At 71.7% G+C, this 57,034-nt stretch carries 51 protein-coding genes and 2 tRNA genes (1 of these 53 running past the window's edge); 40 read left to right on the top strand and 13 right to left on the bottom strand.

The features are described 5' to 3' along the window. The first annotated feature begins 60 nt into the window (after window positions 1-60). From ACWF79_RS07950 to ACWF79_RS07920, 7 genes are all read left to right on the top strand, one after another. Window positions 61-222 (top strand): hypothetical protein, encoded by a 162-nt coding sequence (locus ACWF79_RS07950; RefSeq protein WP_260226309.1) that lies wholly within the window; start codon window positions 61-63, stop codon window positions 220-222. A gap of 52 nt (window positions 223-274) precedes the next feature. Further along, window positions 275-895, top strand: a complete 621-nt coding sequence (nadD, locus tag ACWF79_RS07945) for a nicotinate-nucleotide adenylyltransferase (RefSeq protein ID WP_453727176.1) — start codon at window positions 275-277, stop codon at window positions 893-895. Window positions 896-914: 19 nt separating this feature from the next. Then, window positions 915-2,609 carry an LCP family protein gene (locus tag ACWF79_RS07940; protein WP_453727175.1) on the top strand — a complete coding sequence of 565 codons (1,695 nt, stop codon included), beginning with the start codon at window positions 915-917 and terminating at the stop codon, window positions 2,607-2,609. An 80-nt stretch (window positions 2,610-2,689) separates the two neighbouring features. Then, window positions 2,690-3,130 carry a ribosome silencing factor gene (gene rsfS, locus ACWF79_RS07935; RefSeq protein ID WP_392092446.1) on the top strand — a complete coding sequence of 147 codons (441 nt, stop codon included), beginning with the start codon at window positions 2,690-2,692 and terminating at the stop codon, window positions 3,128-3,130. Then, complete coding sequence (locus tag ACWF79_RS07930) at window positions 3,127-3,780, top strand: histidine phosphatase family protein (protein ID WP_453727200.1); 654 nt, start codon at window positions 3,127-3,129, stop codon at window positions 3,778-3,780. Before rsfS ends, ACWF79_RS07930 begins: the two co-directional genes overlap by 4 nt. 85 nt (window positions 3,781-3,865) lie before the next feature. Then, window positions 3,866-3,938, top strand: a tRNA-Ala gene (locus ACWF79_RS07925). Window positions 3,939-4,235: 297 nt separating this feature from the next. Continuing rightward, entirely contained in the window at window positions 4,236-4,469 is a 234-nt protein-coding gene (locus ACWF79_RS07920) for a hypothetical protein (RefSeq protein ID WP_073751314.1), read from the top strand. Here ACWF79_RS07920 and ACWF79_RS07915 read toward each other — a convergent pair. Beyond that, window positions 4,448-5,674 carry a glycosyltransferase 87 family protein gene (locus ACWF79_RS07915; protein WP_453727174.1) on the bottom strand — a complete coding sequence of 409 codons (1,227 nt, stop codon included), beginning with the start codon at window positions 5,672-5,674 and terminating at the stop codon, window positions 4,448-4,450. The two genes, ACWF79_RS07920 and ACWF79_RS07915, sit on opposite strands and share 22 nt — an antisense overlap. Before the next feature lie 120 nt (window positions 5,675-5,794). Here ACWF79_RS07915 and ACWF79_RS07910 point away from each other — a divergent pair. Continuing rightward, window positions 5,795-5,867, top strand: a tRNA-Ala gene (locus tag ACWF79_RS07910). A gap of 94 nt (window positions 5,868-5,961) precedes the next feature. Here the strand turns inward: ACWF79_RS07910 and ACWF79_RS07905 are convergent. Beyond that, window positions 5,962-7,539: an NADH-ubiquinone oxidoreductase-F iron-sulfur binding region domain-containing protein gene (locus ACWF79_RS07905; protein WP_453727173.1), complete on the bottom strand. Its 1,578-nt coding sequence runs from the start codon at window positions 7,537-7,539 to the stop codon at window positions 5,962-5,964. Then, window positions 7,536-8,786 carry a hypothetical protein gene (locus ACWF79_RS07900; RefSeq protein WP_453727172.1) on the bottom strand — a complete coding sequence of 417 codons (1,251 nt, stop codon included), beginning with the start codon at window positions 8,784-8,786 and terminating at the stop codon, window positions 7,536-7,538. Before ACWF79_RS07900 ends, ACWF79_RS07905 begins: the two co-directional genes overlap by 4 nt. A gap of 408 nt (window positions 8,787-9,194) precedes the next feature. Between ACWF79_RS07900 and leuS the strand changes: the two genes are divergently transcribed. The 7 genes from leuS (at window position 9,195) to ACWF79_RS07865 (ending at window position 19,629) form a co-directional block, all read left to right on the top strand. Continuing rightward, on the top strand, window positions 9,195-12,092 hold the full coding sequence (gene leuS, locus ACWF79_RS07895; protein ID WP_453727171.1) for a leucine--tRNA ligase: 2,898 nt from the start codon (window positions 9,195-9,197) through the stop codon (window positions 12,090-12,092). A 143-nt stretch (window positions 12,093-12,235) separates the two neighbouring features. Beyond that, on the top strand, window positions 12,236-13,042 hold the full coding sequence (locus ACWF79_RS07890) for a hypothetical protein (protein WP_453727170.1): 807 nt from the start codon (window positions 12,236-12,238) through the stop codon (window positions 13,040-13,042). A 59-nt stretch (window positions 13,043-13,101) separates the two neighbouring features. After that, a complete protein-coding gene (locus ACWF79_RS07885; RefSeq protein WP_453727169.1) occupies window positions 13,102-13,947 on the top strand; it encodes a DegV family protein in 846 nt (281 codons plus the stop codon). A 440-nt stretch (window positions 13,948-14,387) separates the two neighbouring features. After that, the gene (locus tag ACWF79_RS07880) at window positions 14,388-15,134 is read left to right on the top strand and encodes a helix-hairpin-helix domain-containing protein (RefSeq protein ID WP_453727168.1); all 747 of its coding nucleotides are present in this window, start codon (window positions 14,388-14,390) and stop codon (window positions 15,132-15,134) included. Beyond that, window positions 15,131-17,689 carry a ComEC/Rec2 family competence protein gene (locus tag ACWF79_RS07875; RefSeq protein WP_453727167.1) on the top strand — a complete coding sequence of 853 codons (2,559 nt, stop codon included), beginning with the start codon at window positions 15,131-15,133 and terminating at the stop codon, window positions 17,687-17,689. Before ACWF79_RS07880 ends, ACWF79_RS07875 begins: the two co-directional genes overlap by 4 nt. 128 nt (window positions 17,690-17,817) lie before the next feature. Beyond that, the gene (locus ACWF79_RS07870; protein WP_453727166.1) at window positions 17,818-18,630 is read left to right on the top strand and encodes an arylamine N-acetyltransferase family protein; all 813 of its coding nucleotides are present in this window, start codon (window positions 17,818-17,820) and stop codon (window positions 18,628-18,630) included. Window positions 18,631-18,744: 114 nt separating this feature from the next. Further along, a complete protein-coding gene (locus ACWF79_RS07865; protein ID WP_453727165.1) occupies window positions 18,745-19,629 on the top strand; it encodes a YceI family protein in 885 nt (294 codons plus the stop codon). A gap of 83 nt (window positions 19,630-19,712) precedes the next feature. Here the strand turns inward: ACWF79_RS07865 and ACWF79_RS07860 are convergent, their stop codons facing one another. Then, window positions 19,713-19,973, bottom strand: coding sequence for a hypothetical protein (locus ACWF79_RS07860; RefSeq protein ID WP_453727164.1), 261 nt, complete (start codon window positions 19,971-19,973; stop codon window positions 19,713-19,715). A gap of 38 nt (window positions 19,974-20,011) precedes the next feature. On the opposite strand from ACWF79_RS07860, the gene holA reads away from it, so the two are divergent. After that, window positions 20,012-20,998 (top strand): DNA polymerase III subunit delta, encoded by a 987-nt coding sequence (gene holA / locus ACWF79_RS07855; protein WP_453727163.1) that lies wholly within the window; start codon window positions 20,012-20,014, stop codon window positions 20,996-20,998. Window positions 20,999-21,314: 316 nt separating this feature from the next. Here holA and rpsT read toward each other — a convergent pair whose 3' ends face one another. Then, the gene (gene rpsT, locus ACWF79_RS07850; protein ID WP_137989361.1) at window positions 21,315-21,581 is read right to left on the bottom strand and encodes a 30S ribosomal protein S20; all 267 of its coding nucleotides are present in this window, start codon (window positions 21,579-21,581) and stop codon (window positions 21,315-21,317) included. Between the two features lie 185 nt (window positions 21,582-21,766). On the opposite strand from rpsT, the gene lepA reads away from it, so the two are divergent. The 3 genes from lepA to hemW all read left to right on the top strand — a co-directional run bounded on the left by lepA (window position 21,767) and on the right by hemW (window position 27,102). Continuing rightward, entirely contained in the window at window positions 21,767-23,635 is a 1,869-nt protein-coding gene (gene lepA / locus ACWF79_RS07845; RefSeq protein ID WP_453727162.1) for a translation elongation factor 4, read from the top strand. A gap of 290 nt (window positions 23,636-23,925) precedes the next feature. Continuing rightward, a complete protein-coding gene (locus ACWF79_RS07840) occupies window positions 23,926-25,800 on the top strand; it encodes an AMP-dependent synthetase/ligase (RefSeq protein WP_453727161.1) in 1,875 nt (624 codons plus the stop codon). Between the two features lie 69 nt (window positions 25,801-25,869). Beyond that, window positions 25,870-27,102, top strand: a complete 1,233-nt coding sequence (gene hemW, locus ACWF79_RS07835; RefSeq protein ID WP_453727160.1) for a radical SAM family heme chaperone HemW — start codon at window positions 25,870-25,872, stop codon at window positions 27,100-27,102. Between the two features lie 72 nt (window positions 27,103-27,174). On the opposite strand, the gene ACWF79_RS07830 is transcribed toward hemW, so the two are convergent. The 3 genes from ACWF79_RS07830 to ACWF79_RS07820 all read right to left on the bottom strand — a co-directional run bounded on the left by ACWF79_RS07830 (window position 27,175) and on the right by ACWF79_RS07820 (window position 30,814). Beyond that, a complete protein-coding gene (locus ACWF79_RS07830) occupies window positions 27,175-29,016 on the bottom strand; it encodes an eCIS core domain-containing protein (RefSeq protein WP_453727159.1) in 1,842 nt (613 codons plus the stop codon). Between the two features lie 155 nt (window positions 29,017-29,171). Beyond that, entirely contained in the window at window positions 29,172-29,972 is an 801-nt protein-coding gene (locus ACWF79_RS07825) for a DUF3097 domain-containing protein (RefSeq protein WP_453727158.1), read from the bottom strand. Window positions 29,973-30,091: 119 nt separating this feature from the next. Further along, window positions 30,092-30,814 (bottom strand): MBL fold metallo-hydrolase, encoded by a 723-nt coding sequence (locus tag ACWF79_RS07820; RefSeq protein ID WP_453727157.1) that lies wholly within the window; start codon window positions 30,812-30,814, stop codon window positions 30,092-30,094. A gap of 140 nt (window positions 30,815-30,954) precedes the next feature. Between ACWF79_RS07820 and hrcA the strand changes: the two genes are divergently transcribed. The 4 genes from hrcA (at window position 30,955) to ACWF79_RS07800 (ending at window position 35,069) form a co-directional block, all read left to right on the top strand. Then, complete coding sequence (gene hrcA, locus ACWF79_RS07815; RefSeq protein ID WP_453727156.1) at window positions 30,955-31,974, top strand: heat-inducible transcriptional repressor HrcA; 1,020 nt, start codon at window positions 30,955-30,957, stop codon at window positions 31,972-31,974. Further along, window positions 31,975-33,114, top strand: a complete 1,140-nt coding sequence (dnaJ, locus tag ACWF79_RS07810) for a molecular chaperone DnaJ (protein WP_453727155.1) — start codon at window positions 31,975-31,977, stop codon at window positions 33,112-33,114. A 135-nt stretch (window positions 33,115-33,249) separates the two neighbouring features. Next, window positions 33,250-34,329: a nitronate monooxygenase gene (locus tag ACWF79_RS07805; RefSeq protein WP_453727154.1), complete on the top strand. Its 1,080-nt coding sequence runs from the start codon at window positions 33,250-33,252 to the stop codon at window positions 34,327-34,329. Continuing rightward, window positions 34,326-35,069, top strand: a complete 744-nt coding sequence (locus ACWF79_RS07800; protein WP_453727153.1) for a 16S rRNA (uracil(1498)-N(3))-methyltransferase — start codon at window positions 34,326-34,328, stop codon at window positions 35,067-35,069. The genes ACWF79_RS07805 and ACWF79_RS07800 overlap by 4 nt, the downstream gene beginning before the upstream one ends. Here the strand turns inward: ACWF79_RS07800 and ACWF79_RS07795 are convergent. Continuing rightward, window positions 35,066-35,482, bottom strand: a complete 417-nt coding sequence (locus tag ACWF79_RS07795) for a hypothetical protein (RefSeq protein ID WP_453727152.1) — start codon at window positions 35,480-35,482, stop codon at window positions 35,066-35,068. The two genes, ACWF79_RS07800 and ACWF79_RS07795, sit on opposite strands and share 4 nt — an antisense overlap. Window positions 35,483-35,592: 110 nt before the next feature. Here ACWF79_RS07795 and ACWF79_RS07790 point away from each other — a divergent pair, with 110 nt between their 5' ends. The 5 genes from ACWF79_RS07790 (at window position 35,593) to ACWF79_RS07770 (ending at window position 40,557) form a co-directional block, all read left to right on the top strand. Continuing rightward, complete coding sequence (locus tag ACWF79_RS07790) at window positions 35,593-37,035, top strand: ATP-binding protein (protein ID WP_453727151.1); 1,443 nt, start codon at window positions 35,593-35,595, stop codon at window positions 37,033-37,035. After that, window positions 37,032-38,117, top strand: coding sequence for a tetratricopeptide repeat protein (locus ACWF79_RS07785; RefSeq protein ID WP_453727150.1), 1,086 nt, complete (start codon window positions 37,032-37,034; stop codon window positions 38,115-38,117). The genes ACWF79_RS07790 and ACWF79_RS07785 overlap by 4 nt, the downstream gene beginning before the upstream one ends. A 165-nt stretch (window positions 38,118-38,282) precedes the next feature. Further along, window positions 38,283-38,642: a histidine triad nucleotide-binding protein gene (locus ACWF79_RS07780; RefSeq protein WP_453727149.1), complete on the top strand. Its 360-nt coding sequence runs from the start codon at window positions 38,283-38,285 to the stop codon at window positions 38,640-38,642. Between the two features lie 3 nt (window positions 38,643-38,645). Continuing rightward, a complete protein-coding gene (locus ACWF79_RS07775; protein ID WP_453727148.1) occupies window positions 38,646-39,548 on the top strand; it encodes a ribonuclease Z in 903 nt (300 codons plus the stop codon). A gap of 10 nt (window positions 39,549-39,558) precedes the next feature. Further along, on the top strand, window positions 39,559-40,557 hold the full coding sequence (locus ACWF79_RS07770; RefSeq protein ID WP_453727147.1) for an adenosine deaminase: 999 nt from the start codon (window positions 39,559-39,561) through the stop codon (window positions 40,555-40,557). A gap of 51 nt (window positions 40,558-40,608) precedes the next feature. On the opposite strand, the gene ACWF79_RS07765 is transcribed toward ACWF79_RS07770, so the two are convergent. Continuing rightward, window positions 40,609-41,937, bottom strand: a complete 1,329-nt coding sequence (locus ACWF79_RS07765) for an MFS transporter (protein ID WP_453727146.1) — start codon at window positions 41,935-41,937, stop codon at window positions 40,609-40,611. A 262-nt stretch (window positions 41,938-42,199) separates the two neighbouring features. Between ACWF79_RS07765 and ACWF79_RS07760 the strand changes: the two genes are divergently transcribed. From ACWF79_RS07760 to ACWF79_RS07740, 5 genes are all read left to right on the top strand, one after another. After that, window positions 42,200-43,315 (top strand): carbohydrate kinase family protein, encoded by a 1,116-nt coding sequence (locus ACWF79_RS07760; RefSeq protein ID WP_453727145.1) that lies wholly within the window; start codon window positions 42,200-42,202, stop codon window positions 43,313-43,315. A 175-nt stretch (window positions 43,316-43,490) separates the two neighbouring features. Then, window positions 43,491-44,513 (top strand): PhoH family protein, encoded by a 1,023-nt coding sequence (locus tag ACWF79_RS07755; RefSeq protein ID WP_453727144.1) that lies wholly within the window; start codon window positions 43,491-43,493, stop codon window positions 44,511-44,513. A gap of 11 nt (window positions 44,514-44,524) precedes the next feature. Further along, window positions 44,525-45,028: an rRNA maturation RNase YbeY gene (gene ybeY, locus ACWF79_RS07750; protein ID WP_453727143.1), complete on the top strand. Its 504-nt coding sequence runs from the start codon at window positions 44,525-44,527 to the stop codon at window positions 45,026-45,028. Window positions 45,029-45,047: 19 nt separating this feature from the next. Then, entirely contained in the window at window positions 45,048-46,355 is a 1,308-nt protein-coding gene (locus ACWF79_RS07745; protein ID WP_453727142.1) for a hemolysin family protein, read from the top strand. Beyond that, on the top strand, window positions 46,345-46,698 hold the full coding sequence (locus ACWF79_RS07740) for an MmcQ/YjbR family DNA-binding protein (RefSeq protein WP_453727141.1): 354 nt from the start codon (window positions 46,345-46,347) through the stop codon (window positions 46,696-46,698). The genes ACWF79_RS07745 and ACWF79_RS07740 overlap by 11 nt, the downstream gene beginning before the upstream one ends. 43 nt (window positions 46,699-46,741) lie before the next feature. Here ACWF79_RS07740 and ACWF79_RS07735 read toward each other — a convergent pair whose 3' ends face one another. Beyond that, entirely contained in the window at window positions 46,742-48,136 is a 1,395-nt protein-coding gene (locus tag ACWF79_RS07735; RefSeq protein WP_453727140.1) for an MFS transporter, read from the bottom strand. Between the two features lie 159 nt (window positions 48,137-48,295). Here ACWF79_RS07735 and ACWF79_RS07730 point away from each other — a divergent pair, with 159 nt between their 5' ends. From ACWF79_RS07730 to era, 6 genes are all read left to right on the top strand, one after another. Next, window positions 48,296-49,117 (top strand): helix-turn-helix transcriptional regulator, encoded by an 822-nt coding sequence (locus ACWF79_RS07730; protein ID WP_453727199.1) that lies wholly within the window; start codon window positions 48,296-48,298, stop codon window positions 49,115-49,117. Between the two features lie 119 nt (window positions 49,118-49,236). Continuing rightward, on the top strand, window positions 49,237-49,980 hold the full coding sequence (locus tag ACWF79_RS07725; protein WP_453727139.1) for a hypothetical protein: 744 nt from the start codon (window positions 49,237-49,239) through the stop codon (window positions 49,978-49,980). A gap of 27 nt (window positions 49,981-50,007) precedes the next feature. Then, entirely contained in the window at window positions 50,008-50,370 is a 363-nt protein-coding gene (locus ACWF79_RS07720) for a cytidine deaminase (protein ID WP_361965658.1), read from the top strand. 179 nt (window positions 50,371-50,549) lie between these two features. Beyond that, window positions 50,550-51,893 carry a beta-xylosidase gene (locus ACWF79_RS07715; RefSeq protein ID WP_453727138.1) on the top strand — a complete coding sequence of 448 codons (1,344 nt, stop codon included), beginning with the start codon at window positions 50,550-50,552 and terminating at the stop codon, window positions 51,891-51,893. Between the two features lie 64 nt (window positions 51,894-51,957). Then, a complete protein-coding gene (locus ACWF79_RS07710) occupies window positions 51,958-52,905 on the top strand; it encodes a WxL protein peptidoglycan domain-containing protein (protein ID WP_453727137.1) in 948 nt (315 codons plus the stop codon). 38 nt (window positions 52,906-52,943) lie between these two features. Continuing rightward, the gene (era, locus tag ACWF79_RS07705; protein WP_453727136.1) at window positions 52,944-53,885 is read left to right on the top strand and encodes a GTPase Era; all 942 of its coding nucleotides are present in this window, start codon (window positions 52,944-52,946) and stop codon (window positions 53,883-53,885) included. 15 nt (window positions 53,886-53,900) lie between these two features. On the opposite strand, the gene ACWF79_RS07700 is transcribed toward era, so the two are convergent. Both ACWF79_RS07700 and ACWF79_RS07695 read right to left on the bottom strand, forming a co-directional pair. After that, window positions 53,901-54,164, bottom strand: a complete 264-nt coding sequence (locus ACWF79_RS07700) for a protealysin inhibitor emfourin (RefSeq protein WP_453727135.1) — start codon at window positions 54,162-54,164, stop codon at window positions 53,901-53,903. 12 nt (window positions 54,165-54,176) lie between these two features. After that, window positions 54,177-55,244, bottom strand: coding sequence for a M4 family metallopeptidase (locus ACWF79_RS07695; RefSeq protein WP_453727134.1), 1,068 nt, complete (start codon window positions 55,242-55,244; stop codon window positions 54,177-54,179). Between the two features lie 321 nt (window positions 55,245-55,565). On the opposite strand from ACWF79_RS07695, the gene leuA reads away from it, so the two are divergent. Then, window positions 55,566-57,034, top strand: partial view of a 2-isopropylmalate synthase gene (leuA, locus tag ACWF79_RS07690; protein WP_453727133.1) — the 5' portion only. It continues 289 nt past the right edge of the window; 1,469 of the gene's 1,758 nt are visible here — the first part of the coding sequence; the start codon lies at window positions 55,566-55,568; the stop codon falls past the right edge of the window.

Here is a 57,034-nt window from a genome sequence, read left to right as displayed (position 1 = left end):
CCCGCATACGATGTGCGCGAAGTCTCCGCTCCCACCCCCGATCGATAGGTCCTGCCGAAGATGAGCCTCCACAGCACCGCCGCGAACCTGGTCATGCTCGCCGAGGGCGCCGAGCACGGCGGCAACCACGACAGCCTCAACCCCTACCTCACCGGTTTCGGCGCGCTCGGCGCCCTGCTCCTGCTGCTGTGGATCACCACCCGCTTCAACCGCGACCGCTGAGCCGCAGACCGGACCGAAGGCGCCCGCTGCCGTGCCAGTAGGCTCTGCACGCATGGGAGAGCAGGAAGTGCCTACTGGCGGCCGCGGCAAGCGCCGCCTCGGCGTGATGGGCGGAACGTTCGACCCGATCCACCACGGACACCTGGTGGCCGCCAGTGAGGTGGCCGCCCTGTTCCACCTCGACGAGGTGGTGTTCGTGCCGACCGGGGAGCCGTGGCAGAAGAGCCACAAGGCCGTCTCGCCGGCCGAGGACCGCTATCTGATGACGGTCATCGCCACGGCGTCCAACCCCCAGTTCTCGGTCAGCCGTATCGAGATCGACCGGGGCGGGCCGACGTACACCATCGACACCCTGCGGGACCTGCGCTCCCTCAACAGCGACTCGGACCTCTTCTTCATCACGGGTGCCGACGCGCTGTCGCAGATCCTCACGTGGCGCGACGCCGAGGAGCTGTTCTCGCTCGCCCACTTCATCGGCGTCACCCGGCCGGGCCACGACCTCACGGACGACGGCCTGCCCAAGGGGGGCGTCTCGCTCGTCGAGGTTCCCGCGCTCGCCATCTCCTCCACCGACTGCCGGGCGAGGGTCGCACAGGGCGATCCCGTCTGGTATTTGGTGCCGGACGGTGTGGTGCGCTACATCGACAAGCGCCAGTTGTACCGCGGCGAGTGAGCCTCGGAGAGGGGCACCGGTGAACGATCAGAACCCGTACGACCCGTACTACCCGCAGCCGCAGATCATCGGCTACGACGAGTACGGGCAGCCGGTGTACCAGCAGGTCCCACCGCAGTCGCAGCAGCCGTACGACGCGTACGACCCGTACGCCCAGCAGGGCCCTGCTCCCCAGCAGGGGCAACAGCAGGGGTACGGCTACGACGCCTACGGGCAGCCCGTCCAGCCCCAGCGGCCCCAGGCGGCCCCGCAGCAGCAGCCGCAGTACGACCCGTACGGGCAGTCGCAGCAGCAGGGCTACGGCTACTCCTCGTACGACACCGGCCAGCAGTGGGCCGTCCAGGCCGACACGACTCCCGCCGCCGCGCCGACCCCCCCTCCGGCCGCACCGGTGGCCGCGCCGCCCGGTGTGCCGGGCCAGCGCCCCGCGCCGGAGGGCGGCGGCGACCGCGACTACCGCACCGAGCAGTTCTCGTTCATCGAGGAGCCCGACGAGGACTCCGAAGACGTCATCGACTGGCTGAAGTTCACCGAGAGCCGCTCCGAGCGGCGCGAGGAGGCCAGGCGGCGCGGCCGCAACCGGGTCGTCGCCCTGGTCGTCGCCCTGGCCCTCGCCGTCGTCGGCGGGGTCGGCTACCTGTGGTCCGAGGGCAAGCTCCCCGGCATGTCGGGCGAGGAGCAGAAGAAGAACACCGCGACCGGCCCGCAGAAGCGCGACACGATCGTCGTCCACCTCCACGACATCAAGAGCGGCAACACCTCCACCGCCCTCCTCGTCGACAACACCACGACCGGTCAGGGCACCACCGTCCTGCTCCCCAACAGCCTCTCCGTGTCCAACTCGGAGGGCTCCGCGACCACGCTCGCCAAGTCCGTCGAGGACGACGGTTCCAGCGGCACGCGCGAGGCGGTCGGCAACCTCCTCGGAACGAAGATCACCGGCACGTGGCGCCTGGACAGCCCGTTCCTGGAGAACCTCGTCGAGCTCGTCAGCAACATCGACCTCACCACCGACGTCACCGTGCCCAGCGACAAGAAGGGCGAGGACCCGCTCGTCACCAAGGGCGAGAACCAGACGCTCAACGGCCGCGCCGCCGTCGCCTACGCGACCTACCGCGCGCCCGGCGAGGCCGAGGCCAAGCAGCTCCAGCGCTTCGGCCAGGTTCTCTACGGAGTGCTGCGGAAGATGTCCGACGACCCCAAGGCCAACGCCGACACCATCGCGACGCTGGTCATGATCCTGGACCCGTCCCTGCCCGAGAAGGACCTCGGCGCCTCGCTCGCCGGCCTCGCCAAGCACGCCAAGGGCGGCGACTACAAGACGGCCGTGCTCCCGGTGGAGCAGGACGGCTCGCTCAGCGAGACCGCGGCCGACAGTGTGGTCAAGGACATCCTCGGCGGCAAGGTCAGCGCCCCCGAGCAGGGTGAGGCGGTCCGGGTCTCGGTCCGTGACGCCACCGGTAAGGACGCCACCGAGGCGGCCAGGGTCGTCCTGGTCAACGGAGGCTTCTCCTTCGTGGGCGGCGCCGAGGCGGACACCCAGGCGACCTCCCAGGTCCTGTACGGCGACGACGCCCAGAAGACGACCGCCGCCGAGGTCGCCACGACGCTCGGCCTCCCGGCCGGCGCGGTCAAGAAGGGCAAGCCCGCCGGAAACGCCGATGTCACGGTGGTTCTGGGCCAGGACTACAAGATCCCCGGGAGCAAGAAGTGACCCGTTCGTAATCGTTTGCGGGGAGGTCGGCGGCACGTGAGACCCTTGATGTGTCTCTGACCGCCGACGAAAGCCTGCTTGTGACCGCCACGGATCGCTCCATCGAGCTCGTCAACGCCGCCGCCCAGGCGGCGGCCGACCGGCTCGCGCACGACATCATCGCGTACGACGTCAGCGATGTGCTGTCGATCACCGACGCCTTCCTGCTCGCCTCCGCCCCCAACGACCGCCAGGTCAAGTCGATCGTCGACGAGATCGAGGAGCGGCTCAACAAGGACCTCGGCGCCAAGCCGGTCCGCCGTGAGGGCGACCGCGACGCCCGCTGGATCCTCCTGGACTACGTCGACATCGTCGTCCACGTCCAGCACAGCGAGGAGCGGGTCTTCTACGCCCTGGAGCGGCTCTGGAAGGACTGCCCCGAGCTGCCCCTCCCCGAGGACGCCCTGAAGACCCGCGGCAAGGCCGCCGAGCACGCCGCGCTGACCGGTGTCGGCGAGGAGACGGACGGTGAGCTGAGCTGAGCACCACCAAGGGCGGCAGCGGCCGCCGCATCGTCCTGTGGCGGCACGGCCAGACCTCCTGGAACCTGGAGCGCCGCTTCCAGGGCTCCACGGACATCGAACTGACCGAGACCGGTGTCGCCCAGGCGCGCCGGTCCGCGCGGCTGCTCGCCTCGCTGAGGCCGGACGCGATCATCGCCTCCGACCTGAAGCGGGCGGCGGCCACCGCGGCCGAGCTGTCCGCGATCACCGGTCACCTCGTCACGCACGACTCCGCCCTGCGCGAGACGTACGCGGGGGAGTGGCAGGGGCTGACCCACGACGAGATCGTGGCGCGCTACGGCGAGCAGTACGCCGCCTGGAAGCGCGGCGAGCCCGTGCGGCGGGGCGGCGGCGAGCTGGAGACCGAGGTCGCCGACCGGGCCGCTCCGCTGGTCCTGGAGTACGCCGACAAGCTGCCGGAGAACGGCACGCTCGTCGTCGTCAGCCACGGCGGCACCATCCGCACCACCATCGGCCGGCTCCTCGGCCTGGAGGCGCACCACTGGGAGAGCCTCGGCGGGCTCTCCAACTGCTGCTGGTCCGTCCTCGGTGAGGGCGCCCGGGGCTGGCGGCTCATGGAGCACAACGCCGGCACGCTGCCCGAACCGGTCCTCGGAGACGACGACTGAGCGGTCCGCCCACCCGGATTTCACTTTCCGGCAGGTCACAGGCTAAAGTTCTTCTTGTTCGCAGCGCGGAGCGCGAAGAACACGAGGGGCTATAGCTCAGTTGGTAGAGCGCCTGCATGGCATGCAGGAGGTCAGGAGTTCAATTCTCCTTAGCTCCACAGTCACCGAATCCCGTCCCCACCTGGGGGCGGGATTCGTCGTTTCTCCCGCCTCGCTCGCCTGCGGACCGGCCGCGTGCACGGGCCAGTTGTTCGCCTTCCGGCTCGTCCAGGGCGCGGGGTACGCCGAGCTCGCTGACCCCCTTGCGGGGCCATGGCAGAATCGGACGGCCGGAGGGGAACGAGGGTCCGGGCGGGAGGGAGTGCGCGTTGGCCGCGAGCTGTGCCGAGGATGCCGAGGCCCATGCCGTCATCGAGGCCGTCGGGTCCGCGGAACCGCACAGCTGGAGCTGAGTGATGGGTGCACACAGGCGGAAATGCGACTGGTGCGGCAGTGGTACGCCCATCGTGCGGGACATGGACCCGGTCAACAGCGAGTACCAGTACTGGTGCGAGGAGTGCGCGCGGGCGCTGATCATAAAAGGCGACCCGATCGAGACCTACCGAGAGCTCGAAGGTGAGCCGATCTACGGCCGGCTCCTCGACGAACACTGCACCCTGAAGCGGTTCTACTCCTTCGCCACGGCCTGACGCCGGCGCGTGAGGGCGTAGCCCACGAACAGCGCTGTCATGGTCAGCGGATAGACCGCCGAGAGCAGCATCTGACCGCCGTTCTGGTCGAGTTCGGGGCGACCCGGGTCGTGCGGGACCCACCAGAGCGCGAACGAGGCGAAGACCAGCGCCACCGCCCAGGGCGCCCAGGTCGGCCGTATCCGCTCGCGGCGGTCCACCAGCAGGACGAGCAGGGGCACGCACCACACCCAGTGGTGGGACCAGGAGATCGGGCTGATCATCAGCGCCGTGACCGCGCAGACGACCACTGCCAGCGCCTTGTCCCCCCGCAGCGCCGCTCGGACCGCGAGCGCCATCGCCGCGGCGCCGAGCACGGCCGCGACCACCGCCCACAGGAGACCGGGGTCGTCGGTGTGCATCAGCCGGGCCAGCACTCCGCGCAGCGACTGGTTGGCCGTCTCCTCGGCGAAGCCGACCCGGCCCGTCTCGAAGAGCGTGTGGGTCCAGAAGCGCCGGGAGTCGTACGGCAGGGCCAGCGCGCTGAGGAGGGTCACCCCCAGGAAGACCGCCGTCGCCGTGGCGGCCGTGCGCAGCCAGGCGTTCCAGTGCTTCTCGCGGCGCCACTGGAGCAGTCCGGCGGCCAGCAGGAGGACGACGAAGAGCCCGGGTGTGAGCTTCACCGCAGTCGCCAGACCGATACCCACGCCCGCCCAGCGGCTGCCCTCGCGGCGTGTGAAGTCCCACAGCACCGCCACCGCGATGAGCAGGTTGATCTGCCCGTATCGCAGCGTCGTCCACACCGGCTCGCACCAGACGACGACCGCCGCCACCCAGAGCGTGGCCTGCCACAGCCGCTCACCGGAGAGGGTCGGCCGGACCAGCCGCAGCGAGAGGTGGGCCAGCGCGACCACGAGGAGCAGGTTCCCTGCCGTGGCCAGCGTCCGCATCAGCGGAACGTCGACGAACGTCAGCGGGACGAACATCAGCCCGGCGAACGGCGGGTAGGTCATGGCGAGGTTCGCCGAAGTGGCGCGCATCGCGTACAGGTCGCCGCCGGCCCGGACCGTCTCTCCCTCCGCCCGGTAGACCATCACGTCGAGCATGTTCACGTGGGCGAGCCGCTGCGCCACCCAGAAGGCGACGAACGACACGAGACAGACCGCCACGGCGGTGGCGAGGGGCCACTGACGGGCGCGGGTTCGGGCGAGGACGGACACGGTCACAGAGGGGGACCCTACCCGCCGGGTTCGAACGCCCAGGGAAACGATTTGGTGATCCCCCGGGGCGCCGGTTAATGTTCTGTCTGTCGCCGCGGGGGAAACCCGGAACGGGGCGGACAGCAAGGGGCTATAGCTCAGTTGGTAGAGCGCCTGCATGGCATGCAGGAGGTCAGGAGTTCAATTCTCCTTAGCTCCACAGTGAAGAAGAAGCGGACCATCCGGATCGGATGGTCCGCTTCTTCGTGTTCGGCGGTTCCCGGGGCTGTTGGGCGGCCCCGGGGCGCCCGGCGTCAATCGCGGCCGCTGCCCAGGGCCTTACGGCCTCCGCCGGGCGGCAGCGCCGGCCACTCCTGGGGCGCCGGCTCGACCCGGAGCGCCAGCGCGGGACAGCGGCGTACGGCCCGCTGTGCGCGCCCGCGCAGATGCGTCGGGACGGAAGCGTCGGCGAGCGCCGGATATCCGTCCGGGCCGAGCCGGATCAGCTCCGGCACGATGTCCGCGCACAGTCCGTGCCCCTGGCAGAGCGTCCAGTCCACGGCCAGCTTCTCGCCGCTCGGAATCGACTCCTCCGCGTCCTGGTGGCCGGGCCCCGGGAGCGGAAGCACGCCGACGGTCGGGCGCCCGCAGCCAGAGCCGAGGACATGGGCGGCCAGATCGTCCGTGAAGGCCGAGAGCGTCGAGGCGAGGAAGCGGGCCGAACCGTCCGGATGCTTGCACGCGCCTCGGCCCTTGACCGCCTGGGTGACCGCCCGCAGGGCCTCCAGCGCGGCCGGGCCGCCCCCGTTCAGGAGGTCGGAGAGACCGCCGGCCGCCGCGGGCAGCCCGAGCCGGCAGGGCCCGCACTGGCCGGCCGTCTCCGCCGCCAGCCAGTTCGCGACCCGTAGCGACTCCCCGAGCGGGCAGGTCTCCGGCCCGATCGGCAGGATCGCCCCGGCCCCGAGCGCACCGCCGACGGCCGCCAGGGACGCACGTGAGACGACCGCGTCGTCGACCGCCACCGAGTCGATCCAGTTGCCGTGGTAGCCGCCCGTGAGGACGCCCTGGGGCAGCGGCGGGGCCCCCGCCAGCTGAAGCACGTACCGCAGGGGGACACCCGTGGGGACCTCGACGACCATGGGGCGCGCGACCGCCCCGGACAGCGTCAGCAGGACCGTGCCGGGTTCCGAGTCCAGACCGGTGTGGCGGTAGCGGCGCGGACCTATCCGGGCCGCCACGGCCAGCTGGGCGAACGTCTCGGCGTTGGACAGCAGCGTGGGCGCGCCCCCCACCCCCGACTCCGCCGCCCGCTCCCGCCGGCCGGGCGGCAGGGCGGGGCCGCCGCCCGCCGCGCGGATCACCGCCGAGGCCTCCCCGGAGACCATCCGTTCGGGAGTACGGACGACACGCGCGCGTAGAGCCTGTCCGCGCCGGTCGGAGAGGCCGCGCTCGGCGAGCGCGGCCCGGACGGAGATCTCCGTGGAGTTACGCGTCACGGCCACGATCAGCGTCCGTGCGCCGAGGGCCTCCGCCGCCAGCAGCGCGCCGTCCAGGATCAGGTGCGGGGCGCGGTTGAGCAGCACGGTGTCCTTGCGGCAGGCGGGCTCGCCCTCGCTGCCGTTGATCACGACCACCGGCCGCACCCCACGGCGGATCGCCGCCTGGCCGACCGCCCTGAGCTTGCGCCCGAAGGGAAATCCGGCGCCACCGCGCCCGTGGAGGGACATCTCCTCCGCGAGCCGGGCCAGCTGCTCGCCGCTGAGGGGGTCGAGCGGCCCGTGCACCTTCAGATGCATCTCGAGGCCGAGCCGCTCGACCAGGTCGAAACCCTGGGTGAGCTGGGGCAGGCCGACCACCCGGACCTCGGGGACGTCAGGGAGCGGTGCGTTCACGGGCGGTCTCCTGAGGGCGCGGTCCAGGGCTCACCCGCGGCAGGCGGGGCGGCGTACGTCGACGCCGGGGGAGGAGCGGCGTGCGTGGGCATCGGGGGAGGGGCCGCGTACGTCGGCATCGGGGGCGGGGTGGCGTACGTCGGCATCGGAGGCGAGGGAGCGGGCCAGAAGCCGGGGCGGAGGGGCGGGTCGGGGACGACGGGTATCTCCTCGGTCAGGGGAACGCGCTCGGCGAGCGGGGCGGTGCCGCCGTGGGCGGCGTACGGGGCGGGCTCGGACACGTACGGGGTGGTGGGTTCCGAGGCGTACGGGGAGGGCTCGGATACGTAGGGGGTGGTGGGTTTTGAGGCGTAAGGAGCGGGCTCGGGCGCTGCGCGGGACACCGCGCGGTAGGCGGCCGAGAAACCGGCGGGCACTCCGGGAGTGGGGCGGTCGAGCCACTCGGCGGACACGGTGGCGGGTTCGTCGGGGACGGGCGGGGAGGCCATGCTCGCGGCGCCTTCGGCGCTCTCGTTGCCGCCCGGCTCCGGGGCTCGGGTGCGGCCCTCCAAGGACGCCAGGAGGCCGACGAGCCGGTCCACGAGCGCCCGCTGGGTGGGGACGGGCAGCAGCCGGAGCGAGACGGCCGCCGCGACCGCGGTCAGCGCCAGGCAGTACAGGACGAGGACCCAGGTGGCGGCGGGCCGTCCCGCGTACAGACCGTGGACAAGGGCGAAGCACCAGGCCGGGTACGCCAGCATGTGCAGCGGACGCCAGCGGGCGGCGAACCGGCTCCGGCCTGCCAGGGTGCTGCGCAGGGCTCCGGTGGCGGCCGTGACGACCATGAGGAGCCCGGCGAGAGAGCCGAAGCCGATCAGCGCCGAGGTCCCGGTCACCCCGAGGCCGAAGGGGATCAGCGCGCCGATCGGCTCGACACGGCCGAGGGCGACCTTCACGGTGCCGTGCAGCAGCAGGAAGCCGAGCGCGGTTACCGCTGTGGCGCGATGGATCCCCTGGGCGAGCAGCCGGTGCCGGGTGGAGAGCAGCAGCCGGTCCGTCGCTATCAGACCCCACGCGACGGACGCGGTGAGGGACACCAGCGACAGCACACCGCTGGTGAAGTCGAGGGCGGCCCGGAATCCGTCACTGCCGCCGAGGACGAGCAGGGGAACGATCACCAGTGCCGCGATCGAAATCCCGCCCTGAACCGGCCGGCTCAAACCGGTTCGCAGGACGGGGGAGGAACGGATCTTGCGATGAGGGTTCATGGGTGCGACTCCGAATGGTGCGGATAAGCGGTCCCGTTGCGGCATGCTAAGTCGCTCCATACCGACCGGTAGGTGGTTTGCTCGTTTACGGAGGCACGGGATGAAGAACTGACTTTGGGGTTGCCCCGGATAGGGGCGATACGCGGAGTAACCCGGGCGCCTCGGGCGGCGTCGGCGACGGGTGACCGCCGGGTGGAACGTCGGTGCGGCCTGTGCGGGCCCTGCGGTACCCTGACGCCATGCGTGCCGTACGCCTCCTGCTTAGCGAGCCGCGCTGATCAGTCCCGACGGATGAAAGATCCGGTCGGAATCGGCGCGGCGTCCCCTCCTGTGCGAGGGGATTTTTCATTTCGTGGCAGTGCAGTTCGCGGGCAGTGGGCAGAGACGATCGATGGAGCTTCAAGGATCATGAGCGAGATGAATTCGGCTGCCGAGACGGCGGCCCCGCATCGTTATACGGCGGCCATGGCCGCCGACATCGAGGCACGCTGGCAGGACTTCTGGGACGCCGAGGGAACCTACGAGGCCCCGAACCCCACCGGTGACCTGGCGGGCGACGCGGCCGTCGCCGCCCGCCCCAAGAAGTTCATCATGGACATGTTCCCGTACCCCTCGGGTGCGGGCCTGCACGTCGGTCACCCGCTGGGCTACATCGCCACCGACGTCTTCGCCCGCCACCAGCGCATGACCGGCCACAACGTGCTGCACACCCTGGGCTTCGACGCCTTCGGCCTGCCGGCGGAGCAGTACGCCGTGCAGACGGGCACGCACCCGCGCGTGTCCACCGAGGCCAACATGGAGAACATGAAGGTCCAGCTGCGTCGGCTGGGCCTGGGCCACGACAAGCGCCGGTCGTTCGCCACGATCGACCCGGACTACTACAAGTGGACCCAGTGGATCTTCCTGCAGATCTTCAACTCCTGGTACGACGACGAGGCCAAGAAGGCCCGTCCGATCGCGGAGCTGGTCGAGCAGTTCGAGAACGGCACCCGCGAGGTCCCGGCCACCTCTGACGCCTCCGGCGCCACGCGCGCGTGGAGCGAGCTGAGCGCCGCCGAACGCGCCGACGTGCTGGGCGAGTACCGCCTGGCCTACGCCTCCGACGCGCCGGTCAACTGGTGCCCCGGCCTGGGCACCGTCCTGGCCAACGAGGAGGTCACCGCCGACGGCCGTTCCGAGCGCGGCAACTTCCCCGTCTTCAAGGCCAAGCTGCGCCAGTGGAACATGCGCATCACCGCCTACGCCGACCGGCTGCTGGACGACCTGGACGCGCTGGACTGGCCCGAGGCCATCAAGCTGCAGCAGCGCAACTGGATCGGCCGCTCCGAGGGCGCCCGTGTCGACTTCCAGGTCGGCGACGCCGGTGCGATCACCGTCTTCACCACCCGCCAGGACACCCTGTTCGGCGCCACGTACATGGTCCTGGCCCCGGAGCACGACCTGGTCGAGAAGATCGTCCCGGATGCGTGGCCGGCCGGTACCCACGAGGTGTGGACGGGCGGGCACGCCACGCCGGCCGACGCCGTCGCCGCCTACCGCAAGCAGGCCGCCTCCAAGTCCGACGTCGAGCGGCAGGCCGAGGCCAAGGACAAGACCGGTGTCTTCACCGGCGCGTACGCCACCAACCCGGTCAGCGGCGAGCAGGTCCCGGTCTTCATCGCCGACTACGTCCTGATGGGCTACGGCACCGGCGCGATCATGGCCGTTCCCGCCCACGACACCCGCGACTTCGCCTTCGCGCGCGCCTTCGAGCTGCCGATGCGCTGCGTCGTGCAGCCGAGCGACGAGCGCGGCACCGACCCGTCCACGTGGGACGACGCCTTCGCCTCCTACGAGGCGAAGCTGGTCAACTCGGCGAACGACGAGATCTCCCTGGACGGTCTGGGCGTCGTCGAGGCCAAGGCGAAGATCACCGCCTGGCTGGCCGACCGCGGCATCGGCGAGGGCACCGTCAACTTCCGCCTGCGTGACTGGCTGTTCAGCCGCCAGCGCTACTGGGGCGAGCCCTTCCCGATCGTCTACGACGAGGAGGGCATCGCGCACTCGCTGCCCGAGTCGATGCTGCCGCTGGAGCTGCCCGAGGTCGAGGACTACTCGCCGCGCACCTTCGAGCCGGACGACGCCGACACCCAGCCCGAGACGCCGCTGTCCCGCAACGAGGACTGGGTCAACGTGACCCTGGACCTGGGCGACGGGCCGAAGAAGTACCGCCGCGAGACCAACACCATGCCCAACTGGGCCGGTTCCTGCTGGTACGAGCTGCGCTACCTGGACCCGCACAACTCCGAGAAGCTGGTCGACCCGGCGATCGAGCAGTACTGGATGGGCCCGCGCGAGTCGATGCCCACCGGCGGCGTCGACCTGTACGTCGGCGGTGCCGAGCACGCCGTACTGCACCTGCTGTACGCGCGGTTCTGGTCCAAGGTGCTGTTCGACCTGGGCCACATCTCCTCCGCGGAGCCGTTCCACAAGCTGTACAACCAGGGCATGATCCAGGCCTTCGTCTACCGCGACGCGCGAGGCATCGCCGTGCCGGCCGCCGAGGTCGAGGAGCGCGACGGCGGCTACTGGTACCAGGGCGAGAAGGTCAGCCGCGTCCTGGGCAAGATGGGCAAGTCCCTGAAGAACGCCGTCACGCCGGACGAGATCTGCGCCGAGTTCGGCGCCGACACCCTGCGCCTGTACGAGATGGCCATGGGTCCGCTGGACGTCTCCCGCCCCTGGGACACGCGCGCGGTGGTCGGCCAGTACCGGCTGCTGCAGCGGCTGTGGCGCAACATCGTCGACGAGTCGACGGGCGAGGCGACGGTCGTCGACACCGAGGACGCCGACATCGACGCGGACACGCTGCGCGCCCTGCACAAGGCGATCGACGGTGTCTCGCAGGACATGGCGGCCATGCGCTTCAACACCGCCATCGCCAAGGTCACCGAGCTGAACAACCACCTGACCAAGGTGGGCGGTCCGGTCTCCCGCTCGGTCGCCGAGCGGCTGGTGCTGCTGGTCGCCCCGCTGGCCCCGCACATCGCCGAGGAGCTGTGGCGCAAGCTGGGCCACACCGATTCGGTCGTCCACCAGGACTTCCCCGTGGCCGACCCGGCGTACGTCGTCGACGAGACCGTGACCTGCGTCGTACAGATCAAGGGCAAGGTCAAGGCCCGCCTGGAGGTCTCCCCGACGATCACGGACGCGGAGCTGGAGGCGCTGGCCCTGGGCGATGCGAACGTGGTCGCGGCGCTGGGCGGCGCGCAGATCCGCAAGGTGATCGTGCGGGCGCCGAAGCTGGTCAACATCGTCGCCGGATAGTTTCGGCTGATCCCGGCACCGAGGCATGGGGGGTTTCCCCTACGGGCAGGTTGGGGGTTCCACTGGAACCTCCGGCCTGCCCGTTCCGTTTACCGTGGAGGAACAACAGCCGAGGGACGACGATCCACGCCGGAGGGGCGGACATGGAAGCCGCGATTGTGATCATGGCGCTGCTCTTCTTCGCCTTCGTGGCGCTGGGGGTCTACGCGACCGTGAAGGCGGTCAAGGCCGCGAAACGCGGCGTCGACCGCACGATCCACCAGGCTCGGCGCACCGTCGAGGACACCACGCTGCGCGCGAAGAGCTACGGGCAGATCGGGGTCGGCGGTGAACTGGCCCAGCTGCGGCTCTCCCTGCGCACCTCGATGCGCGCGACGCAGGACGCCCTGCAGGCGGGCGTGGCCGAGGACGCCTCGCTGAAGGAGACCCTCGAACTCTTCCAGCGGCTGAGCGCCCATGGCCGCGAGCTGGACGAGGACCTCAAGCGGCTGGAGCGCGAGCCGGACCGGGCGAGGGTGGCCGCCCAGCTCAAGGACCTGCGGGAGCGCGCGGAGCGGATCACGCACTCGGCGGACTCGCTGCGCTGGGCGGCCAGGGACCGCGCGCGCCGGTTCGCGGAGGACGACCTGACCTCCTTGAGCGCCCAGATCGACCTGGAGGCCGGCGCGCTGCGCCACTGGTCGGGGGCGACCGCCCAGGACCAGGCCTCGGACGACTTCTCCTGGCCCGACGCCGGCGCCCCGGCTCCGGACGTCGAGCGGGGACAGGTGTGGCCCGCCGAGGCGGACGCGCGGGGCACCGGAGGCGGCGTGGACGGCGACGTGAAGGCCGGGCCTGGGCCGGACGCCGAGGCCCCGGACCGGCAGGCGCCGCAGGCCATCACGGCGCGTGACCCGCGCCTGACCACGTACCCGTGGGAGAAGTCCCCGCGGCCCGAGACCTCGAACTGACGTCGTGGAACGCGGGGCCGGGCTGCCGTGGGGCGGCCCTGGCGGGTAACCTCCCGCTCATGTCCCGGCATGTCGCGATCGTCACCGATTCCACGGCCTACCTGCCACCCCAGACGATGGAGCGGCACGGCATCACCGCGGTCCCGCTCACCGTCGTCATCGGCGACAGAGCGCTCGAAGAGGGGACCGAGATCTCGGCCCGCTCGCTGACACAGGCGCTCCAGAAGCGCCGGCCGGTGACCACCTCGCGCCCCGGCCCCGACGTCTTCGCGGCGACCTACCGCGCTGCGGCGGAGGCCGGCGCGACGGGCATCGTCTCGCTGCACCTTTCCGGCGAGTTCTCCGGGACGTACGACGCCGCCGTCGTCGCGGCCAAGGACGCCCCCGTACCGGTCCGGGTGGTCGACACGCGCATGGTGGGGATGGCGCTCGGCTTCTGCGCGTTGGCGGCGGCCGAGGTCGTGGACGCCGGCGGCTCGATCGACGAGGCCGTCGCCGCCGCCGAGAAGCGCGCCGCCGGAACCTCCGCCTTCTTCTACGTCGACACGCTGGAGTATCTCCGCAGGGGAGGCCGGATCGGCGCCGCGCAGGCGCTGCTCGGTTCCGCGCTCGCCGTGAAACCGCTGCTCCAGCTCGACGGCGGACGGATCGAACTGCGCGAGAAGGTACGGACGGCGTCGAAGGCGATCGCCCGCCTGGAGGAGATCGCGGTGGAACGGGCGGGAGCCGGGCCGGTCGACGTCGCCGTGCACCACCTCTCCGCGCCCGAGCGGGCCGCCGTGCTCGCCGACCGCCTGCGGGAACGGCTGCCGGCCATCGAGGAGTTGCACGTCAGCGAGGTGGGCGCGGTGATCGGGGCGCACACGGGACCTGGCCTGCTCGCCGTCGTCGTGTCACCGCGCTGAGGCCTTCATCCCCCGTGTGAGTGACGGGTTTTTCCACAACTGGGCGTCTCTCCACGGAAATAGAGGCGTCTCAGCGGATTCGGACGGATGTGCCTACCGTCCTTTCCATGACTCTTCGCACGCATCTCGCAAGCCGTTCCTCCGGACGTCACTCCACGCGTCCCTCCGCTCGTCCTGCGACCGCGACCGTGGCCGCCCCCTCGGTGAGGAGGGCGGGTGCGTCGAGCGGTCCCGGGCGGGCGCCCGGATCGGACGGGCGCGCCCGCGTCCGAGGGCGGGGTTCGCCTCCCGGGCGGGCTCGGGGGCGGGCCCGCGGACGGCACGCGGTCGCGGTGAACGGCGCGGCGGTACGACGCCGGGGTGAGGCGCTCTTTCCGGCCGCCGCCCGGCCTGCCGCGCCTCCACCGCCGACGGGGGCGACGGACTGGGGAGCCTCGGAGGTGCTCGCGCCCCCTGGTCTTCAGGAGGAGAGGGCGGCTCCTGGGCGGTGGGAGCGGCTGCGGCTGGCGCTTGGTGATCGGCTGCCGGTGTGGGTGCAGTCCCGATGCGGCCTCGAACCGCGCACGCTGGTCGCGCTGGCCGTGGTCCTCGTCGTGGCCGCCGGGTTCGCCGGGCGGTACTTCTGGACGGGAAGGCCCGAGGTGGTCAAGGCGCCGGAGGTCGTGCACGCGGCTCCGCCGCCGGAGACCGACGTGCCTCCCGGTGCCTCGGCGGCCCCGGCACCCGGAGCGCCGCCGCCGGGCGTGGTCGTCGACGTCAGCGGCAAGGTACGACGGCCCGGAGTGCTGACGCTGCCGGCCGGGTCACGGGTCGCGGACGCACTGCGGGCTGCCGGAGGAGCCCGACCGGGGACGGACCTCACCGGACTCAACCGCGCCCGGATCCTGCTCGACGGCGAGCAGGTCGCGGTCGGGGTGACGCCACCGGCCGTCGTGGGCGGCGGCCCGGGAGCGGCTGGGGGAGCGGGCGCGGGAGCCGCCGCGGGTACGCGGGCCGCACCGTTGAGTCTGAACGTGGCGACGGTGGAGCAGCTCGACACCCTGCCTGGTGTGGGGCCGGTCTTGGCCCAGCACATCGTCGACCACCGCACGGAGCACGGCGGCTTTCGCTCGGTGGCCGAGCTGCGCGAGGTCAACGGCATCGGAGAGCGCCGGTTCGCGGACCTCGCGCCGCTGGTCCGGCCATGAACGCGGGCCAGGTGACGGAGGAGTCCGCACCATCGACGGGCGGGTGGTTGCCCGAGGAGGGGCCCGCCGATCTCCGCCTCGTGCCACCCGCGTTGGCGGCCTGGGGAGCGGCGGCGTCGGCCGTGGGAGCCACCGGGTGGTCGGTGTGCACGGGGGTGCTCGTCTGCCTGGTGGGGGCGGCGGCCTTGATGGCGGCGGTTCGCGTGCGGTCCTCGGGGCGGGCGTCGTCCGGTCCAGGGGCGTCCGGGGCTGGACGGCCAGGGGCTGGGTGGTCCGGGGCTGGGTGGTCTGGTTGGTCTGGGTGGGGGCTTCGGGCGACCGCTGGGGCGGCCGTGTTGCTGTGTGCCGCCGCAGGTGCCGCTTCGGGCGGGTTGCACGCCGCGGACCTGCGGAGGGGGCCGGTGCCCGGGCTCGCTGAGGAGTACGCCCGGGTGGGGGCCGAGGTCACGGTCACCTCCGATCCCCGGCTCACCCGGCCCGGGATCCGGGGCGACAGGACAGCCCCGGTGTCCGTCGTGCTCAACGGCGAGGCGGTTCGGGTCGAGGCGGCGGGCGGAGCCGTGCACCGCACCAGGACACCGGTCATGGTGATCGTTCCGGCCGGGGCGACCCAGGGGGAGTGGTTACGGCTGCTGCCCTCGACCCGGCTGCGGCTCGCCGGACGGCTCGCGCCCCCGATGCGCCCGGGAGACAGGTTCGCGGCGGTGCTGCGCGTCGACGGGGCCGGGCCGCCCCGGATCACCGGGCCGCCGAGCAGCGCGCAGCGCACGGCCGGGAAGCTGCGGGCCGGGCTGCGCCACGCGACGGAGAACCTCGACGGTGACGCGCGGGCGTTGCTGCCCGGGCTTGTCGTCGGCGACACCTCACGGATCGGTCCGGAGCTCAGCGACGCCTTCGAGGCGACGGACCTCACGCACCTCCTTGCCGTGTCGGGTTCCAACCTCACGGTCGTACTGCTCCTGCTGATCGGGCGGCCGGGAGCGGCGCTGAGCGCGGAACGGGGCGGGCTCGCGCCCCGGCTCGGGCTTTCGTTGCGGACCACCGCTCTGATCGGGGGATGCCTGACGCTCGCGTTCGTGATCGTGTGCCGCCCGGACCCGAGCGTGCTGCGGGCGGCGGCCTGCGGCTCGGTCGCCCTGCTCGCCATCGGTACGGGCCGGCGCAGGTCGCTGGTTCCCGCGCTGGCCGGGGCGGTGCTGCTGCTGGTGCTCTACGACCCGTGGCTGGCGCGGAGTTACGGATTCCTGCTCTCTGTCCTCGCCACCGGGGCGCTGCTCACGATCGCGCCGCGTTGGAGCGGCGCGCTGCGGCGGCGTGGGGTGCCGGGCAGGCTCGCCGAGGCGCTGGCGGCGGCCCTGGCGGCCCAGGCGGTGTGCGCGCCCGTGGTGGCGGTCTTCGCCGCGCGGGTGAGCCTGGTCGCGATCCCCAGCAACCTGCTCGCCGAGGCGGCCGTGGCCCCGGCCACGGTCCTGGGGTTCGCCGCGCTCGCGCTGGCCCCGGTCTCGATGCGGGCGGCGGAGCTGGTGGCCGGGGTCGCGGGCTGGCCCGCCGAGTGGATCGCGGGCGTGGCCCGGGCGGGTGCCGCGCTGCCCGGCGCGCAGGCCACCTGGCCCGGGGGCTGGCGGGGCGGGCTGCTCCTTGCCGTGCTCTTCGGGCTTGTGGTGCTCGGGGCGTGGAGACTGCCGTACCGGCGGAGGATCGCGGTGGGCTGTGTCGCCCTGCTGTTCGTCGCGGTGGTGCGACCGGCGCCGCTGACTCGCCTGGTCAGCGGCTGGCCACCACCGGGCTGGGCGTTCGCGATGTGTCAGGTGGGGCAGGGCGACGCGACCGTGCTGGCGGCCGGCGGGGGCACGGCCGTCGTCGTGGACGCGGGGCCCGACCCGGCCCTGGTGGACCGCTGCCTCCACGACCTCGGGGTCAGGCGGATCCCGCTGCTCGTGCTGACGCACTTCCACGCGGACCATGTCACCGGGCTGCCAGGCGTCCTGCGTGGCCGGTCGGTCGGGGCGATCCAGACGACGGGGCTCGAAGAACCCCCGGCGCAGGCGGCGTTCGTGCGGCGCACAGCTCGGGCGGCGGGGGTGCCCGTCGTCAGCGCGGGGCCGGGGGAGCGGAGACGGCTGGGTCAGCTGGAGTGGCAGGTGCTGTGGCCGGCGGGGCGGCCGGGGGTGGTGGGGCCGGAAGAGTCGGGGCCGAACGACGCCAGTGTCACGTTGCTCGTCCGCACGGGGGAGGGGCTGCGCCTGCTGCTCCTGGGAGACCTCGAACCTCCCGCGCAGCGAGGCCTGTTGCGGGCCCATCCCGGGCTCGGTCCGGTGGATGTGCTCAAGGTCGCCCACCACGGCTCCGCCTACCAGGATCCCGGGCTGATACGGGCGGTCCGGCCACGGCTGGCGCTGGTGTCGGCCGGGCGGGACAACCCGTACGGCCACCCCTCGCCGACGACGGTCGAGGCGCTGCGGGCCGGGGGAGCGGAGGTGCTGAGGACGGACCGGGACGGCGCGATCGCGGTGACCGGGGCGGGGCCGGGCCTGGCGGCGGTGCCGAGTGCGTGAAGGAAGCCTTGTAACGACCCGACCCGGAAGGTCGGCGGCGGCGTGCCGTGTTCGTGGCGCTGGTCCTGAACAGGCCTAAGTCCAAGGGCTGATGGATGAGCGCAAGGGAGGAGCGGCAGACTCGGTTCATGACCAACGACACCCAGCAGGCTCCGGATCATGTGACCGTCGAGGCGTACCTGCGACGCATCGGGGCGGTGCGACCGGGCCGCTCCGACGCGGCAGCGCTGCGCGAACTGCATCTGCGGCACCTGAAGGCGGTTCCCTTCGAGAACCTGTCGATCCACCTCGGCGAGGACATCGTCCTGGAGGAGAAGCCACTGCTCGACAAGGTCGTCGGGGAGCGCAGGGGCGGGTTCTGCTACGAGATCAACGGCACGTTCGCCGCCCTCCTCGGGGCGCTCGGCTTCGGAGTCACGCTCCTTCAGGCGCGGGTGTTCGGTGAGGGAGGCCGGCTGGGCATCCCGTACGACCACATGGCGGTGCTCGTGCAGACGGAGGCGGAGGGGCGGTGGCTCGCGGACGTCGGGTTCGGCGAGCACAGCCACTTCCCGCTGGCACTGGACGAGCGAGGGGAGCAGGCCGATCCCGCAGGCACGTTCCGCGTCGTGGAGACCGAGGACGGCGACCTGGACGTGCTGCGGAACGGCAAGCCGCAGTACCGGCTGGAGACGCGGCCGCGCGCGCTCGCCGACTTCGCGGTGGGCGCCTGGTACCACCGCACCTCCCCGGACTCGCACTTCCCGCGTTCTCTCGTCTGCACCCGGCTCACCGACGAGGGGCGGGTCACTCTCAGCGGCCACAAGCTCGTCACGCATGTGAACGGCGAGCGCACCGAGCGGCTGCTCGACGGGGACGAGGAGGTGAAGGCGGCGTACCGGGACCTGTTCGGCATCGAGCTCGCCGAGCTGCCGCCCGTACCGCCGTCTCGGAAGGCCTGACACGCGCATAATTCGGACCCCCGGTAACACCTTGGCCATTTGCCTCGAACGACTCATGGGTGATCGAATGCGTCTTCGTTGCCATAGGAAACCAGTTGCACGGGGGTGCACGGAATGTTCAGTCGTCTCTTCGGCCGGCGCGCGGGCGGAACCACCAGGGGTGGGCCCTTCGCCGGGCTCTCCGTCCCGCCGTCGGCCGGAGTGCTGAGCTGCCGCGTACTCGACCCCGTCAACGAGCCTCTCCGGCAGGCCGAGTTCGTGGTGAGCGACCGCGCGGGCCGGAAGGTCGTGGGCGGGGAGACCGATCCGTACGGCAGCGTGCTGGCGACCGTTCCGGCCGGTGAGTACCGGCTCGCCGTGACGGCCGAGGGCTACACGCCGTACCACGGCGGCGCCACCGTCGCCGAGAGCGCGCATGTGGGCCTCGGGGATGTGATGCTCCAGGTGGCGCCGCAGGCGGACCTCCCCGAGCCGGGCGACTGGGAGATCGACCCCGCGCACTCCCGTGTCGGCTTCACCGTGGGGCACATCGGACTGGCCCGGATCCACGGCCGGTTCAACGGCTTCGCGGGCGCGGTACGGATCGCCGAGCGCATGGAGCACTCGGCGATGCACGTGGTCATCGACGCCGCGTCCATCGACACCGGTGTGCAGATGCGCGACGACCATCTGCGCTCCAGCGACTTCCTGGACGTCGGCCGCCACCCGACGATCGAGTTCTACAGCGAGCGCTTCGTCCACAAGGGCGGCAGCAGGTGGTCGGTGACCGGCGCTCTCACCCTGCACGGCGTCAGCCGTACGGTGGCGCTGGACACGCAGTACCTCGGCCTCGGCAGCGGCCTGGAGGGCGAGACGCGCGGCGCGTGCCGGGCGAGCACGGAGCTGCACCGCGAGGACTTCACACTGACGTGGCAGACGCTGCTGGCGAAGGGGATCGCGGCCGTCGGGTCGAGCATCACGATCGAGCTGGATGTGCAGATCGTCCCGAAGGGGAGGTGACGGGGGCGGGGCTCCTCGGTGGGGGCTCGTGGGGGCACCTTTGGGAGGTTCCTCGCGGGGTCCCCTTCCCCCGTGGTGCTCCTCTACGGGGCTTCCAGCCAGCCCTCGTACTCGGCCGCCAGCTCGTCCAGCGCCGACGAGTCGAGCCGGCCCTCCGGATCCTCGACGACCACCAGCCACTGTGCGTCCTCGGCGTCGTCCTCACCGGCCAGCGCGTCCCGTACGAGCTGGGGCGCCTCGGCGACGCCGAAGCGGGCGGGAAGCTCCTCGGCGACCTCTTCGGCGGCGTCGCGGTCGGGCAGTACCAGTACGTGTCGTTCACTCACCCCGCCATTCTCGGGCATGGGGTGGGTGTCAGTGGGGCGTGGGATGCTGGTTCGCGATGGCCACCAGGAAGAATTCGACCGATGACCTTCTCGCCCCCGTCACGCTCGCCGTGGGCCAGGAGGACCTGCTCCTCGACCGTGCCGTCCAGGAGGTGGTGGCGGCCGCACGGGCCGCCGACGCCGACACGGACGTACGGGACCTCACCTCCGAGCAGCTCCAGCCCGGGACGCTCGCGGAGCTGACGAGCCCGTCACTCTTCGCCGAGCGCAAGGTGCTGGTCGTGCGGAACGCGCAGGACCTGTCCGCGGACACGATCAAGGACATCAAGGCGTACCTCGACGCGCCCATCGAGGAGATCACGCTCGTGCTCCTCCACGCGGGCGGGGCCAAGGGCAAGGGGCTCCTGGACGCGGCGCGGAAGGCGGGCGCGCGGGAGGTGGCCTGCCCGAAGACGACGAAGCCGGCGGAGCGGCTCACGTTCGTGCGGCAGGAATTCCGGGCGCTGGGGCGGTCGGCCACGCCCGAGGCGTGCCAGGCCCTGGTGGACTCGATCGGCAGCGACCTGCGGGAGCTGGCGTCGGCGGTGTCGCAGCTGACGGCGGACGTGGAAGGGACGATCGACGAGGCGGTCGTCGGGCGGTACTACACGGGGCGGGCGGAGGCGTCGTCGTTCAACGTGGCCGACCGGGCGGTGGAGGGGCGGGCTGCGGAGGCGCTGGAGGCCCTGCGCTGGTCGCTCTCGACCGGCGTCCCGCCGGTCCTGATCACCAGCGCCCTGGCGCAGGGCGTCCGGGCGATCGGCAAGCTGTCGTCGGCGCGGGGCGGGCGGCCGGCGGACTTGGCGCGGGAGCTGGGGATGCCGCCGTGGAAGATCGACCGGGTGCGGCAGCAGATGCGGGGCTGGACGCCGGACGGCGTGTCGCTGGCGCTGCGCGCGGTGGCGGAGGCGGACGCGGGCGTGAAGGGCGGGGGGGACGACCCGGAGTACGCGCTGGAGAAGGCGGTGGTCGCGGTGGCGAGGGCGGCGAGGTTGCGGCGGTAGGGCGGTGAGGGCGCCCGGCGCCGGTTGCGGGGCGAGGGTGTCCCCGTGGGTGCCTGCCCGCCCCGGCGGGTAGCGGCGGCTGCGCGCCGCGTCGGGCTGAGACCTCAGCCCTGGTGTGCGGCAACTTCGCGACGCCTTCTGGTTCGGGGACGGCGAAGGCCCCGGCGCTCCTGGGGAAGGAGGGCCGGGGCCTTCGGCGTGTGGATGGTGGGCTCGTGCACGCGTGGCGAACGCGTGTCGCGCACGAGTCCGGGGTGCCGGGTGGGAGCGGGAGAGAGGGCCCGCTGGGTCCCGTCCGGCGTTACATCAGAGGGGCTCAGCCCTGCAGAGCGGCAACCTTGGTGGCCAGCGCCGACTTCTTGTTGGCGGCGGCGTTCTTGTGGATGACACCCTTCGAGACAGCCTTGTCGAGCGCGCGGGAGGCGGCGCGAGAAGCCACGACGGCCTTCTCGACGTCACCCGCGGCGACGGCCTCGCGGGCCTTGCGGATCGCGGTCTTGAGCGAGGACTTGACGGCCTTGTTGCGCAGGCGCGCCTTCTCGTTCGTCTTGTTCCGCTTGATCTGGGACTTGATGTTCGCCACGAAAAGAGCCTTTTCAGGTTCGGTGTTGTTTCTGAGGTGTGCCCCATCGCTGAGAGGGCGTACGAGACACAGCTGTCCACGTTATCAGGGCACGTAACCTCTGCCCAAACCGAGCGGAGTCTCCCACTCGTGGGACCATGGAGCCTACGTATCCAACCGACCATCGCCCCGAGACGAGATCTTGCGTGCCCGCGACTCCTACCCACGTGCCTGAGCCGAGCCGTACCGACCCGGCGCTGATCCGTAACTTCTGCATCATCGCGCACATCGACCACGGCAAGTCCACACTCGCCGACCGGATGCTCCAGCTGACCGGTGTGGTCGACCAGCGGCAGATGCGCGCCCAGTACCTCGACCGGATGGACATCGAGCGCGAGCGCGGCATCACGATCAAGTCCCAGGCGGTGCGTCTTCCCTGGGCGCCCACCGAGGGCGAGGGCCAGGGGAAGACCCACATCCTCAACATGATCGACACCCCCGGGCACGTCGACTTCACCTACGAGGTCTCGCGGTCCCTGGCGGCCTGCGAGGGCACGATCCTGCTCGTCGACGCGGCCCAGGGCATCGAGGCGCAGACCCTCGCGAACCTGTACCTCGCGATGGAGAACGACCTCACCATCGTTCCCGTACTGAACAAGATCGACCTGCCCGCCGCGCAGCCGGAGAAGTTCTCCGAGGAGCTCGCCAACCTCATCGGCTGCCAGCCCGAGGACGTGCTCAAGGTCTCCGCCAAGACCGGTCTCGGCGTCGAGGCGCTGCTGGACCGCGTCGTGGCGAACGTGCCGGCGCCCGTCGGTGTCGCCGACGCGCCCGCCCGCGCGATGATCTTCGACTCCGTCTACGACTCCTACCGCGGTGTCGTCACGTACGTCCGAGTCGTCGACGGTCAGCTCAACAAGCGTGAGCGCATCAAGATGATGTCGACCGGCGCCACCCACGAGCTCCTCGAGATCGGCGTCTCGTCTCCGGAGATGACGCCGTCCGACGGTCTCGGCGTCGGCGAGGTCGGCTACCTCATCACCGGTGTGAAGGACGTCCGCCAGTCCAAGGTCGGTGACACGATCACCTCCCTGGCCAAGGGAGCCACAGAGGCGCTCGGCGGCTACAAGGACCCCAAGCCGATGGTGTTCTCGGGGCTCTACCCGCTGGACGGCTCGGAGTACCCGGACCTCCGCGACGCCCTCGACAAGCTGCAGCTCAACGACGCCGCGCTCGTCTACGAGCCGGAGACCTCCGCCGCCCTCGGCTTCGGCTTCCGCGTCGGCTTCCTCGGCCTGCTCCACCTCGACGTGATCCGCGAGCGGCTCGAGCGCGAGTTCGGGCTCGACCTGATCGCCACCGCCCCGAACGTGGTCTACCGGGTCGTGATGGAGGACGGCAGCGAGCACACCGTCACGAACCCGAGCGAGTTCCCCGAGGGCAAGATCAACGACGTGTTCGAGCCCGTCGTGCGCGCCACGATCCTCGCCCCCAGCGAGTTCATCGGCGCGATCATGGAGCTCTGCCAGACCCGTCGCGGCACCCTCCTCGGCATGGACTACCTCTCCGAGGACCGCGTCGAGATCCGCTACACCCTCCCCCTCGCCGAGATCGTCTTCGACTTCTTCGACCAGCTGAAGTCCAAGACGCGGGGTTACGCGTCCCTGGACTACGAGCCCACCGGCGAGCAGGCCTCCAGCCTGGTCAAGGTCGACATCCTGCTGCACGGCGACAAGGTCGACGCCTTCTCGGCCGTCACCCACAAGGACGCCGCCTACGCGTACGGTGTGCGGCTCGTCGCCAAGCTGCGCGAGCTCATCCCGCGCCAGGCCTTCGAGGTGCCGATCCAGGCCGCCATCGGCTCCCGGGTCATCGCCCGCGAGACCATCCGCGCCATCCGCAAGGACGTCCTCGCCAAGTGCTACGGCGGTGACATCTCCCGTAAGCGGAAGCTGCTGGAGAAGCAGAAGGAAGGCAAGAAGCGGATGAAGATGGTCGGCTCCGTGGAGGTCCCGCAGGAGGCCTTCATCGCCGTCCTGTCGAGCGACGAGTCCAGCGGCAAGGGGAAGAAGTAGGCGGAAGGAGTCGTTTCCGCCACCCCCGGCTGTCCGCCGTTCAGCCGAAACGGTTAGCTGACAGATACATCGAACGGGTCCCCGCACGGACAGTGCGGGGACCCGTTCGGCGTTCGTTCTGTTATCAACCGGGTATGAAGAGGCGGCCCGCAGCCTCTTACGCGCCGGTCCCCGGCGCCTTACTCTGATCGCGGCTCGAAGGTTACTCGCGAGTTAGTACGCACGAACCGCGTACTCAGGTACTGCAGGAACGCACCGCCAGAACGCACCGCCGCCGCCCGGAGGACGTCGTGAGCGACACACAGACCCAGATCGAGAACCGGCCGCCCTCGGTGGCGAATCTTTTCCTTGAGCGCGTGGCGCAGACTCCGGACGCGGAGGCCTACCGCTACCCGGTCCCCGCGGCCGACGGCCAGGGCCCGGACGAGTGGAAGTCGCTCAGCTGGGGGCAGGCCGCCGAGCGGGTCTACGCGATCGCGGCGGGGCTGATGGATCTGGGCGTCCAGCCGGAGGAGCGGGTCGCCCTGGCCTCCTCCACCCGGGTCGAGTGGATCCTCGCCGACCTCGGCGTGATGTGCGCGGGCGCCGCCGTCACCACCATCTATCCGCAGACCAACGCCGAGGAGTCGGCGTTCATCCTCTCCGACTCCGAGTCCAAGGTCCTGATCGCGGAGAACGCGGCGCAGGTCGTCAAGGCCCGCGAGACGCGCGCCGACCTGCCCGAGCTCCACCACGTCGTCGTCATCGACCCGACGGGCGTCGAGAGCGACGACTGGGTCCTCTCCCTCGCGGAGCTGGAGGCGCGCGGCAAGGCGTACCTGGAGAAGCACGCCGACGCCGTCAAGGAGCGCGTCTCGGCCATCACCGCCGGACAGCTCGCCACCCTCATCTACACCTCGGGCACCACCGGCCGCCCCAAGGGCGTCCGCCTCCCGCACGACAACTGGTCGTACATGGCCAAGGCCATCGCCGCGACCGGTCTGATCACCCAGGACGACGTCCAGTACCTCTGGCTGCCGCTCGCGCACGTCTTCGGCAAGGTGCTCACCTCCGGCCAGATCGAGGTCGGCCACGTCTCCGCCGTCGACGGCCGCATCGACAAGATCATCGTGAACCTGCCGGTGGTCCAGCCGACCTACATGGCCGCGGTGCCCCGCATCTTCGAGAAGGTCTACAACGGCGTCGCCGCCAAGGCGCGCGAGGGCGGCGCCGCCAAGTACAAGATCTTCCAGTGGGCGGCCGGCGTGGCCCGGGAGTACGCCAAGGTCACCCAGGACAACTTCCGCCGCACCGGCACCGCCTCCGCGCCCTTCGGCCTGGAGGTCAAGCACAAGGTCGCCGACGCGCTGGTCTACAAGAAGCTCCGCGAGGCCTTCGGCGGCCGGCTGCGCGCCGCCGTCTCCGGCTCCGTCGCTCTGGCCCCCGAGATCGGCTACTTCTTCGCCGGCGCGGGCATCCACATCCTGGAGGGCTACGGCCTGACGGAGTCCAGCGCCGCGTCCTTCGTCAACCCGGGCGAGGCCTACCGCACCGGCACCGTCGGCAAGCCGCTGCCCGGCACCGAGGTCCGGATCGCCGACGACGGCGAGATCCTGCTGCGCAGCCCCGGCATCATGGAGGGCTACCACGGCCTGCCCGAGAAGACGGCCGAGGTCCTGGAGGCGGACGGCTGGTTCCACACCGGCGACATCGGCGAGCTGTCCGCCGACGGCTATCTGCGGATCACCGACCGCAAGAAGGACCTGTTCAAGACCTCCGGCGGCAAGTACATCGCGCCGACCGAGATCGAGGGCCAGTTCAAGGCCGTCTGCCCGTTCGTCTCCAACATCGTCGTCCTGGGCGCCGACCGGAACTACTGCTCCGCGCTCATCGCCCTCGACGAGCCCGCCATCCTCGGCTGGGCGGCCGACCACGACCTCGCCGGCAAGCCGTACGCCGAGGTCGTCGCCGCCCCGCAGACCCAGGAGATGGTCCAGGGGTACGTCGACCGGCTGAACGAGGGCGTCCAGCGCTGGCAGACGATCAAGAAGTTCCGGCTGCTGCCGAGGGACCTGGACGTCGAGCACGGCGAGCTGACGCCGTCGCTGAAGATGAAGCGGCCGGTGGTGGAGCGGACGTACAAGGACCTGATCGAGGAGATGTACGCCGGGGCGCGGGAGGCCTGATCCTCGGCCCGCCACCTGGGTTTTCCACAGGCCGGAGGGTTACCTCGGGCAGTACGGGACAATGGGCTCATGCCTTCCGTACTGCCCGATGGTGAGCCCATGCCCGAAGACGGGGCGCTGCCCGCGCACGCCCTGGAAGGGGCCGGGGAGCGGCCGCTCGGGTTCTATCTGCACGTGCCGTACTGCGCCACGCGGTGCGGCTACTGCGACTTCAACACGTACACCGCGAGCGAGCTGCGCGGTGCCGGAGGCGTGCTCGCCTCCCGGGACAACTACGCGGGGCAGGTCGTCGAGGAGATACGCCTCGCCCGGAAGGTGCTCGGTGACGACCCGCGCCCGGTGCGGACGGTCTTCGTCGGCGGCGGTACGCCGACGCTGCTCGCCGCCGGGGATCTCGTACGGATGCTGGGGGCGATCCGGGACGAGTTCGGGCTCGCGGACGACGCCGAGGTGACGACGGAGGCGAACCCGGAGTCCGTGGACCCGGCGTACCTGGAGGAGCTGCGGGCCGGTGGCTTCAACCGGGTCTCCTTCGGCATGCAGAGCGCCCGGCAGCACGTCCTGAAGGTCCTCGACCGGACGCACACCCCCGGGCGGCCCGAGGCGTGTGTCGCGGAGGCGCGGGCGGCGGGCTTCGACCACGTCAACCTGGACCTGATCTACGGGACGCCCGGGGAGTCCGACGACGACTGGCGGGCCTCGCTGGAGGCCGCGATCGGGGCGGGCCCCGACCATGTCAGCGCGTACGCGCTGATCGTGGAGGAGGGGACGCAGCTGGCGCGGCGGATCCGGCGCGGCGAGGTGCCGATGACGGACGACGACGTGCACGCGGACCGGTATCTGATCGCCGACTCCGTCTTCGCGGAGGCCGGCTTCGAGTGGTACGAGGTGTCGAACTGGGCCACGTCCGAGGCCGGGCGGTGCCTGCACAACGAGCTGTACTGGCGCGGCGCGGACTGGTGGGGCGCGGGGCCGGGGGCGCACTCGCACGTGGGCGGTGTGCGGTGGTGGAACGTGAAGCACCCGGGCGCGTACGCGGCGGCGCTCGGCGCCGGCAGGTCGCCGGGTGCCGGGCGCGAGGTGCTCTCGGCGGAGGACCGGCGCGTGGAGCGGGTGCTCCTTGAGCTCCGGCTCCGGGAGGGCGTGGAGCTGGAGCTGCTGCGTCCCGCCGGACTGGCCGCCTCGCGCAAGGCGCTGGCGGACGGGCTGCTCGACTCCGCGGCGTACGGGGAGGGGCGGGCGGTCCTGACCCTCCGCGGGCGCCTGCTGGCGGACGCGGTCGTCCGGGACCTGGTGGACTAGGACCTCTGAGCCCTTGAGGGCGCAGTCCTCGAGCGGGACCGCTTCGAGCGGTGCCGGTCGTCTCCCGCCGATCTACCAGTCGTCGTCCGTTTCGGAGTCCGAGTCCGAGACATGGCCCGCCCGGCGGCGAAGGGCCTTGGCCAGTTCTTCGGGGATCTCCGGCAAGGGTGCCTGCCGGTCGCCCGAAGAGGGCCACTCGCTGCCGTCGACACGGTGGATCGCGTCCCGCAGTTCGTAGGGGACCGCTGATCGGAATTCGAAGAGGGCGCCCTGCTTGCCGCCGATCTTGGGAGTGCGCTGATCATGACCGGCGAGCGACTGCTTCGTGATGATGTGAGCCTTCGCCGCGTTCCACACGGCTTCGGAAATGCCCGGCGGTACGTACTGCCTGATCGCCTGCTGGACCGCCGCCCGGTCGCCCGCGGCGAGAATGTTCAGCATGTCCCAGGGCGGTGTCCTGGGCAGGACGCCCCAACTGTTCTTGACGGGCGAGTCGAACAGGTTGTTCCGGTAGACCTCCGGCGCCAAGCCGTCCATGTACAGCTTGTTGCGCTCGACCAGCTCCGCCAGATGGGTCATCGCGGAAACGATGTAGGAATAGACCCGCTGGGCCTTCTCGGGTTCCCCGAGCTCGGCGGTGAGCGGGCCGCCCGCGTCGCTCCTGTACCAGCGGGCGCCTGTGGCGACCAGCTTGGCCATCTCGGTGTCGGTCCCCACGTCCTCCGCCGCAATGCCCAGGGTCACCTGGTCGCTGCTGCCGCTGACCCCGCCCCTGTCGAAGGTGGCGTGCACCTTGTGGTCCGCGATGTTGACCTTGAGCTCGAACTCGCCTTCCTCACCGAACTTCTCCGCCACGAGCGCGCCGCCTCCCGGCTCCCGCGCGAGGGCGTTGAACCTTTCCACCGCATGCCGGAACGCCCGCTGCCGCAGGCCCCAGGCCGCCGCGTTCTCGTACTCGGCCGGCGTGGCCTTCATCTCCAGCGTGTAGTCGAAGAAGCCCGCCGCCCCGAACGCCTCCTGCCCCCCGATGTCCGTGGTGATCTCCAGCAGGAGTTCCTTGCCGTGCCAGATCTCGGCGATCTGGGAGCTCGCGTTCTTCTTCTTGGCCATCCTGACGCCGCTGAGTTCCTGCTCCGTACCCACCGAGGCGCTGTCGAACTCGGACCGGTAGTCGGCCGCTGCCCGCTGGACCGGCGCGGCGCCCGGCACCGAGGCGGACACGGACGGTTCAGGGTGGGCAGAGGCGCCCTCGCTCACGTGCGCGGGAGGCCGGGAAAGGACCCGGGTCGCGTTGGCTTCCGCTTCGCGTTCGAACCGGTCCGACGGGTCGGAGACCCTGAGTCCGGAACCGTTGTCGGTGCCGCTGACGGGCCCCTGCCGCTGCTGAATGACGTGGGTGAGTTCATGGGCGAGGGTGTGCCGGTCGTTGCCGCCGGCGCCGATGACGACGTGGCTGCCGGAGGTGTAGGCGCGGGCGCCCACTTCGTCGGCGGAGGCCCTGGCCGCGGCGTTGTCGTGGATGCGTACGTCGGAGAAGTCCGCGCCGAGGCGGGACTCCATGTCGGTGCGGGTGGCGTCGTCCAGCGGCCGACCACCGGAGCGCAGGACGTCGTGGACGGCCGACCGCTGCACGGCCGGCTGCTCGGCCCCGTGGCCGCACCCTGCCCCGTGCCGGTGCCCTTCCTGGTCCGTGACGTGATCTGCGGCGTTGCCCGTGACGTGGCCCGCCTGGCGCAGCATCTGGACGACCGCGGCGTTCCCGGCCGTGCGCTGCAGGGCGAGGAGGCCCTGGCCCTGCACGCGCGATTCCGCCGCGGGGACGTGGGCTTGCGCGGGCGACGCGGCCGCCGGCGTGCGGGCCGTTACGCGGCCGTTCTCGGCCGTGGCGGTTGTGGCGTTGTCTCGGTCGTGCAAGAGAATGCCTCCCCGGGCAGGAATCCAACTCCCCCTGTCTACGCGGTGGCCGGCCACCCTGACCAGGTACGGAAGGGCAGCGTGGCAGGGGCAAGGGGGCAGAACACGCTGCCGTACGCGGCGGCGTGCCCGGAGGACGTCGCCCGCGACACGCTCTAGGGCGCTGTCACGAAGTCGATCAGTTCTTCCACCCGGCCCAGGAGGGACGGTTCCAGGTCCTTGTACGTGTGGACCTTCGACAGGATGTGCTGCCAGGCCGCGCCGGTGTTCTCCGGCCAGCCGAGGGCCCGGCAGACGCCCGTCTTCCAGTCCTGGCCGTGAGGGACCGACGGCCAGGCCGGAATGCCTACCGACGCCGGCTTCACCGCCTCCCAGACATCGATGTACGGGTGGCCGACGATCAGGACGTCGGGGGAGGAGACCTGCGCCGCGATCCGTGACTCCTTCGAGCCCGGGACCAGGTGGTCGACCAGGATGCCCAGGCGCGCGTCCGCCGCCGGAGCGAAGTCCGCGACGATCGCCGGGAGGTCGTCGATGCCCTCCAGGTACTCCACCACGACGCCCTCGATGCGCAGGTCGTCGCCCCAGACCCGTTCCACCAGCTCGGCGTCGTGCCGGCCCTCCACGTAGATCCGGCCCGCCCGCGCCACCCGCGCCCGCGCGCCCGGGACCGCGACCGAGCCCGAGGCCGTGCGCGTCGGCCGCGCCGGCCCGGTCGACGGGCGCACGAGCGTCACCACCTTGCCCTCCAGCAGGAAGCCCCTCGGTTCCATCGGGAACACCCGGTGCTTGCCGAAGCGGTCCTCCAGCGTCACCGTGCCCGCCTCGCAGCGGATCACCGCCCCGCAGAAGCCCGTCGACACCTCCTCCACCACGAGGTCCACCTCCGCCGGCACCTCCGGCACCGGGGCGGATCGCTTCCAAGGGGGCGTCAGGTCGGGGTTGTAGCTACGCATGGGCTCGATTCCATCCGGGGCCGGGCGTGGTGGTTCCGCTGGGGGTCCGGGGGTCGCCCCCCGGGTAACGCAATCAAGGGGGCGTCAGGTCCGGGTTGTGGCTGCGCATTTGGGGGACGTTATGCGACGGAGAAGCGGCGTGCCAGTTCCGCGCGTTGGCGTCGTACGTACGCAGCGTCCACCACCGCCCCGTGGCCCGGGACGTACAGCGCGTCCTCCCCGCCCAGGGCCAGCAGCCGGTCCAGCGCGTCCGGCCAGCGGGACGGGATCGCGTCCGGGCCGGCCTGCGGTTCCCCCGACTCCTCCACCAGGTCGCCGCAGAAGACCACCTCCCGCCCGTCCGGCACCAGCAGCACCAGGTCATGGGCCGTGTGGCCCGGGCCCACGTTCGCGAGCAGTACCTGCCGGCCGCCCAGGTCCAGCGTCCACTCCCCGGAGACCACGTGCCGCGGCGCCACCAGGACGTCCGCCGCCTCGGCCGCCTCCGTCGCGGCGACCCCCTGCCGTACCGCGTCCGCCCGCAGCGCGTCCCTCTCCCGCCGCAGCAGCTCCGGCACGCCCACGGCCCCGTACACCTCCGCCTCCGCGAACGCCGCCGTGCCCAGCACATGATCGAAGTGCGGGTGGCTCAGTGCGATGTGCGTCACTCTTCGTCCGCCCGTCAGCGCCTCCACCTGAGCGCGCAGCTCCCTCCCCTCCCGGAGCGTGGAGCCCGTGTCGTACAGCAGTACCGCCCGTTCCCCCACCACCAGGCCCACCGTGGCGTCCCAGACCGGCAGCCGGCGCCGGCCCACTCCGTCCGCGAGCCGCTCCCAGCCGAACTCTTCCCAAGCGAAGTCCATACCCCGACGCTAGCGGCTACCACCCCGCCTCCTTGCCAGGAGCGATGCCCGCCGCCGTACACTGGCCGGGGGATTCCTGGCACTCGGACAGGGCGAGTGCCAAAGGGGAGCAACCGATACGACAGCTGGAGGTGTGCGCGATGCTCAGCGAACGCAGACTCGAGGTGCTGCGCGCCATCGTCCAGGACTACGTCGGGACGGAGGAGCCGGTCGGCTCCAAGGCGCTCACGGAGCGCCACAAGCTCGGCGTCTCGCCGGCCACCGTGCGCAACGACATGGCCGTCCTGGAGGACGAGGGCTACATCGCCCAGCCTCACACCAGCGCCGGACGCATCCCGACCGACAAGGGGTACCGCCTCTTCGTCGACCGGCTCGCCGGCGTCAAGCCGCTGTCGACGCCCGAGCGGCGCGCGATCCACAACTTCCTCGACGGGGCCGTCGACCTCGACGACGTCGTCGGACGCACGGTCCGGCTGCTCGCGCAGCTGACCCGCCAGGTCGCCGTCGTGCAGTACCCGTCGCTGACCCGCTCGACGGTCCGGCACGTGGAGCTGCTCGCCCTCGCCCCCGCCCGGCTGATGCTCGTGCTCATCACGGACACCGGCCGGGTCGAGCAGCGCGTCATCGACTGCCCGGCGCCGTTCGGCGAGACCTCCCTGGCCGACCTGCGCGCCCGGCTCAACAGCCGGGTCGTCGGTCGCCGTTTCGCGGACGTGCCGCAGCTGGTGCAGGATCTCCCGGAGTCCTTCGAGGAGACGGAGGACCGCGGGACGGTCTCGACGGTGCTCGCGACCCTGCTCGAAACCCTGGTGGAAGAGCACGAGGAGCGGCTGATGATCGGCGGTACCGCCAATCTCACCCGCTTCGGACATGACTTCCCCCTCACGATCAGGCCTGTGCTCGAAGCGCTGGAGGAGCAGGTCGTGCTCCTCAAGCTGCTCGGCGAGGCCAAGGACTCGGGCATGACCGTACGGATCGGGCATGAGAACGCCCACGAGGGCCTCACCTCCACGTCCGTCGTCGCGGTCGGCTACGGTTCGGGCGACGAGGCAGTCGCCAAACTCGGCGTGGTCGGACCGACCCGCATGGACTACCCCGGAACGATGGGAGCGGTACGCGCAGTGGCACGTTACGTCGGACAGATCCTGGCGGAGTCGTAAGTGGCCACGGACTACTACGCCACGCTTGGCGTACGCCGCGACGCGTCCCAGGACGAGATCAAGAAGGCATTCCGGCGGCTCGCGCGCGAGCTGCACCCGGATGTGAATCCCGATCCGAAGACGCAGGAGCGCTTCAAGGAGATCAACGCCGCGTACGAGGTGTTGTCGGACCCGCAGAAGAAGCAGGTCTACGACCTCGGCGGCGACCCGCTGTCCGCCTCGGGCGGTGGCGGCGGAGCCGGCGGCTTCGGCCAGGGCGGCTTCGGGAACTTCTCGGACATCATGGACGCGTTCTTCGGTACGGCGTCGCAGCGCGGGCCGCGCTCGCGCACCCGTCGCGGCCAGGACGCGATGATCCGGCTGGAGATCGACCTCAACGAGGCGGCCTTCGGCACCACGAAGGACATCCAGGTCGACACGGCCGTCGTCTGTACGACGTGCTCGGGTGAGGGCGCCGCGCCCGGCACCTCCGCCCAGACCTGTGACATGTGTCGCGGTCGCGGTGAGGTCTCCCAGGTCACCCGGTCCTTCCTTGGCCAGGTCATGACCTCCCGCCCCTGCCCGCAGTGCCAGGGCTTCGGCACCGTCGTCCCGACCCCGTGCCCCGAGTGCGCGGGTGACGGCCGGGTCCGGTCCCGCCGGACGCTCACGGTCAAGATCCCGGCAGGTGTCGACAACGGCACGCGTATCCAGCTGGCCGGCGAGGGCGAGGTCGGCCCGGGCGGCGGCCCGGCGGGCGACCTGTACGTGGAGATCCACGAGGTCCCGCACGAGACCTTCCAGCGGCGCGGCGACGACCTGCACTGCACGGTCACCATCCCGATGACGGCGGGCGCGCTCGGCACGAAGGTGCCGCTGCAGACGCTCGACGGGCTCGAGGAGGTCGACATCCGCCCGGGCACCCAGTCCGGCCAGTCGATCCCGCTGCACGGTCGCGGCATCACGCACCTGCGCGGCGGCGGACGCGGCGACCTGATCGTCCACGTCGAGGTGACGACCCCGTCGAAGCTCGACGCCGAGCAGGAGCGGCTGCTGCGCGAACTGGCCAAGCTGCGGGGCGAGGAGCGGCCGACGGGTCAGTTCCAGCCGGGTCAGCAGGGGTTGTTCTCGCGGTTGAAGGACGCGTTCAACGGGCGGTAGGCGCGCCTGCCGGGGATCGTCCACGGGGGCGGTAGGCCTACGGAGGGGCGGCGTCCGCATGGTGCGGGTGTCGCCCTTCGGCGTACCCGGAACCATGGATTCGGACGCCGACTCCCGGCATGGCACCATGCCTGCATGTCCACCGCGCTGACCGATCTCTCCCGTTACCCGATCGTGCAGGCACCCATGGCGGGTGGCGCCTCCACCCCGCAGCTCGTCGGGGCGGTGTGCGAGGCCGGTGGGCTCGGGTTTCTCGCCGGGGGGTACAAGACCGCGGGCGGGCTGTACCAGGAGATCAAGCAGGTGCGCGGGCTGACCGGGCAGCCCTTCGGTGTGAACCTCTTCATGCCGCCGGGCGGACAGCCCGCCGACCCCGCCGCCGTCGAGGTGTACCGGCACCAGCTCGCCGGAGAGGCCGCCTGGTACGAGACGGACCTCGGCGACGCCGACAGCGGGCGCGACGACGCCTACGACGCCAAGCTCGCGATCCTCCTGGAGGACCCGGTCCCCGTCGTCTCGTTCACCTTCGGCTGCCCGGACCGGGACATCGTCGAGGCCTTCGCCCGCGCCGGTACGTTCACGATCGTCACCGTCACCTCCGCCGAAGAGGCCCAGGCCGCCCAGCGGGCCGGTGCCGACGCCGTCTGCGTCCAGGGCGTCGAGGCCGGCGGCCATCAGGGCACGCACCGCGACGACCCGGACGCCGCCCTCGCAGGGACCGGGCTGCTCACGCTCGTCACCCAGGTCCGGGAGGCCGTGCGGCTGCCGATCGTCGCCACCGGAGGGATCATGCGCGGCGCCCAGATCGCCGCCGCCCTCGCCGCCGGCGCCGACGCCGCCCAGCTCGGCACCGCGTTCCTGGTGTGCCCCGAATCGGGCGCCCACGCGCTGCACAAGCAGGCCCTGACCAACCCGCTCTTCGTCCGGACCGAACTCACCCGCGCGTTCTCCGGCCGCCCCGCCCGCGGGCTCGTCAACCGCTTCATGCGCGAGCACGGGCCGTACGCCCCCGCCGCCTATCCCGAGGTCCACCACCTCACCGCCCCGCTCCGCAAGGCCGCCGCGACCGCCGGTGACGCGCAGGGCATGGCCTTGTGGGCCGGCCAGGGGCACCGGCTGGCCCGCGACCTTCCCGCCGGCCAGCTCGTCGAGGTGCTGGCCGCCGAACTCGACACCGCACTGACCGCGCAGGCCCACAGGAGTACCGCCTCATGACCGCACCCGTCTTCGTCGTCGAGGCCGTCCCCGGCACCGGCACCTTCCTCCTCGACGGCCCCGAGGGCCGCCATGCCGTCTCCGTGAAGCGGTTGCGGGCGGGGGAGGAGGTCGTCCTCACCGACGGGCGGGGCACCTGGGCGGACTGCGTGGTGCTCGGTGCCGAGGGCAAGGACCAGCTGACCGTGCAGGTCTCGGCCACGTACGAGGAGGCCGAGCCCGCGCCCCGTATCACCGTCGTCCAGGCGCTGCCCAAGGGCGACCGGGGCGAACTGGCCGTCGAGATCATGACGGAGACGGGGGTCGACGCGATCGTGCCGTGGGCCGCGTCCCGCTGCATCACCCAGTGGAAGGGCGACCGGGGCCTGAAGGCCCTCGCGAAGTGGCGGGCGACCGCGCGCGAGGCCGGTAAGCAGTCGCGCCGCACCCGCTTCCCCGAGGTCGCCGACGCGATGACCACCAAGCAGGTCGCCGCGCTCCTCGCGGGCGCCGACTTCGCCGCCGTCCTGCACGAGGACCGGGACCACCCCAGCGGCGCGCTCGCCGACGCCGAACTCCCCGCCGAGGGCGAGATCGTGCTCGTCGTCGGACCCGAAGGGGGCGTCTCCCCCGAGGAGTTGGCGGCGTTCGAGGCGGCCGGCGCGAAGCCGTACCGGCTGGGCCGCAGCGTCCTTCGTACCTCCACGGCCGGTACGGCGGCGACCGCGCTGCTCCTGGGCCGTACGGGCCGCTGGAGCTAGTCCGCCTCCTGAGGCGACACGGTCGCCTCCTGCTGTGCCACCACCGCGTCGAACAGCGGCCAGCCGTCCACCTCCGTGATCCCGTGCGGGACCGGCAGCAGGCCGCGGGCCGCGGCCTCGTCGAGCAACCGGCGGACGGCGCCCGGCTCGTGGAGGTTCAGGTCGGGGCCGGACGGGGTGCCGACCGTGCCGGCCGCCCCCGTCCCGTTCGACGCCAAACGCCCCTGCCCCGTCGGGAACACAAGGCGCAGCTGGGCGTGCCGGTCGTCCGCCCGACGCAGGGTCAGCAATTCGCGACAGTCCGGGTAATCGGGGCCGAGGGGTGTGCGGCCCGGTGTGTGCTGGTGCCCCACCGACCACAGCCAGACGGTCCCGTCCACCACGAGCCTGCGCGGCACTCGTTCACGTCTCATGCCCGGCACCCTAGGCGGGGCGCTGTGCGCCTCGCCCGTTCTTTTCGGGCGCGTCGGGCAGCCGGAACCCGGTGGCCGCGGCGGCCGGGCCGCTCCCTAGGCTGGGCCGCATGTCCGACGAGTCTCCCCTGATCCGTAGTCTGCGCGCCGCGCTCGCCGCCGCGCCCGAAGACGTACCCCTGCGGCTCCACTTCGCCGAACTGCTCCTCGCGGAGGGGCGGGGCGACGAGGCCGTCACGGAGGCGGCCGTCGCACTCCAGCACGCGCCCGGCGACGAGGCGGCCCGCGCCCTGATGGTCCGCGCGATGGGCCTCCCCGCCGCGCCCGCGCCTGCCGCGCCTGCCGCCTCCATTCCGTCCCAGGAGGCTCCCGCCGAAGTCCCGGCCCAAGTCCCGGCCGAAGCTCCGGCCGAGGTCGCGGCCGAAGTCCCGGCGGAAGCTCCGGCCGAGGTCGCTGCCGAAGCACCCGCCGAAGTCCAGGCCGAAGCCAAGGTCGAAGCACCCGCCGAAGCCAAGGCCGAAACCCCCACCGGCGCCCCCGGCTTCGACTGGAAGGCGGCCGAGCAGGAGGTCGGGGATCTCGTCGGGCCCCGGTTCGTCACCGGTGAGACCGCCGGTCTTGAGCAGCCCCTCACCGCCGACGGGAGCGGCGACGCCGACGACGCCTCGGACCTGGACATCGAACGGCCCGGCTCCGTACGCCTCGCCGACGTCGGCGGCATGCAGGAGGTCAAGGACCGCCTGGAGGCCGCCTTCCTCGCCCCGATGCGCAACCCCGAACTTCGCAAGCTGTACGGGAAGTCGCTCCGCGGCGGCCTGCTCCTCTACGGCCCGCCCGGTTGCGGCAAGACGTTCATCGCCCGGGCGGTCGCCGGCGAGCTCGACGCGAGCTTCATCTCGATCTCGCTCTCCGACATCCTCGACATGTACCTGGGCACGTCCGAGAAGAACGTCCACGACCTCTTCAAGGCGGCCCGCGCCCAGGCTCCCTGCGTCATCTTCCTCGACGAGCTCGACGCCCTCGGCGCCAAGCGTTCCCACACGCGCCACACCGGAATGCGCAACGTCGTCAACCAGCTCCTCACCGAGCTCGACGGCGTCGACGGCGCCGAGAACGAGGGCGTCTTCGTCCTCGCCGCCACCAACGTCCCCTGGGACGTGGACCTCGCGCTGCGCCGGCCCGGCCGCCTCGACCGCACCCTGCTCGTCCTGCCGCCCGACGCCCCGGCGCGCGAGGCGATCCTCCGCTACCACCTGCGCGAACGCCCCATCGAATCGGTCGACCTGGGCAGACTCGTCAAGGCCACCGAGGACTTCTCCGGTGCCGATCTCGCTCACGTCTGCGAGTCGGCCGCCGAGTCCGCGCTCCTCGACTCCGCCCGTACCGGCACCGTACGCATGATCAACATGAAGGATCTGCTCGGCGCCGCCAAGCAGATCCGGCCGTCCAGCGAATCCTGGTTCGCCGCGGCCCGCAATGTGGCGATGTTCGCCAACGACGGCGGGATCTACGACGACCTGGTCACCTACCTGAAGAAGAAGCGGAAGCTGTGAGCGTGACGCACCCCCAGCTCGAACAGGCCGAGCTGCTCTACGGGATGGGCCGGTACGAGCAGAGCCGGGAACGGGTCGCCCAGTACCTCGCCGAGGCCCCCGACGACCCCGACGCCCTTGTGCTGCTCGCCCGCTGCCACCTGCTCGCGGAGCGGTTCGACGAGGGCCTCGCCGCTGCCGACGAGGCGCTGACCCACGCACCCGACTTCGCCTTCGGGCACTACATCCGCGGCGTCCTGCTCCGCAGACTCGGGCGGGCCCACGACGCCGAGGAGGCGATGCGCGAGACCATCCGCCTCGACCCGGACTACTGGGCGCCGCGCGCCGTGCGGGCCGAGCTGATGCCCTTCGTACGGGACCGGGTCCCCGGAGGCGACGCGGCCGCGATCGCCGAGGGGCTCGCGGAGGCGCAGGAGGCCGTCCGGCTCGGGCCGGACGAGACCCGCGCGTGGGAGGCGCTGTACAAGCTCGCCCTCTTCAACCAGCGCCCCGACCTCCGCGACGAGGCCGTCCGGCAGCTCCTGCGGATCGACCCCACCAACACCCTCGCCGTCACCGAGGCCACCGAGCGCGAGGCCGCCAAGCCCGGCACGTCCGCCGCCCAGGCCGCCGACCTGTACGCGGGCGGTCTCGCCGCCGCTCCGAACGCCAACTGGCTGCGCCGCGACCTCGACCAGGCCGTCTACCGGATGCTGCGCGGCACCCGCTGGCTCGCCCTGCTCTGTCTGGTCATGGCGGGCGTGACCGCCGACATCTTCCCCACCGACGGCGAGGAGCCGAAGGAGCTCCCGATCCACCTCGGCACCCGGCTCTGGGCGCTCGCGCTGATGGCGGCGGTGTGGGGCTTCGGCGCCTGGCGACGCTACCTGCGGATGCGTGCCGGCGTGCGGCTGACCGTACGGGACCTCGTACGGCGGAAGGTCTGGGCGCGCATCGTCCTCGGCCAGGCCACCCTCGCCACGCTCTGCGCCCTGCTGATCGTCCTCGTGCCCTGGACCGACCGCACGATCCCCCAGGTCCTCTTCTGGCTGGGGCTCGTACCGAACCTGCTCAGCATCACCCACGACCGGAACAAGGTCTGATGAACGGCCCCCTCCTGGAGAGGGCCGACGCGCTCTTCGACGCCGGGCGGTACGAGCAGGCCGCCGGCCTCGTCGCCCCGGGCGGTGAAGCCGTCCGGCGTGGGCGGGCACGTGGCCGATACGATGCCCGCGTAGCTGATCACCGACGGCGAGGAGGCCCGGGCCATGACCGGAGAGCCGCAGAGCGACTGCCTGTTCTGCAAGATCGCGGACGGGGAGGTTCCGGCGACGATCGTGCGTGAGACGGAGACGACCCTCGCCTTCCGGGACATCAACCCGCAGGCGCCCACGCACGTGCTCGTCATCCCGCGCGTCCACTACCCCGACGCCGCGAGCCTCGCCGCCGCCGCGCCGACCATCGCCGCCGACGTGCTGCGCGAGGCCGGCGAGATCGCCGCGCAGGAGAAGGTCGACGGCACGGGATTCCGGATCGTCTTCAACACCGGGGTCGGCGCGGGTCAGACCGTCTTCCACGCCCACGCGCACGTCCTCGGCGGCCGCGGCCTCAACTGGCCCCCCGGATAAGCCGTGTCCGTACGTGAACTCGTCGTGCTCGGGACCGCCAGTCAGGTCCCGACCCGGCACCGCAACCACAACGGCTATCTGCTGCGCTGGGACGGGCAGGGCGTCCTGTTCGATCCCGGCGAGGGCACCCAGCGTCAGATGCTGCGGGCCGGCGTCGCCGCGCACGACATCGACCGGATCTGCGTGACGCACTTCCACGGCGACCACTCGCTGGGCCTGGCGGGCGTGATCCAGCGGATCAACCTCGACCAGGTCCCGCACCCGGTCACCGCGCACTACCCGGCGAGCGGGCAGCGCTTCTTCGAGCGGCTGCGGTACGCGACGGCCTACCGCGAGACGGTGAAGCTGACGGAGGCCCCGGTGGCCGCCGACGGGCCCCTCGCCGTCACCGACGCGTACACCCTGGACGCGTACCGGCTCTCGCACCCCGTCGAGTCGTACGGCTACCGGCTCGTCGAGCCCGACGGGCGCCGCATCCTGCCCGAGCGGCTCGCCGCGCACGGCATCAAGGGCCCGGACGTCGGCCGCATCCAGTGTGAGGGCGTCCTGAACGGCGTGACGCTGGAGTCGGTGAGCGAGGTGCGCCGCGGGCAGCGGTTCGCGTTCGTCATGGACACCCGGCTCTGCGACGGCGTGCACGCGCTCGCGGAGGGGGCCGACATGCTCGTCATCGAGTCGACGTTCCTCGACGAGGACGTCCGGCTCGCCACCGACCACGGCCATCTGACGGCGGGCCAGGCCGCTGCCGTCGCGCGGGACGCGGGGGTGCGGCACCTGGTCCTGACGCACTTCTCGCAGCGGTACGACGATCCCGCCGCGTTCGAACGGCAGGCGCGGGCGGCCGGGTTCGACGGCGAGCTGAGCATTGCCCAGGACCTGATGCGGGTCCCCCTCCCCAAGAGATAGACGAACCACCATGCCCCTCCCCAAGGCCGAACTCCACCTCCACGTCGAAGGCACCCTCGAACCCGAGCTCGCGTTCGCGCTGGCCGCGCGCAACGGCGTCACGCTCCCGTACGCGGACACCGACGAGCTGCGCGAGGCGTACCGCTTCAGCGATCTGCAGTCCTTCCTGGACCTGTACTACGAGCTGATGGCCGTCCTGCGCACGGAGCGGGACTTCACCGAGATGGCCGACGCGTATCTGGCGCGGGCGGCGGCGCAGGGCGTGCGGCACGCCGAGATCTTCTTCGACCCGCAGGCGCACATCGCGCGGGGTGTGCCGATGGGGACGGTCGTGGAGGGCCTGGCCGCCGCGCTGGACCGGGCCGAGGAGCGGCACGGCGTCTCGACGCGGCTGATCATGTGCTTCCTGCGGGACGAGTCCGCCGGGTCGGCGATGGCGACGCTTGAGGCCGCGAAGCCGTATCTGCACCGGATCACGGGCGTCGGCCTGGACTCGGCGGAGGTCGGCCACCCGCCGTCGAAGTTCCGCGAGGTGTACGCGGCGGCCGAGGCGCTCGGCCTGCGCAAGGTCGCCCACGCGGGCGAGGAGGGCCCGCCGGAGTACATCCGCGAGGCGCTGGACGTCCTGGGCGTGGAGCGCGTCGACCACGGGCTGCGCTGCATGGAGGACCCGGAGCTGGTGTCCCGCCTGGTGCGCGACCGGATCCCGCTCACCCTCTGCCCGCTGTCGAACGTACGGCTGCGGGCGATCGACGTCCTGGAGGACCACCCGCTGGCGGCGATGCTGGAGGCGGGGCTCGTGGCGACGGTGAACTCGGACGATCCGGCGTACTTCGGGGGGTACGTGGGGGATGTGTTCGGGGCGGTGCGGGGGGCGTTGGGGCTGGACCGCGAGCAACTGCGGACGTTGGCGCGGAACTCGTTCGAGGCGGCGTTCCTGGACGACGAGGAGGAGCGCCGGGCGCGGTACCTCGCCGAGGTGGAGGCCTACGAGTTCGAGGGGGCGTAAGGCGGGTGGGGTGGGCCGGGGGCGGAGGCGCCGGCTGAAGAGCTCCGGTGGTCAGCCCCGGTCGCTCGGGCGGGCCAGGTGGAAGGAGCGCTGGGCCGCTTGGGGGCCCGTGGGGACCGGGATCTCCGTGACCTCCTGTTCCGGGGCGCCCATCTGCGGCACCAGGCCCGTCGTCGAACCCGTCGTGCCCGCAAGGACCGCCGCCGGGGCGCCGCCGCGGCGGCGGATCGAGCCGGGGACAAGGGGGCGGCCGGAGGTGTGGAGGGCGACCGCCGTCATGGGGGCCGCCGCCAGCAGGAGCAGGGCGCACAGGACCAGGCCCATGCCCGGGTACCCGGCCTGCTCGGACAGGACGCTGCCGGTGACCGGGCCGACGGCCACGCCCAGCGACGACGCCGAGCCCACCAGCACCGCCCACCGCCCGCGCGGGTCCAGGGAGGCGGCGAGGCCGAACAGGTACGACAGGACGACCGGGTAGAAGAGGTTCCACAGGATCTCGCCGGTCGCGAACGACAGCAGGCTCTCCGCGCCCGAGCTGACGAGGACGCACACGGCGATGATCGCCGTGCCCGCCCCGATCGGCGCCGCCCGGCCCAGGCGTGAGCCGAGCGCCCCGGCCGCCGTGACGCCCGCGAGCCCGGCGCCCAGGGCCACCGCGAACACGGCACCGACGGTGACCTCGCTCAGGCCGGCCTGGGTGAGCCCGATCCGGCCGCTCACGCCCCAGAGGGCGTTCTGGGCCATGGACCAGCACAGGATCGCGGCGGCGAGCACCAGGCCCGAGCGCCGGTGGGGGAGCGGGGAGCCCCCGAGAGCCCCCTCGGCCCTCGGCGACGCCCCCTCGAACCCGCGGCCGAGACCGCCCGTCAGCGGCCAGACCAGCGCCGCCGCCAGCGCGATCGACGCGAACGGCAGCTCGTGGCCCCCGCCGAGGTGGGGAAGGGTGAGATAGAGAGCGCCCGCCGTCGCCGAGACCGTGAGCAGGCCGAGCGTGGAGGCCCGGTGAGGGTCCCGCTGGGCCGCGATGCCCGCGGCGGCCACCGCGAGGGCCGTACCGGAGCCGAAGCCGCCGACGACCGCGCCGCCGACCACCAGAGGAACGGTCGCGGTCAGCGCCGCGGAGCCGTAGCCCAGGCACATCGCGGCGAGGCCGCACCGGGCCAGTCGGCGCGGGCCGATCCGGTCCACGCGCGCGGCCAGGGTGAAGCCGGCCGAGGCGGAGGCGAGCAGCAGGACCGAGCCGACCAGGCCCGCCTGGGCCGGGGTGAGGCCGAGTCCGGCGGAGAGTCTGCCGACGACGGTGGGGAGCAGGTACGGAGCGAGGTAACCGGCCGTGAACAGGGCCACGAGGGGCCCCAGGGCGCGCGGGCGCGACGACATGGGCGTTCCAGAGAACGGGGGGAAGGTGGGGTGGAGCGCCCGGTGTTGCACGGGATCGCGGGACATGTGTATCAAGCGGGCGAGGGCCCCGAGAAGCCCGAAGAGGAAGGAAAGCCCCCATTCAATTTGTGATCTGGGTCACTATGGGGTTTGGGGGTGTGCTCGCCGGGTACGCGTGCGCGGTTTTCTGTCGGCGTCACCCCTGTCGCTCCGCCCCCATCAGGCACACTGGCCTGGTCAGCACCACGGACGGGAGCAAGCCGTGACCACAGCACGAGGAGACCAGCAACACGACGCGGGAGTCGACCCGTTGGTGCGCCTGCGCGAGCCCACCGACCCCGCCTGCGACGTCTTCCTCACCGGCACGGTCTTCCTCGACATCATCTTCACCGGCCTCGACAGCGCCCCCGTGCGCGGCACCGAGTCCTGGGCCCGGGGCATGGGGTCCAGCCCCGGCGGCGTCGCCAACATGGCCACCGCGCTCGCCCGCCTCGGCCTGCACACCTCGCTCGCCGCCGCCTTCGGGGACGACCACTACGGCGAGTACTGCTGGGACGCCCTGGAGCAGGGCGAGGGCATCGACCTCTCGCTCTCCCGGACCGTGCCCGGCTGGCACTCCCCGGTCACCGTCTCCATGGCGTACGAGGGCGAGCGCACGATGGTCTCCCACGGCCACGAGGCCCCGCCCCTGGACGGCGCTCTGCCCGCCTACCCGCCGCACGCCCGCGCCGCCGTCGCCTCGCTCGTGCCGGGCCGGGCCGAGGGGTGGGTCGCCCAGGCCGCGCGGGGCGGCGCGAAGGTCTTCGCCGACGTCGGCTGGGACGACACCGGCCGCTGGGACCTGGCGGGACTGGCCGACCTGGAGCACTGCGAGGCCTTCCTGCCCAACGCCCAGGAGGCCATGCGCTACACCCGCACCGACTGCCCCAGGGCCGCCGCGCGGGCGCTCGCCGACAAGGTCCGCTACGCGGTGGTCACCCTGGGTGCCGAGGGCGCGTACGCGGTCGACGGCGCCACCGGCGAGACCGCCGAGGTGCCCGCCATCGAGGTCTCCGCACTCGACCCGACGGGCGCCGGGGACGTCTTCGTGGCCGGGTTCGTCACCGGGACGCTCGCCGGCTGGCCCCTGGCCGACCGGCTGGCCTTCGCCGGGCTGATCGCCGCGCTCTCCGTCCAGGAGTTCGGCGGCTCGCTCTCCGCCCCCGGCTGGGGCGAGGTCGCCGCCTGGTGGGAGCACGTCCAGGAGCACGTCTGCCAGGACCCCGAGGCCCTCCGCGCCCGCTACGCCTTCCTGGAACGCCTCCTCCCGGCCGCCACGCGCCCCTGGCCGCTGCGCCGGGCCGTCCCGACCATCGGGTTCCGCGCCGCCCCCTCGTAGCCGCCACTCGCGCCCGGCCCCGCCGCTCAGGCCGGTCCTCGTGGCCGCCGCTCGGACCGCCCCCTCGGAAAAGCCTTCGGCCTTGTCAGTGACAAGTCGTAGGCTTGGTATCCAGAGGTTGTCGAGCGGCGAGAACCCTGCAACAGGAGGTATGTGCAGGCCACAGTGCCGGCCCATGACTCAGACACCCACAGCCCCCAACGGCGCGCCGGGCGAGACCCGCGCCCTGTTCACCGTCCCCGCCAAGCATCCGATGGTGACCGTCCTCGGTTCCGGTGACGCGCTCCTGCGTGTGATCGAGAAGGCGTTCCCGAAGGCCGACATCCATGTCCGGGGCAACCAGGTCAGCGCTGCTGGAGAGGCGGGCGAAGTAGCCCTCATCCAGCGCCTGTTCGACGAGATGATGCTGGTGCTCCGCACCGGACAGCCGATGACGGAGGACGCAGTGGAACGCTCGATCGCCATGCTCAGGGCGAGCGAGAACGGCAGTGCGGAGGCAGGCCAGGAGACCCCGGCCGAGGTGCTCACGCAGAACATCCTCTCCAGCCGCGGCCGCACCATCCGCCCCAAGACCCTCAACCAGAAGCGGTACGTCGACGCGATCGACAAACACACGATCGTCTTCGGCATCGGCCCCGCGGGCACCGGCAAGACGTATCTGGCCATGGCCAAGGCGGTCCAGGCCCTGCAGTCCAAGCAGGTCACCCGGATCATCCTGACCCGGCCGGCCGTCGAGGCGGGCGAGCGGCTCGGCTTCCTGCCCGGCACGCTCTACGAGAAGATCGACCCCTACCTGCGGCCGCTCTACGACGCGCTGCACGACATGCTCGACCCCGACTCGATCCCGAAGCTGATGGCCTCGGGCACGATCGAGGTCGCGCCGCTGGCGTACATGCGCGGACGGACGCTCAACGACGCGTTCATCATCCTGGACGAGGCGCAGAACACGAACCCCGAGCAGATGAAGATGTTCCTCACCCGCCTCGGCTTCGATTCCAAGATCGTCATCACCGGTGACATCACCCAGGTCGACCTGCCCGGCGGCACGAAGAGCGGTCTCCGCCAGGTCCGGGACATCCTGGACGGGGTCCCGGACGTCCACTTCTCGATGCTCACCTCCCAGGATGTCGTCCGGCACAAGCTCGTCGGCCGTATCGTCGACGCGTACGAGCAGTACGACAGCCGAAACGGGAAGTAGCCACCAGCACCATGTCGATCGACGTCAACAACGAGTCCGGAACCGAGGTCGACGAGCAGGCGATCCTCGACATCGCCCGCTACGCCCTCGCGCGGATGCGCATCCACCCGCTCTCCGAGCTCTCGGTGATCGTCGTGGACGCGGACGCGATGGAGCAGCTCCATATGCAGTGGATGGACCTGCCGGGCCCGACGGACGTCATGTCCTTCCCGATGGACGAGCTGCGCCCGCCGTCGAAGGACGACGACAACGCGGAGCCCCCGCAGGGGCTCCTCGGCGACATCGTGCTCTGCCCCGAGGTCGCCACCCAGCAGGGCAAGGACGCGCCGACGCAGCACTCCATGGACGAGGAGCTCCAGCTCCTCACCGTCCACGGAGTGCTGCACCTGCTCGGCTACGACCACGAGGAGCCGGACGAGAAGGCCGAGATGTTCGGCCTCCAGGCGGCGATCGTCGACGGCTGGCGCGCGGAGAAGGGCCTGACCGGCCCGTCCCCGGCGCCCACCGTCTCCTGACCCGGGGACCGGGCCCCCGATGAACGCATCGCTCATCCTCGGAGCGGTCGCGCTGGTGATCGTCGCCTGGCTCGCCGCCTGCGCCGAGGCCGGCATCGCCCGCGTCTCCAGCTTCCGCGCCGCCGAGGCCGTCCGGTCCGGACGGCGCGGCGCCGAGAAGCTGACGCAGGTCGCCTCCGACCCCACCCGCTACCTCAACGTGGCGCTGCTCGTCCGCGTCGCCTGCGAGATGGCGGCAGGCGTCCTCGTCACGTACGCGTGCCTGGAGGAGTTCCCCGAGACCTGGGAGGCGCTGCTCGTCGCCATCGCCGTGATGGTGCTCGTCAGCTACGTCGCCGTCGGCGTCTCGCCGCGCACCATCGGCCGGCAGCACCCGCTGAACACGGCGACCGCCGCCGCCTACGTGCTGCTGCCACTGGCCCGCATCATGGGCCCGATCCCGCAGCTGCTCATCCTGATCGGCAACGCGCTCACCCCCGGCAAGGGCTTCCGCAAGGGCCCCTTCGCCTCCGAGGCCGAGCTGCGGGCGATGGTCGACCTGGCCGAGCAGGAGTCGCTGATCGAGGACGACGAGCGCCGGATGGTGCACTCCGTCTTCGAGCTCGGCGACACGCTCGTACGGGAGGTCATGGTGCCGCGCACCGATCTCGTCGCCATCGAGCGGTACAAGACCGTCCGGCAGGCCCTCACCCTCGCGCTGCGCTCCGGCTTCTCCCGGATCCCGGTGACGGGCGAGAACGAGGACGACGTCGTCGGCATCGTGTATCTGAAAGACCTGGTCCGCAAGACGCACATCAACCGCGACGCCGAGTCGGACCTGGTGTCGACGGCGATGCGTCCGGCCGCCTTCGTGCCGGACACCAAGAACGCGGGCGACCTGCTGCGCGAGATGCAGCAGGAACGCAACCACGTCGCCGTCGTCATCGACGAGTACGGCGGCACCGCCGGGATCGTCACCATCGAGGACATCCTGGAGGAGATCGTCGGCGAGATCACCGACGAGTACGACCGCGAGCTGCCGCCGGTCCAGGAGCTCGGCGACGACCGCCACCGCGTCACCGCCCGCCTCGACATCGGCGACCTCGGCGAGCTCTACGGCTTCGGCCCGGACGAGTACGACGACGAGGACGTCGAGACCGTCGGCGGACTCCTCGCCAAGGCGCTCGGACGGGTGCCGATCGCCGGTGCCACGGCGGTCGTGGAACTGCCCGACGGGCGTCCGCTGCGGCTGACCGCCGAGTCCCCGGCGGGCCGCCGGAACAAGATCGTGACGGTGCTCGTGGAGCCCGTACGGGCCCATCCCGAAGGGACGCCGGATGACGCCTGAGCAGCTGCGCGCCTTCTGCCTGGAGTTCAACGACGCGACGGAGGAGTTCCCCTTCGGGCCCGACACCTCCGTCTTCAAGGTGGCCGGGAAGATGTTCGCGCTGTCCTGGCTCGACGGCCGGCCGCTGCGGGTCAACCTCAAGTGCGAGCCGGAGGAGGCGGTCCGGCTCCGCGAGGAGTACCCGGCGATCGCGCCGGGCTACCACATGAACAAGCGGCACTGGAACACGGTGACGGTCGGCGAGCTCCCGGACCGCATGGTCAGGGAGCTCGTCGAGGACTCGTACGACCTGGTGGTCGCCGGCCTGCCGAAGGCGGTACGGCTCCGCCTCGACCGGCCTTAGCACCGCGGCCTGCCTCAGCACCGCGACCGGCCGCCTCGATCTTTTACGCGCGCCGCCGCAGGCCGAGGGCGATCATGAGGGCCGCCGCCACCACGATCGCCGCGTCGACGGCGAGGACCGTGCGCACCCCGTCGTACAGGCTCGGGCCGGTCGTCGCGAGGACGCCGAGCAGCGGGATGCCGACGGTGATGCCGACCTGCTGGGTCGTCGTCACCAGACCGGTCGCCAGGCCCTGCTCCTCGTCCGGCACGCCGGAAGTGACGGTCACGCCGTACGAGATGATCGCCGCCAGGTGGCACATGCTCGCCAGCGAGACGCCGACCGTCGCGTACACCGCGCCCGACTCCGTGCCGAGGCCGAGCAGCGCCGCCACGAACACGCCCTGACCGAGCAGGGCGACCGCCAGCGTGCGGCGGGCGCCGAACCGGCCGATGACCTTCGCGGCCATCGACCCGGCGAACACCGACAGGACGCCCTGCACACCGAAGACCAGGCCGGTGCCGAAGGCCGAGAGGCCCAGCGTCTCCTGGAGGTACAGGGTCAGTACGAAGACGACCGTGGACATCATCGAGAAGGTGACGAGCCCGCCCAGGTTGCCGAAGGCCACCGTGCGACGGCGCAGCATCGGCAGCGAGACGAGCGGGGACTCGTGCCGGGACTCGACCACCGCGAACGCCACGAGCAGCAGGACGCCGCCCACCAGGCTGACCAGGACGTCCGCGCCGCCGAAGCCGTGCTCGGCCGCCGTCGACAGGGCGTAGATCACGGCGAGCAGTCCGCCGGTCACCGTCACCGCGCCGGGCACGTCGAGGCGCGGCCGGTCGGCGGTCCGCGACTCGCGCAGCACACCGGGCGCGAGGGGCAGCACGATCAGGCTGAACAGGGCCAGCAGCGCCATCGTGGAGCGCCAGCCGAGGGTGTCGGTCATGACGCCGCCGAGCACCATGCCGATGGTGAAGCCGAGGGACATCAGCGTCCCCGAGATGCCGAGCGCACGGGCCCGCTGCGGGCCCTCGGGGAAGGTCGTCGTCAGCAGGGACATGCCGGTCGGCACGATGGCCGCCGCGCCCAGGCCCTGGAGCGCCCGTCCGGTCAGGAACGAGGCCGGGTCCCAGGAGAAGGTCGCGAGGAGCGAGGCCGCGCCGAAGAGCGTGAGGCCCGCGAGAAACAGCTTCTTGCGCCCGTACAGATCGCCGATCCGGCCGAAGAGCAGCAGGAACCCGCCGGACGGCAGGGCGAACGCGGTCACCGCCCACTGGAGCGCGGACGGGCTCATGCCGAGGTCGGCGCCGAGGACGGGCAGCGCGACGTTCAGTACGGAGAAGTCGAGCGCCACCATGAACTGGGCGGCGCACAGCACGAAGAGGATCAGCCGCGAGCGGCCGGTCAGAGCCGGTGGGGCCGGGGTCGTGTTCGGGGAGGTGAGGGTGGTTGCCATGGCCACCACCCTCGGCGGGCGGGAACATCCGTGGGGAGCGGGAACTTATCCTGTTGGTCGCACCACCAGGCATCCAGGGGGAGGAAGCACGCCGTGGCCACAGCGGTCGAGAACGATGCTGCCAAGGCACACCGACTGGGCGAACTGCGCGAGTTCCTGATGAGCCGTCGGGCCCGGGTCACCCCGGCCGAGGCGGGACTCCCGGAGGGCGGGGCCCGCCGCCGCACGCCCGGCCTGCGGCGCGAGGAGGTCGCCGTCCTCGCGGGCGTCGGCGTCTCCTGGTACCAATGGCTGGAGCAGGGCCGCGACATCACGGTCTCCCCGCAGGTCCTCGACGCGGTCGCGCGCGTGCTGCGGCTCAGCCCGGCCGAGCGGCGCCATCTGTACGTCCTCGCCGCGCTCAACCCGCCCGCGCCCGAGGTCGACCCTGCGGCGCGTGACATGTGCGCGGGGCTGCGGCGGCTGATCGACGCGTGGATGCCGTTCCCGGCGCACATCATGGACGTGTACTGGAACACGATCATGTACAACGAGTCGGCGTCGCTCGTCCTCGGCATGCGGCCCGAGGCCTCGCAGAACTGCCTCGTCTCGTTCTTCACCGACCCGATCTACCGCTCCCGGGCGACCGACTGGAACCGGCTCGCCCCACAGGTCGTCGCCCAGTTCCGGGCCGCCTGCTCGGACTGCCCGGACGACGACGGCTTCCGCGCGGTGGTGGAGGAGGCGAAGGCGGCGAGCGCGGAGTTCGCGGCGCTGTGGGAGCGGCGGGACATCTCCCCGGGCGGACAGATCCGCAAGGAGATCGCCCACCCGGTCGTCGGAGCCCTGCACGTGGAGTCCACCCAGCTGAGGGTGCCCGCCCGCCCCGACCTGACGATCGTCATGCACACCCCGCTGCCGCAGGCCGACACGGCGGCCAAGCTGGAGTGGCTGGTCTCCCCGGAGGGGCGGCGCGGGGCGATGTATCCGGTGGCGGGCTGAGCAGGGCTCCTGCCGTACGGCGCTGTCAGGGGGCCCGTATATCCTCCTCGCGATCCGGTCGCCCCCCACCGTTACCGGGTTGCCCCATCACCCTCGCACCCGCAAAGGGCTCATTCACCATGCACACTCGCATTCGCCACGGGCTGGCCGCCGCTTTCGCCGTCTCCGCCCTCTCGCTCACCGCAGCGTGCGGTGGCGGCGCCGCCAAGGACGACACCAAGACGGACAAGGCGGCCGACAAGCCGGCCGCCGGCCAGTCGACGTCGGCCGCCCCGGCGCCTGCCACCCCGGCGCCGGCCACGCCGCTGACGGCCGCCCAGATGAAGGCCGGCGTCCTGGAGCTGAAGGACCTGCCATCGGGTTGGAAGGCCGTCAAGGCCGAGGAGGGCCCGACCATCACCAAGGTCGACAAGCCCGAGTGCATGCCGATCGCGGGCCTGCTCGCGGAGAAGCTCTCGGGCGCGACGCTCGGTGGCTCGGGCGACTTCGAGAACGGCGGAACCACGACGCTCAACCAGGAGGTCCTGACCTTCCCGGGCAACGGGGCCACCGAGTTCGTCAAGAACGTGGGCACCGCCCTGGGGACCTGCAAGGGATTCAGTGCCAGGGCGGAGGGCATGAAGGTGACGGCCACCGTCGAGAAGCTCACCGCTCCGCAGGGCGCCGAGGAGGCGCACGCCCTGCGGCTGAAGCTGAGCATCGCCGAGGTGGGTTACAACACCGAGGTGAACCTGCTGGTCGCCCGCCAGGGGACGGGGATGACCCGCCTCGCGCACGACCCGACCACCGCAGCCGGCAACAAGGACTTCGACGGTTTCGCCAAGCTCGCCAGCGACAAGTTCGTCAAGGGCGCCCAGAGCTGACCCCGTGCCCCGACCTATCCTCGGGGCATGACACTTCAGCCCGACCACGGCGACCTCGGCGCCGAGGACCTCAAGATCATCACGCTGGCGCGCAGCGCCCGCGCCCGTAACGGTGTGCCCGAGGGCGCGGCGGTACGGGACGAGACCGGCCGTACGTACGTGGCCGGGACCGTGGCTCTGGAGTCGCTCAAGCTGAGCGCGCTCCAGACCGCCGTGGCGATGGCCGTGGCCAGTGGGGCCCGGTCCCTGGAGGCCGCGGCCGTCGTCTCGAACGCCGAAGCCGCCTCGGACGAGGACCGCGCGGCCGTACGCGACCTCGGCGGGCCCGACACGCCGGTGCTGCTCGCCGGCCCGGACGGGCAGCTGCGCGCGGCGGTCACGGCGGGCTGAGGCCCGAGGTCGGACGCGCAAAGGGGGCCCGGCATCGCGCCGGGCCCCCTTTGTGACCAGGGAAAACGCCGATCTTGACAGCATCTGATGGGTCATCAGACGGTGCATTTCGATTCCATTGACTTCTCCTGGCCCGCAGCCGTCAATGGCGCCCTCTCATCCCTCAGGAGGGGGCACACATGGCACTTTCGCCCACCCGGACCCGGACCCGAAGACGGCGCTGGACCGCCGCCCTCGGTGCCACCGCCCTCGTGCTCGCCGCGGGCGGCGCGCTGGCGTCCCCGGCCGGCGCGTCGGGGACCGCGTCGCAGGAGGTGGAGTTCCCCACCCGCTGCGTCCCGCCGCCGATCGCCGGCATCCCGCCCATCGAGGGCGTCACGAAGGCCCAGATCACCGTCGACAAGCCCACGCCCAAGGTCGGCGACACCGTCACGGTGACGTACACGATCACCAAGCCGGCCGCCTCGAACCCCGTCGACCTGGCGCTGCCCGCCGACATCATGACCCCCACCGGCAAGGTCGCCCTCGGTGGCGCCCAGTCCGGGGCGGTCACCGTCACCGGCCCCAAGAAGAACCCGCCCGTCCCGGGCAAGGGCACCTTCCCGCCGTTCTCGATGACCGGCACGTTCACGGTCACCGCGCCCGGCTCGATCACCCTCTCGCCCGGTGACTACAACATCCACACCAGCTACATCATGGAGCTGGACACCCCCTGCACGGTCCTCAACCCGCCCGCCCCCGTCTCCGAGACGGTCGTCGCGAGCGCGCAGCCGGGCGCCAACGAGCGGAACATCTCGCTCGGCGCGGCCTCCGGCGCACCCGGCGTCCGGGTCACCGTGACCGGCGCCAAGTTCACCCCGCTCGCCGAGGTCACCGTCGTCGGCCGGGCCGGCGCGGCGGAGACCGCCGACAGGATGACCGTCACGACCGACAGCGAGGGCGGATTCGTCGCCCGCCTGAAGGTCGAGGACAGGGCGACCACCGGGATCGTGGCCTACGAGGGGGCGGCCTGGGACTCCGAGAAGGGCGCGGGACCGGCCGCGTACACCGTCGTCGACGACACCCCGCCGCCGCCGAACAGCCAGAAGCTCAACGCGGTGGTCACGGCGGGCGAACTGTCGATGACCCAGGCCGGTGACGCGGTCCAGCTGTCGTCCGTCGACTTCGGTCAGGGCGGCGCGGCGACCGGCGCCCTGAAGACGGTGACGGTCAAGGACTTCCGCGGCGGCCCCGCCGGCTGGTCCCTGACCGGCAAGGTCACCGACTTCACCGGCCCCGGCGGCTCCATCGGCGCCGGCGCGCTCAGCTGGACCCCGGCCTGCGCCACCAAGGCCGGCAGCCCGAGCACCTGCGTACCCGGCTCGGCGGGCGCGGTCGGCAGCGGCGGGGCGACCCTCGCCTCGACGCCGAACGGCACGCTCACCGGCGGTGAGTTCACCGTCGACGCCCAGGTCTCCCTCGACGTCCCGGCGTTCACCGCGCCCGGCTCGTACGCGGGCGTCCTGACGCTCACCCTGAGCTAGCGACACCAGGCGGGCCGGGCGCGCACCCGGTCGGCCCGCTCCGAACCCCGGGAGGCTTCGCACCGTGCGCAGCAAGCTGTACGTCTTCCTCCTCGCGGCGGCGCTCACGCTGACCGGCGCGCCGGCCGCCCAGGCCGCCGAGAACGGCGAGTGGGCGGTCTACCCGGCCGCCTCCCAGCTCGGCAGCCGGCCGTACTTCTACCTCTCCGCCAACCCCGGCACGACCGTGCGGGACAAGGTCACCGTCGCCAACAAGACCGGGTCCCCGCTGACCTTCCGGCTCTACGGAGCCGACGCGTACAACACCGAACGCGACGGCGGCTTCGCCGTCCGCACGAGCCAGGAGAAGCAGACCGGCGCCGGAGCCTGGATCAAGCCCGACCGCACCCGCGTGACCGTCCCGCCCCGCTCCTCCGTCACGGTGCCGTACACCCTCGCCGTCCCCGAGGACGCCGAACCCGGCGACCACCCCGGCGCCGTCGTCGCCCTCGACGAGCGCGTGGAGTCCGCCGGGCAGGGCTCGGTCGCGGTCGGCGTCCAGCGGGCCGTCGGCGCCAGGGTCTACCTCCGGGTCAACGGCCCCACCGTCCCCGCCCTCGCGGTCGAGGACGTCACGCTCGACCAGGACCGGCCGCTCGTCCCCGGCGCGGGCACCGCCACCGCCGTCGTCTCGTACACCCTCCACAACCGGGGGAACGTGACCCTCAACCCCAAGGTCGCCCTGCGTGCCGAGGGCCTCTTCGGCCGCACCCTGCTCGCCCGCGACCTGGCGAAGATCCCCTCCGAGCTGCTGCCCCGCCAGAAGATCCGGCTGACCGAGCGGTGGACGGGATCGCCGCAGCTCGACTGGGGCGAGGTGACGCTCACAGCGACCGCGAAGGACGTACGGGAGTCAGGGCGGGCCTCCTTCCTCGCGCTGCCGTGGGTGGCCGCGGCCACCGTGCTCGCCGGGTGCGTCGCGGCGCTGATCGGGCTGCGGGTCAGGCGCCGCAGGGGCCCCGCCGGGCACTGAGTACGTGACGGGGGCGCGCATCGGGGAGAATGGCCCCCATGAGCGCTCGTAACCAAGATTCCGAAGCCGTCCACCGGGCCGGCTTCGCCTGCTTCGTCGGCCGCCCCAACGCGGGCAAGTCCACCCTCACGAACGCTCTGGTCGGCCAGAAGGTGGCGATCACCTCCAACCGGCCACAGACCACCCGGCACACGGTGCGCGGCATCGTGCACCGCCCGGACGCGCAGCTGATCCTGGTGGACACGCCCGGCCTCCACAAGCCGCGCACGCTCCTCGGCGAGCGGCTGAACGACGTCGTGCGCACGACGTGGGCGGAGGTCGACGTGATCGGCTTCTGTCTGCCCGCCGACCAGAAGCTCGGCCCCGGCGACCGCTTCATCGCCAAGGAGCTGGCCGGGATCAAGAAGACCCCGAAGGTCGCGATCGTCACCAAGACCGACCTGGTCGACTCCAAGACGCTCGCCGAGCAGCTCATCGCCGTCGACCAGCTCGGCAAGGAGCTGGGCTTCGAGTGGCGGGAGATCGTGCCCGTCTCGGCCGTCGGCGACCAGCAGGTCCAGCTCGTCGCCGACCTGCTGATCCCACTGCTTCCGGAGTCCCCGCCGCTCTACCCCGAGGGCGACCTCACGGACGAGCCGGAGATGGTGATGGTCGCGGAGCTGATCCGCGAGGCGGCGCTGGAAGGCGTACGGGACGAGCTGCCGCACTCGATCGCGGTGGTGGTCGAGGAGATGATCCCGCGTGAGGACCGTCCGGCGGACAAGCCGCTGCTCGACATCCACGCGAACGTCTACATCGAGCGCCCCAGCCAGAAGGGGATCATCATCGGCCCCAAGGGCAGCCGCCTGAAGGAGGTCGGCATGAAGTCCCGCAAGCACATCGAGGCGCTCCTGGGCACCCCCGTCTTCCTCGACCTCCACGTGAAGGTCGCCAAGGACTGGCAGCGCGACCCCAAGCAGCTGCGCAAGCTCGGGTTCTAGCCGGCAGGGCGGGGGCTAGGCCCCTTCCTTCAGGACCTTTTCGATCAGGGCGCGCTGCGACGCCGACAGACGGGGACCGCAGCAGCGGACCGTCTCGCCGTCGACCGTGATCTCGTACGAGAAGCCGTCCGGCACGCCCCGTACGTCACCGTCGCCCTCCTGGACGACGGTGACGGCCAGGGCCTGCCACTCCCCGGCGTCCGGCCGGCCGGAGGTGTCCACCTCGGCCGACCGCTCGATGCCCGCGAAGCCGCCGGTGCGCCGCACTCGAATACGCATGCCCCTGGTCTATCAGTCCGTCGGCACGCCGACAGCTTCCCAGGCCTTCAGGACGGCCTGGATCTCCGCCCCCTCGCCGTAGCGCGCCTTCGCCGCCGCCACCGTGGCCGCCGCGAACTCGGAGAACCGGGTCTCGGGGGTGAGCGCCCCACCCGTCATCACGTCGTACCAGATCTGCCCGGCCCGCTCCCAGGCCTTGCCTCCCAGCTCCGTCGCCGCCACGTAGAAGGCGTGGTTCGGGATGCCCGAGTTGATGTGGACCCCGCCGTTGTCCCGGCTCGTGCGGACGTAGTCGTCCATGTGGCCCGGCTGCGGGTCCTTGCCGAGGACGTCGTCGTCGTACGCCGTGCCCGGCGCCTTCATCGAGCGCAGCGCCGTCCCCTGCACGTTCGGGTGGAAGAGGCCCTCGCCGATCAGCCAGTCGGCCTGGTCGGCGCTCTGACCGAGCGCGTACTGCTTCACCAGCGAGCCGAAGACGTCCGAGACGGACTCGTTGAGCGCGCCGGACTGGCTGAAGTACTCCAGGTTCGCCGTGTACTGCGTGAAGCCGTGCGCCAGCTCGTGGCCGATCACGTCCACGGGAAGGGTGAAGTCGAGGAAGATCTCGTCGTCCCCGTCGCCGAACACCATCTGCTCGCCGTTCCAGAAGGCGTTGCCGTAGTTCCGGTCGTAGTGGACGGTCGCGAGCAGCGGCAGCCCCGCGCCGTCGATCGAGTCCCGGCCGAAGGCCTTCAGGAAGAGGTCGAAGGTGGCACCGAGCCCCGCGTACGCGCGGTTGACCGTCGCGTCCCCGGTGGCCTCCTGGCCCTCCTCCCGCACCACGACGCCCGGCAGCTCGGTCGAGCCCTGGGCGTCGTGGATCGTGCGCCGGGGGCGGGCGGGCTCGGCCGGCGTCGCGGTGGGAGCGGTGGCCGGACGGGCCAGGAGGCGGCCGGCCCGGTTCGCCGCGTCGGCGACCAGGGTGCGCCGGGCGACGGCCGCGACGGCCGGGTCGGCGGAGGCCGCGAGGTGTTCCAGCAGGTGCGGCGGCACGATCGTGCAGAACACCGGGTGGGTGGATGCGTACGCGTGGGAGGTCATGCCAGCAATGTGGCACTGGGTCACACGACTGTCACTACATGCGACCATGATCCGCGAAATGGAGTGATTCGTCACGCTTTCGTTTTATCGTCCCGGCCGTCCCGCATACTGGAACAAGATGTCCGCGCTCCGCGGACCTGAGCTAGGCTGCGGCCATCATGCGTTTCGGGCTGCTTCTCCTTAGCTGCCGCGGCGAGGGCCTGTAGTCGTAGGCCGACCCCCTCCCCGCGGGACCTGGTGTTGCGTCGAAGTCGGCCTCCCCCGAGCTCTTCATGAGCAGGGGCGACCCCCACTCCCGCAGAACCCGAGGAGCCGTACGCGATGTCCCAGCCCGTTGGCCGCCCGACGCCCATCACCAACGCCACCCAGATGCAGAAGCCGTCCGGGATGCCGATCCACAAGTACGGCCGGTACGAGGCCGTGCACATCCCCGATCGCACCTGGCCCGAGCAGCGCATCACCAAGGCCCCCCGCTGGCTCTCGACCGACCTGCGCGACGGCAACCAGGCCCTGATCGACCCGATGAGCCCCGCCCGCAAGCGCGAGATGTTCGACCTGCTGGTGCGCATGGGCTACAAGGAGATCGAGGTCGGCTTCCCGTCCTCCGGCGACACCGACTTCAACTTCGTGCGCTCCATCATCGAAGAGGGCGCGATCCCGGACGACGTCACCATCTCCGTCCTGACCCAGGCCCGCGAGGACCTGATCGAGCGGACCGTGGAGTCCCTGGTCGGCGCCAAGCGCGCCACCGTCCACCTGTACAACGCCACCGCGCCCACCTTCCGCCGGGTCGTCTTCCGCGGCTCGAAGGAGGACATCAAGCAGATCGCCGTCGACGGCACGCGGCTGGTCATGGAGTACGCGGACAAGCTGCTGGGCGACGAGACGATCTTCGGCTACCAGTACAGCCCCGAGATCTTCACCGACACCGAGCTGGACTTCGCCCTGGAGGTCTGCGAGGCGGTCTGTGACGTATGGCAGCCCGAGGAGGGCCGCGAGATCATCCTCAACCTGCCCGCCACCGTGGAGCGTTCGACGCCGTCCACGCACGCGGACCGGTTCGAGTGGATGTCCCGGAACCTGACCCGCCGCCCGTACATCTGCCTCTCCGTCCACCCGCACAACGACCGCGGCACGGCCGTGGCCGCTGCCGAGCTGGCCATCATGGCCGGTGCCGACCGCATCGAGGGCTGTCTGTTCGGTCAGGGCGAGCGCACCGGCAACGTCGACCTGGTGACGCTGGGCATGAACCTGTTCTCGCAGGGCGTCGACCCGCAGATCGACTTCTCGCAGATCGACGAGATCCGTCGCACCAGCGAGTACTGCAACCAGATGGAGGTCCACCCGCGCCACCCCTACGCGGGCGACCTGGTCTACACCGCCTTCTCCGGCTCCCACCAGGACGCCATCAAGAAGGGCTTCGACGCCATGGAGGCCGACGCGGCCGCCGCGGGCAAGACCGTGGACGAGATCGAGTGGGCGGTGCCGTACCTGCCCATCGACCCGAAGGACGTCGGCCGCTCCTACGAGGCCGTCATCCGGGTCAACTCGCAGTCCGGCAAGGGCGGCATCGCGTACGTCCTGAAGAACGACCACAAGCTGGACCTGCCCCGTCGGATGCAGATCGAGTTCTCGAAGATCATCCAGCAGAAGACGGACAGCGAGGGCGGCGAGGTCACCCCGGCCGCGATCTGGTCGGTCTTCCAGGACGAGTACCTGCCGAACCCGGACAACGCCTGGGGCCGTATCCAGCTGCGCTCCGGCCAGACCACCTCGGACACCGACGGCAC

The sequence above is a fragment of the Streptomyces sp. NPDC054975 genome (assembly GCF_053609105.1).
This window is presented reverse-complemented; position numbering and strand designations above follow the sequence as displayed.

Excerpts from the sequence above, each read along its gene's own strand:
- ACWF79_RS07950 (WP_260226309.1), top strand. The coding sequence starts at position 61 with ATGAGCCTCCACAGCACCGCCGCGAACCTGGTCATGCTCGCCGAGGGC.
- nadD (WP_453727176.1), top strand. The coding sequence starts at position 275 with ATGGGAGAGCAGGAAGTGCCTACTGGCGGCCGCGGCAAGCGCCGCCTC.
- ACWF79_RS07920 (WP_073751314.1), top strand. The coding sequence starts at position 4,236 with ATGGGTGCACACAGGCGGAAATGCGACTGGTGCGGCAGTGGTACGCCC.
- ACWF79_RS07900 (WP_453727172.1), bottom strand. The coding sequence starts at position 8,786 with ATGAACCCTCATCGCAAGATCCGTTCCTCCCCCGTCCTGCGAACCGGT.
- leuS (WP_453727171.1), top strand. The coding sequence starts at position 9,195 with ATGAGCGAGATGAATTCGGCTGCCGAGACGGCGGCCCCGCATCGTTAT.
- ACWF79_RS07890 (WP_453727170.1), top strand. The coding sequence starts at position 12,236 with ATGGAAGCCGCGATTGTGATCATGGCGCTGCTCTTCTTCGCCTTCGTG.
- ACWF79_RS07885 (WP_453727169.1), top strand. The coding sequence starts at position 13,102 with ATGTCCCGGCATGTCGCGATCGTCACCGATTCCACGGCCTACCTGCCA.
- ACWF79_RS07875 (WP_453727167.1), top strand. The coding sequence starts at position 15,131 with ATGAACGCGGGCCAGGTGACGGAGGAGTCCGCACCATCGACGGGCGGG.
- ACWF79_RS07870 (WP_453727166.1), top strand. The coding sequence starts at position 17,818 with ATGACCAACGACACCCAGCAGGCTCCGGATCATGTGACCGTCGAGGCG.
- ACWF79_RS07865 (WP_453727165.1), top strand. The coding sequence starts at position 18,745 with ATGTTCAGTCGTCTCTTCGGCCGGCGCGCGGGCGGAACCACCAGGGGT.
- ACWF79_RS07860 (WP_453727164.1), bottom strand. The coding sequence starts at position 19,973 with ATGCCCGAGAATGGCGGGGTGAGTGAACGACACGTACTGGTACTGCCC.
- holA (WP_453727163.1), top strand. The coding sequence starts at position 20,012 with ATGGCCACCAGGAAGAATTCGACCGATGACCTTCTCGCCCCCGTCACG.
- hemW (WP_453727160.1), top strand. The coding sequence starts at position 25,870 with ATGCCTTCCGTACTGCCCGATGGTGAGCCCATGCCCGAAGACGGGGCG.
- ACWF79_RS07825 (WP_453727158.1), bottom strand. The coding sequence starts at position 29,972 with ATGCGTAGCTACAACCCCGACCTGACGCCCCCTTGGAAGCGATCCGCC.
- ACWF79_RS07820 (WP_453727157.1), bottom strand. The coding sequence starts at position 30,814 with ATGGACTTCGCTTGGGAAGAGTTCGGCTGGGAGCGGCTCGCGGACGGA.
- hrcA (WP_453727156.1), top strand. The coding sequence starts at position 30,955 with ATGCTCAGCGAACGCAGACTCGAGGTGCTGCGCGCCATCGTCCAGGAC.
- ACWF79_RS07805 (WP_453727154.1), top strand. The coding sequence starts at position 33,250 with ATGTCCACCGCGCTGACCGATCTCTCCCGTTACCCGATCGTGCAGGCA.
- ACWF79_RS07800 (WP_453727153.1), top strand. The coding sequence starts at position 34,326 with ATGACCGCACCCGTCTTCGTCGTCGAGGCCGTCCCCGGCACCGGCACC.
- ACWF79_RS07795 (WP_453727152.1), bottom strand. The coding sequence starts at position 35,482 with ATGAGACGTGAACGAGTGCCGCGCAGGCTCGTGGTGGACGGGACCGTC.
- ACWF79_RS07790 (WP_453727151.1), top strand. The coding sequence starts at position 35,593 with ATGTCCGACGAGTCTCCCCTGATCCGTAGTCTGCGCGCCGCGCTCGCC.
- ACWF79_RS07780 (WP_453727149.1), top strand. The coding sequence starts at position 38,283 with ATGACCGGAGAGCCGCAGAGCGACTGCCTGTTCTGCAAGATCGCGGAC.
- ACWF79_RS07770 (WP_453727147.1), top strand. The coding sequence starts at position 39,559 with ATGCCCCTCCCCAAGGCCGAACTCCACCTCCACGTCGAAGGCACCCTC.
- ACWF79_RS07765 (WP_453727146.1), bottom strand. The coding sequence starts at position 41,937 with ATGTCGTCGCGCCCGCGCGCCCTGGGGCCCCTCGTGGCCCTGTTCACG.
- ACWF79_RS07755 (WP_453727144.1), top strand. The coding sequence starts at position 43,491 with ATGACTCAGACACCCACAGCCCCCAACGGCGCGCCGGGCGAGACCCGC.
- ybeY (WP_453727143.1), top strand. The coding sequence starts at position 44,525 with ATGTCGATCGACGTCAACAACGAGTCCGGAACCGAGGTCGACGAGCAG.
- ACWF79_RS07745 (WP_453727142.1), top strand. The coding sequence starts at position 45,048 with ATGAACGCATCGCTCATCCTCGGAGCGGTCGCGCTGGTGATCGTCGCC.
- ACWF79_RS07740 (WP_453727141.1), top strand. The coding sequence starts at position 46,345 with ATGACGCCTGAGCAGCTGCGCGCCTTCTGCCTGGAGTTCAACGACGCG.
- ACWF79_RS07735 (WP_453727140.1), bottom strand. The coding sequence starts at position 48,136 with ATGGCAACCACCCTCACCTCCCCGAACACGACCCCGGCCCCACCGGCT.
- ACWF79_RS07730 (WP_453727199.1), top strand. The coding sequence starts at position 48,296 with ATGAGCCGTCGGGCCCGGGTCACCCCGGCCGAGGCGGGACTCCCGGAG.
- ACWF79_RS07725 (WP_453727139.1), top strand. The coding sequence starts at position 49,237 with ATGCACACTCGCATTCGCCACGGGCTGGCCGCCGCTTTCGCCGTCTCC.
- ACWF79_RS07720 (WP_361965658.1), top strand. The coding sequence starts at position 50,008 with ATGACACTTCAGCCCGACCACGGCGACCTCGGCGCCGAGGACCTCAAG.
- ACWF79_RS07715 (WP_453727138.1), top strand. The coding sequence starts at position 50,550 with ATGGCACTTTCGCCCACCCGGACCCGGACCCGAAGACGGCGCTGGACC.
- era (WP_453727136.1), top strand. The coding sequence starts at position 52,944 with ATGAGCGCTCGTAACCAAGATTCCGAAGCCGTCCACCGGGCCGGCTTC.
- ACWF79_RS07700 (WP_453727135.1), bottom strand. The coding sequence starts at position 54,164 with ATGCGTATTCGAGTGCGGCGCACCGGCGGCTTCGCGGGCATCGAGCGG.
- ACWF79_RS07695 (WP_453727134.1), bottom strand. The coding sequence starts at position 55,244 with ATGACCTCCCACGCGTACGCATCCACCCACCCGGTGTTCTGCACGATC.